The following is a 57671-nucleotide window of genomic DNA, read 5'->3' as shown; positions in this document are numbered from 1 at the left end:
ACCGGTCAGCGTCGCCGGGCTGGTCACCGGCCGGCAACGGCCGGGCACTGCCAGTGGCGTGACCTTCGTCACCCTCGAAGACGAATTCGGCAACATCAACGTCATCGTCTGGCGCGATCTGGCTGATCGGCAGCGAAAGGTTTTGGTCGGCTCGCAGTTGCTCAAGGTCGATGGCCGCTGGGAAAAGGAAGGCGAGGTGCGACACCTGATTGCCGGACGCTTGAGCGACCTGAGTCCTTTGCTGGATGGCATCAGCGTGCGCAGCCGCGATTTCCGCTGATTCTCAGTCATGCACAACCCCACTGATCACACTGATCGTTCCCACGCTGCGCGTGGGAATGCAGCCATGGACGCTCCGCGTCCCAGCTGTGACGCAGAGCGTCACGGGAGGCACTCCCACGCAGAGCATGGGAACGATCGCGTCAGCCAATGCATTGACGCCAATAAAAATTAAATACTGTTATCAGTGATGGCACTTTGGCATAATGCCGGCCGCCGACGTCCCGCACGTCGATTATCGATTTGATTCCCCCTCGCTTTTTCGCCGCTGCAACCCGCAGCGGTTGGCTATGGCCGTGCCGGGATAAACCGTTTTTTCAGAAGGAATGCACAGTGAGAATGATCTCTCGGATGTTGGTGTCGGCGGCAGCGATTGCCCTTTTGGGCAGCATGGCCGGTTGCGCCACGGAAAGCTCGCGCGCCTTGCCGGTCGCAAAAGTCGAAAGCGCCAGCGTGGCGTATGCCGGTGTTCGTGTGCCCATGGCAGTCGGCAAGTTCGACAACCGTTCGAGCTACATGCGCGGGATTTTCTCCGACGGCGTCGATCGCCTCGGCGGTCAGGCCAAGACCATCCTGATCACTCACTTGCAGCAAACCAACCGCTTCAGCGTGCTGGACCGCGACAACATGGGCGAGATCCAGCAGGAAGCCGCGATCAAGGGCCAGTCCCAGCGCCTCAAGGGTGCTGACTTTGTGGTCACCGGTGATGTCACCGAGTTCGGCCGCAAAGAAACCGGCGACCACCAGCTGTTCGGCATTCTCGGCCGCGCCAAGACCCAGGTGGCCTACGCCAAGGTCAACCTGAACATCGTCAACATCAGCACCTCCGAAGTGGTTTATTCGACCCAGGGCGCTGGCGAGTACGCCTTGTCCAACCGTGAAGTCATCGGCTTCGGCGGCACGGCTGCCTACGATTCGACCCTCAACGGCAAAGTGCTCGACCTGGCCATGCGCGAGGCGATCAATCGCCTGGTGGACGGGATGAACGCCGGGGCATGGAAACCGGGTAACTGATCAAGGTTGATGACAAGGAGCGGTAAAAGCATGTTCAAGACATATGTGTCGTGGGCGCTGATGGCGTCGACATTGCTGGTCAGCGGCCTGTTGGGCGGTTGCGCCGGCCCGAAAACCCTTTACCAGTGGGAAAGCTACCAGCCGGAAGTCTACGAGTACTTCAAGGGTGAAGAACCCAAGGAAGCTCAGGCCGAAGCGCTGGAACGCGACCTGCAGAAGATCAAGTCCACCGGCAAGACGCCGCCGCCTGGCTATCACGCTCACCTGGGTCTGTTGTACCTGAGCATGGGCAAGGACGATCAGATGGTGCAGCAGTTCAGGACCGAGAAAACCCTGTTTCCCGAGTCGACGCCGTACATGGATTTTCTGCTTAAAAACGCCAAGACCGGAGACACCCAATGATCGCGCATTCATTGAAACTGATGGCCGGGCTGCTGGCGCTGGCTGTGCTCGGTGGCTGTGTCAGCCCCAAGACCGTGGACTATTCGGCTTACAAGCAAGCTCGTCCGAAAACCATTCTGGTGCTGCCGCCGCTGAACAACTCGCCGGACGTCAAGGCGTCCTACAGCATGTTGTCGCAGGTCACGTACCCGTTGGCAGAAGCCGGTTACTACGTGCTGCCGATCACCCTGGTCGATGAGACATTCCGCCAGAATGGCCTGACCACACCGGCGGACATTCACCAGGCACCGGCCAACAAGCTGCAGGAAATCTTCGGTGCCGATGCGGGGTTGTACATCACCGTGACGGACTACGGCACGCGCTACATGATCATCAGCAGCGAAACCGTGGTGACCGCCACCGCGAAACTGGTAGACCTCAAGAGCGGCACCACCCTGTGGACCGGCTCGGCCCGGGCATCGAGCGAAGAGGGCGGCAACAACGGTGGCGGTGGTTTGGTTGGCATGCTGATTACGGCAGCGGTCAAGCAAGTGATCAATAGCTCCACCGACGCCGGTCACCCGATTGCCGGTGTGGCCAGTACACGGCTGCTGTCGGCAGGGCAACCGGCGGGGTTGCTGTACGGACCGCGTTCGCCGAAATACGGTACTGATTGAACCCGGTCTGTTTGAGATCGTTCCCACGCTCCGCGTGGGAATGCATCCCCGGACGCTCCGCGTCCGCTTTTGGGACGCAGAGCGGCCCTTGCTGCATTCCCACGCAGAGCGTAGGAACGATCAGCGATCGAACTGACCTGCATGCATTTGAATGGCATCGAGAAGGCGATCCTCGACGTCGCCGCCACACTCAAAACCGGCTACCACCCGCTCAAGCATCTGATCGAGGTTTAATGATGCCTCGCTGATTTCTGTAGCAGCTGCCTCGCGCTGCTCGGCAGCTGCTACAGGGTTCTTTGTCTGGCCACCCCAACAAATCCGCAGATCTAGAATCGGCTAACCTCATATGAAACCATTGGCGTCGGCGATGCTCGAAACAAACGGGCACGCGTCGTCCTCGCGCAGCGATCCCGCATGTCAGCCACTCACAGAGACAAAGAGCCAGTCGATGCAGTTTCTATCTGATAGCCACGGGTGTGCCGGCTGGAACGGTGAAATGGCCGGGCGCATCCGCGCGTTCGACTGGAGCCAGACTGAGCTTGGAGGCATCGACACCTGGCCCGCCAGTCTGTGCAGCACGGTTCGGCTGATGCTCGCGTCGCCATTGCCGATGGTGATGCTCTGGGGGCGCGAGGGCTACATGATCTATAACGATGCGTACTCGACGTTTGCCGGTGGCCGCCATCCTTACCTGCTGGGGGTTCCGGTGGAGCTGGGCTGGCCGGAAGTGGCCGAGTTCAATCGACATGTGGTGGATACCTGCCTGGCGGGCGGCACTTTGTCCTATCGCAATAAAGAGCTGGAATTGCTGCGCGACGGGGTCCCCGAGGACGTCTGGCTGGACCTCTATTACAGCCCGGTCGCCGATGATGAAGGGCGCCCCGGCGGGGTCATGGCGATGGTCGTTGAAACCACTGAATATGTAATCTCCGAACGCCGGCGCCAGGAAGCCGAAGACGCGTATCGCGCCGACAACGAGCGCGTGCGCCTGGCGCTCAATGCCGGGGCGTTGCTTGGCTCGTTCGTCTGGGACATCAAGGGCAACGTGCTGTCCGGTGACGAGCGCTTCGCCCGGACGTTCTCCTACCCGACCGGGCAGAACCTGGCCGACCTGCCCACTGACATCGCAGAAGCGCGGATTCATCCCGACGACCGCAGCTGGGTCCAGGAACGGGTCAGTCAGTCAGTGGCATCCGGCGAGCCCTTCAACGCCGAGTACCGGGTCTTGCGCCCCGACGGCAGCTATCTGTGGGTGCAGGCCAGTGGGTGCTGCGAGTTCAACGAGCAGGGCGAACCCTTCCGCTTCCCCGGCGTGTTGATCGATATTCACGAACGCAAGATCGCCGAAGAATCTTTGCTCAAATTCACCCGCAACCTGGAGCAGCGCGTAGCCGACGAAGTCGATGCGCGGCTGGCGGCTGAAGAGCAACTGCGCCAGTCGCAGAAGCTCGAAGCCATCGGCGGCCTCACCGGCGGCGTAGCCCACGACTTCAATAACCTGCTGCAGGTGATCGCCGGCAACCTGCACTTGCTGGCGCGGCATGAACCGGACAACGCCAACGTGCAGCGCCGGGTCAGTGCATCGATTGCGGCCGTCGAGCGCGGCGCCAAACTGTCTTCGCAATTGCTCGCGTTTGCCCGCCGCCAACCGTTGTCGCCAGCGGTATGCGACCCACAACTGATATTCGAAGGGCTGGGTGAGCTGTTGCAACGGGCGCTGGGGGAAACCATCCAGATCGATGTGCAGGTGCCGCAAGAACCTTGGTACATCAACGTCGATCGCAACCAGTTGGAAAACGCCATTCTCAACCTGGCGATCAATGCCCGTGACGCCATGCAGGGCGAAGGGACCATTGAGCTGAGTGCCGGGAATGTAGCGCTCGATCGTAAATTCTGTGCCGGCAAGGGCATCGCGGCGGGCGATTATGTGCGTGTCGCGGTGGCCGACACCGGCGCCGGTATGTCGCCCGAAGTGCTCGGGCAGGCGTTCGAGCCGTTTTTCACCACCAAGGCCGACGGTCAGGGCACGGGGTTGGGACTGAGCATGGTGTTCGGTTTCGTCAAACAGAGCGGCGGGCACGTCGAGATCTCCAGCGTCGTCGGGCAGGGCACTCGGGTGCAGCTTTACTTCCCGCGCAGCTTGCGTGCGTTGCCCATTGAAACAACATTACGTGATTCACCCCGACAGGGCGGGCACGAAACCATTCTGGTGGTCGAGGACAACGAAGCGGTGCGCAGCTCGGCGGTGGAGTTGCTGAGCGAGGATGGCTATCAGGTCATGACCGCGGCCAACGGTGACCAGGCGATGCAGATGTTGCTGGATGGCGTAGCGGTGAACCTGATTTTCACCGATGTGGTCATGCCCGGCCTGATCAAAAGCTCGGACCTGGCAGCTTGGGCCAAGGTACAAAATCCCCCGGTGGCGGTGCTGTTTACCTCCGGCCACACCCGGGACATTATTTCGCGCAATCACCAGCTCAGCCCTGATACCCATCTGCTGAGCAAACCTTATGGGCCCGAAGCCCTGACACACATGATCCGCACCGTCCTCAGCGGCTGACCACATCCATTGTGGGACTATCCCCTGTGAGCGAGCCCGTAGCGAGGGGATTTATCCCCGTTGGGTCGCGAAGCGGCCCCTGAAAATGGGACTGCTGCGCAGTCCAACGGGGATAAATCCCCGCTCCACAGTGCCTGCTCCCACAGGGGAGTTGTTTTTTTTCAGTTATTTATTCAAGGGCTCCCGATGACTTCAACGCGTACCTCCAATCCTCCTTCCGGCATGGTCAGGGTACGCGGTGCCCGGGAACACAATCTCAAGAACATTGACGTCGACATTCCACGGGATGCCCTGGTGGTGTTCACCGGCGTCTCGGGGTCGGGCAAGTCGTCGCTGGCGTTTTCCACGCTGTACGCCGAAGCGCAGCGCCGCTATTTCGAATCCGTGGCGCCCTACGCGCGGCGGCTGATCGATCAGGTCGGTGTGCCGGACGTGGATTCCATCGAAGGCCTGCCACCGGCCGTGGCCCTGCAACAACAGCGCGGCACGGCGAGTACGCGGTCTTCGGTGGGCAGCGTGACGACGCTGTCGAGCCTGATCCGCATGCTGTACTCCCGGGCCGGCAGTTATCCGCCGGGGCAGCCGATGCTGTACGCCGAGGACTTCTCGCCCAACACGCCTCAGGGCGCCTGCCCCGAATGCCATGGCCTGGGCCGGGTGTATGAAGTCACCGAAGCCTTGATGGTCCCGGACCCGAGCCTGACCATCCGCCAGCGCGCAGTGGCTTCCTGGCCCACGGCGTGGCAGGGGCAGAACCTGCGCGACATCCTGGTGACGATGGGCTACGACGTCGATAAACCCTGGCGCGATCTGCCGAAAAAACAGCGTGAATGGATCCTCTTCACCGAGGAAACACCGACCGTCCCGGTCTATGCCGGGCTCACCCCGGAAGAAACCAGAGTTGCGCTCAAACGCAAAATGGAGCCCAGCTACCAGGGCACCTTCACCGGTGCCCGGCGCTACATCTTGCACACGTTCAGCCACTCGCAAAGTGCGCTGATGAAGAAGCGCGTCGCCCAATTCATGCTCGGCAGCCCTTGCCCGTTGTGCGACGGCAAACGGCTCAAACGCGAGGCGTTGTCGGTGACCTTCGCCGGCTACGACATCGGCGAGCTGTCGCAGATGCCGTTGCTGCAAGTGGCCGAGGTGCTCAGGCCGGTGGCGGCCCACAGTTACCTGGAACAGGCCGATGAAGCGGGCGAGGTGTTGACTCACCGCCAGACCCGCGAGGCCCGTGAACAGCGCGTGGCCCACGGCGCCAGCGGCCATGCCAACGCGCCGGATGTGCGGCATACGCCTAACCTGTCAGTGGAGAAACGCCTGGCCGCGCAACGGATCGCCCAGGATTTACTGGAACGGGTCAGCACTTTGACCGACCTGGGTCTTGGTTATCTGGCCCTGGAGCGCAGCACGCCGACGCTGTCGTCCGGCGAGTTGCAGCGGCTGCGCCTGGCCACTCAATTGGGTTCGCAGTTGTTCGGCGTGATCTACGTGCTGGATGAGCCGTCGGCCGGTCTGCACCCGGCCGATGGGGAAGCGCTGTTCGAAGCGCTGCAACGCTTGAAGGCTGCCGGCAACACCCTGTTTGTGGTTGAGCACGATCTGGAAACCATGCGCCGTGCCGACTGGCTGATCGATGTCGGCCCGGCGGCGGGTGAGCATGGCGGTCGGATCCTCTACAGCGGTCCGCCCAAGGGACTGGAGGACATCAAGGACTCCCAGACCCGCGCCTACCTGTTCGCCGAGCAGATCACTGAAACCAGGACCGGCCGCAAACCGACCGATTGGCTTCGCCTGGAAGGCATTACGCGCAATAACCTGAACGACCTCAGCGTCGAGTTTCCCTTGGGCTGTTTTACCTCGGTGACCGGGGTTTCCGGTTCCGGCAAATCAAGCCTGGTCAGTCAGGCCTTGCTGGAATTGGTCGGTGCCCATCTTGGGCGCGGAACCAGTGCCAGCGAGCCCGAAGAGTTGAGCCTTGAGGACGATGCGCCGCAAGTCAGCGGCGGCCAGGTCACGGCCGGTCTGGAATCGATCAAGCGCCTGGTGCAGGTCGATCAGAAACCCATCGGCCGCACGCCGCGCTCGAACCTGGCGACCTACACCGGGCTGTTCGACAACGTGCGCAAATTGTACGCCGCCACCCCACAGGCGCAGGCCGAGGGCTACGATGCCGGGCAGTTTTCTTTCAACGTCGCCAAGGGCCGTTGCCCGACGTGCGAAGGCGAGGGGTTTGTCAGCGTTGAGTTGCTGTTCATGCCCAGCGTCTATGCACCGTGTCCGACGTGTCACGGCGCCCGCTACAACCCCGAGACGCTGGCGATCATCTGGCAAGGTCTGAACATTGCGCAGGTCTTGCAGTTGACGGTGGACCAAGCGGTCGAGGTGTTCGCCGAGCAACCGGGCATTCGCCGTTCGCTGGAAGTGCTGCGCGACATCGGCCTGGGCTATCTGCGCCTCGGTCAGCCGGCCACGGAGCTCTCGGGTGGCGAAGCCCAGCGCATCAAACTGGCGACCGAACTACAACGTAACCAGCGCGGGGCGACCTTGTATGTGCTCGATGAACCGACCACCGGTTTGCATCCGCGGGACGTTGACCGGCTGCTCGAACAGCTGAATACGCTGGTCGCGGCGGGGCACACGGTGATTGTGGTGGAGCATGAAATGCGCGTGGTCGCGCAGAGTGACTGGGTGATTGATATCGGGCCGGGGGCGGGGGATCAGGGCGGCAAGATTGTCGTTGCCGGCACGCCGCAGAAAGTCGCCAGGAGCAAGAAAAGCCGGACGGCGCCGTTCCTGGCCCGGACCCTTAACTAGTAGGAGCGAGGCTTGCCCGCGAATTGGGCGCTGCGGTCAGTCAGACAAAACCGGTTATCGTTCTTCGCGGGCAAGCCTCGCTCCTATAGATTCGGTGTCAGGCGCAGTCGATCGTGCGCCTGACCTTGTCCAGCAGCTCATTGATCTGAAACGGCTTGATCAGCATTTCCATGCCATCACCGAGGAACACCTGGCGGTTGATTGCGTTCTCCGCGTAGCCAGACATGAACAGGATCGGCAAACCTTCACGCCATCCCGGCACTGCCGTCGACGGCGATAGGCCACCCATTGGATTGAACCCCTGTCCAGGGATGGCTTCGAACCTTCAAGGCCCCGGCTGTTTGAATCGCGGGCTGGCCGTCATGAGCGAGGTGCGTATGAAAGACGAATCGACACAACGACAGGATCAATCGGGGGCGCCGATGGACCGCAATGACCCGGCGATTGACCCGCAGACGCCAGGCGAGGGCGCGCCAGAGGGGCAGCGTCAGAGCCAAACCACCGGCTCGCAAAGCGCCGATGCGGCGGTGGATCAGAAGAATCACCACACCGACAATGACAATGAGTTCAGCCCCGGTTTCAAGCCGAATCCGGACCGGCCCAAACCCGGCGATGACACGGATGCCGACATCGATACCGATGGCGGCTAGTTCAGCCAGCATGCAAAAAGGCCGCATCAATCGATGCGGCCTTCTTTTTTGCGCGTTATTTACTGGGGTGGGCCGCCTGGAGCTTTTTCGCCATCTCCAGGTGTTTTTCCAGCGCCGGCAGCATTTTTTGTGCGAAGCCTTTCAGCTCGGTGGCGCCTTTGACCTTGTCGTCCGTCACCGTGTTGGCCTGTTTTTCGAACAGCTTGATCGTGTCTTCGTGGGCCTTCACCTGATTATCGGCGTAGGCCGCGTCGAAGGACTCGTCCCGCATGTCGAGGATTTTTTCCTTGGCCTGTTTGACCAGCGTCGTCTCGTCCGGCACCTCGATGTCATTCTTTTTCGCCAGGGCCGCCAGTTCATCGTTGGCCTTGGAATGATCGGTGATCATCATGTTGGCGAATGCCTTGATGTCGGCCGATGAGCTTTTTTCCAGCGCCAGACGGCTGGTCTCGATTTCCGCAATGCCACCGGCGGCTGCGTTGTCGACAAAGTCATTGGAAGTGGCGGCAAAAGCTGTGCCCATGCTGGTGCTCAAGGCGACAGCCAGGGCGAGATGGCGCAGGGTGAATCCGTCCATTGGTCATTCTCCACACAGGGTTCAGGTTAGCGATCGAGGTGATCGTTATGCAATGGAGGCAGGCGCTCGGGCAAAGGTTTTATCGGGTTTGCGCCAGGACGACGAACGGGCACCGCTGGTCTGATAGGCGGTCGACAGAACCGGCCAACCGAGGCCATTCTGATAGTTGGTGAACGCAATTGATCGCGTTTGCTATCGATCAACAAACGGAGGTGTTCCATGCCGGTGCCACACGATATTTGTCAGGACCTGAAACTTTCAAAGGAAGATATCCAGCAAAAACGCTCCAAGGATTCTCGACTGGACTCATTACTTAATCAGTATTCGCAAGCGGACGCCGAGGTCGTAAAGGCTGAAACCGCACAATCGGATGCGCCCAGTGATGACGCACTGAAGAAGCTCAAGGAGAAGCGTGTGCTGGTCAAGAATCAGATCGTTGAACGGCTCCAGACGCCATCCTGATGCGCCTTGCCCACCCACCGACAACCGGTGAGTGAAAAATTGGAACGGTGATTAAAACCGGCACCTCGAAAGATCAGAGTCCGACCTTTTCGACTCCTTGCGAGGTGCCTTATGAATGAGCCCAAATTTCCAAGTGAAGAGCAGGGCGGGTACGACCCCATCCCGACCCATCCTGAACCGCTAAGCCCCGGCCGCACGACGGTCAACCCCGAAGACGAGCCGGGCATCGACGAATTGCCAGACAACGAAGGTGTGCGCCCGCTGGATGAGGACGACACCACCGCGATGGACCCTGAGCGGGTGCTTGAAGAGACGGACAACGCCGTGCGCGATAGCGAGACGGATCCCCGCTGATCACACAAAAAACCGTGGGAGCGGGCTTGCCCGCGATGGCGGATTACCTGACACGGCAATGTTGACAGTGTCGCAGCCATCGCGGGCAAGCCCGCTCCCACAGGGTTTGTGCTTTATTTCTGGAGGGCGGTGTTTAGGGGTAGGCGCGCCATGTTTTTTGCCTTCAGCGATCCCAGGTACAACCAGTCCCCATATTCGCGCACTGTCGTGATCGGCGAGTAATTACCTGTGCTCGCATCTTGCAGGTTGGCAATCACCTTGCCGTCCAAGTCCAGACCCAGTGCAAAGGCACGCTTTTCCATGGGTTTGGGCAGTACCGTCAATGCCCGAACAATCATTTTGCGCACGAACGGGTGCTGTGCCGTGGCGTCGAGCAATGCATTGCGCGGTGCGTAGAGCGCCACCCAGAAGCGGTCGCGGCCATTGAACGCGAGGTTGTCCGGCAGACCCGGCAGATTGTCGATAAACACATCGTGGGTTCCGGCGTTCGGCCCGCTCAACCAGAAGCGGGTGATACGGTAAGCGCCGGTTTCGTTGACCAGCACAAAGCTGTCGTCAGGCCCCAGCGTCACGCCGTTGGCAAACTCCAGCGTGTCCAGCAACACCGTTGTCTTGCCGGTCTGGAAGTCATAGCGCAACAAACGGCCGTCACCACCGTGCTCGATGATCGCCTCGCCATCCTTGCCGTAGCCCCAGCGGCTGGACGCGTCGCTGAAATAGGCGTAGTGCCCGGATTTGTCGATGGCGACGTCATCGGTAAACCCGAAGGGCACGCCGCTGGCCGCGGTCGTCAGCGGGATCAACCGGCCCTGGGCATCCAGGGACAGCAAACCCTTGACGCCGTCAGCGATCACCAACAACCCGTTCGGGTGCCGTGCCAGGCCCAGAGGCCGGCCGCCGGTATCGGCCAGCACTTTGGTGTCCTTGCCGTCGAGGCTGGTGCGGATCAGGCGGCCGTCGTGCAGCCCGGTGATGAGCACGTTATCTTCCAGCAGCAGCGCCTCGGGCCCTTCGATGTCCGCCGGGCCGACACGCTCCACCCCTTTGAGCCGCTGATTGTCGGCATACACCCCGCTGGTCAGGGAAGGCGCCGGCGGCGGCGTCCAGGCCACCGGCCGAACCTTGGTCGGAAACAACAACAGAAAAGCCCCCAGGACAATGATCAGCAGCCACAACAGATGGCGAAACCTTAAGGTGCTTCTCACACGCTGACTCCTGCCGGATTCAGGTTTTTCTGCGCCATGTCGCGCAACGCCAGCATCGATGCCGCGGACTCACGCTCGATACGTCGCTTGAGCAGCAATCGATTGGTGACGCGCATCGCCAGGCCCGAAAACTGATACTCCAGCGTCCGCACAAAGCGCGTGCCTTCGCCCTGCACCTCGCATTCGTAGGTCACGACCAGCGACAACCCGTGATCACCCCGCGCCCAGGCACTCCAGCGGCGCCCTGGCAGGTATTCGTTGACCTCCCAGCTCAAGTGCCCCGTGCGGCCACCGGCAAGGATGTCCTCCTCGAACCGCAGGCCGGCATGCAGCGGCCCACTTTGCCCCTGGACCTTCAGAGACGACGGATGCCACTCCGGCCAACGGGTGACGGTGCTGGCATAGGCGAGCACGTCAATCGGAGTTCCAGCGATAGCGATCTGGTGCTGCATGCGGGTCATGGTCGTTCTCGTCAGGGGCAGGGGGGCAGGCTCCGGCTCCCAGTACAGGGTGCCGAACAGGTAGTCCATCAGCGGAAACACGATATTGAAATTGCGTTCCTGCATCAGCTCGCGGCGGTGATGCAGTTCATGCAGGCGGCGCATCTGGCGGATCCACGGCAGACGCGTGACCGGGTTGTCCGGCGGCAAATGCTCGCAGGCATGAAACACCTCGTACATCAGGTACCCAAGGACCAAACAGCCGCCAAACAACCCGGCGACGTTGGCATCGACCTGCTTGAGCAGCCACCAGACGGGCAGGGTGAAGACGACGGTGTGGACCACGATCAGCCAGGCAGGAAACAGAATCACCCGCCAGTCTCGAGCGCTGTCATAGGTCATGTGGCCGGGGGCGAAAAAGCTGTGATGGTCGCCGGCATGGCGGGCGTAGAACATCCGCGCGAAGCTCTTTTTGTGATGCCCCAGGTGCCGATGCACCAGGTACACGCCGAAGTTGAAGAATAACAGCGTCAACGGCACCGTCAGCCATTGCAGCGGCCGGACCTGATGCACGGTGCTCCAGAACCCACCGATGGCCAGCACGCCGAACAGCAGCACAAAGGCCCCATGAAGCCATGGGTTGTAGCGCGGATGGATGTCAGCGCGATAGCGGTCGCGAAATGCCTGGGTGGTCTGCCTCACTGCGTTCACCTCTGCTTATTGTTATCACCAGCAGATTAGCTGATCTGCCCGCGCAAGCTTGAGCAAAGCTGGATGACACAAGCGCCATGATCCGGTGTATTCAGGTCAGCGGGTTCCAGCGTTGGGACCAGTCGTCGTCGGTCTTGATCACTTCACGCAATAAATCGAAGGCCCGTTGCAGAGTCGCCGAGTCGCGATCGCGCGAGTAAACCAGGTAGGTCGGGTAACTGAATTCCGGGGCTTTGGGCACGGGCTCCAGTACGCCGCTTTCGAGGTAGCTTTGCACCACGCGTGTACGGAAGTAGCCGCTGCCGCCGTTTTCCAGAATGTATTGCAGGGCCAGCGGCCCGAGGTTGAAGCTCAGGGCGGCCTTGGCTTTTTCCGGCAGGGCGGCATCGTGCTGACGGCGGAAATCCGGGCCCCAGTCGATGTACACGTAAGGATCGGGCCGCCCGGCGAGGCGTACCAGAATGAGTTTTTCTTCGAGGATCTGTTCGACTTGCAGGCGCGGCCAGTATTCGGGCTGATAGACCAGCGCCGCGTCCAGCACCCCCAGTTCCAGTTGGCGCAGCAGGTTCTCGCCGTCGCGGATTTCCATGCGCAAGGCGTGGCTGGGAATCTTCTCGCGCAGTTCACCGGCCCAACTGAGCATCAGCGGATTGCACAGACTGACCTCGCCGCCAATGTGCAGCACATCGCGGTAACCGTCGGGCAACGGCAAGTCCCGGCGCGCGGCTTCCCAGGTCTCGACCAGTTGATTGGCGTACACCACAAAGGCCTCGCCATTGGGCGTCAGCCGCGCACCGGCACGGTTGCGCACAAACAACGTGCTGCCCAGCTGGCTCTCGAGTTTTTGCACACGCGCCGTGATTGCGGTCTGGGTGACGTGGAGTTTTTCAGCGGCGGCGGCAAGACTGCCGTGGCGGACAATTTCCAGAAAGGTGCGAGCGAGATCGATGTCCATGGGGCGGCCGGTGCGGGAGGTGTGGGCATTGTAAACGGATCCTGCCAGTCCGGTTCATGTAGCAACTGCCGAGGTCCCTGTGGGAGCGAGCTTGCTCGCGATGAGGGCATCACATTCAAAATCGATGTTGAATGTAAGTCCGCCATCGCGAGCAAGCTCGCTCCCACAGGGGACTTGGTTGCTGCGACAGCGTGTGTTCAGTTATGCGGCGTGTGAAGGCACTACACTGCAACCGTCTCTGGCCCAACGGCGCCCCCCATGACGGCAAAGCACGCAGCAAACATCCTCGATACGGTTGAAGGCAAACGCCTGGCCGGCCGCGACGCCGAGGCCTGGCGCGCGTGGGGGCCGTACTTGAGCGAACGCCAATGGGGCACGGTGCGTGAGGACTACAGCGCCGATGGCGATGCGTGGCGCTATTTTCCCCATGATCATGCCCGCAGCCGAGCCTATCGATGGGGCGAGGATGGGCTTGCCGGGTTTTGCGACAAGGCTCAGCACTGGTGCCTGGGGCTGGGCCTGTGGAACGAGCGCGACCCGATTCTCAAAGAGCGCCTGTTTGGCTTGAACAATGCCGAGGGCAATCACGGCGAGGACGTCAAAGAGCTGTATTTCTACGTCGATGGCGTGCCAAGCCATGCCTACATGCGCATGCTCTACAAATACCCGCAGGCCGAATTTCCCTATGCCGACCTCGTGGCCGAAAACGCCCGCCGTGGACTGGCGGACGCCGAGTACGAAATCCTCGACACCGGCGTGTTCGAGGACAACCGCTATTTCGACGTGACGGTTGAGTACGCCAAACACGCGGCCGATGACCTCTTCATGCGCGTCACCGTGCATAACCGGTCCGATCAGCCGGCACGGCTCCACGTGTTGCCGCAGCTCTGGGCGCGCAACACCTGGAGCTGGACGGCGGACGGGCAGCGCCCGAGCCTCATGCTGAACGGCGATGAGGTCCTGGCCCGACATCCACAACTCCCCGACCGGCAGGTCAGCGCCTGGGGCGAAGAAGACTGCCAATGGCTGTTCTGCAACAACGAGAGCAACTTCCCCAAACTCGATGGCGTGGCGGCGAAGGGGCCATTCAAGGACGGCATCAATGATTTTCTGGTCGCAGGCGACAGCGATGCGATCCGCCATGATGCTGGAACCCGGGTGGCGGCGCACTTCACCCTGAATTTTGAAGCCGGCCAAAGCCGATGCGTCTACGTGCGTTTTGCGCCGACCGGCGCGGTTCGGGTCAACGCCAAAGCCCTGTTCGAACGGCGTCGCAGCGAAGCCGATGATTTTTACGCGGCCCTGCAATCCGGCATCGGAGATGCGGATGCGCGCAACGTTCAGCGTCAAGCGCTGGCCGGATTGCTCTGGTCGAAACAGCTGTATTACTTCGACGTCAATCAGTGGCTCGACGGCGATCCGGCTCAACCTTCACCGCCATCCGGGCGTGCGCATATTCGCAACACGCATTGGCGCCACCTGTCGAATTTCGACATCGTTTCCATGCCTGACACCTGGGATTATCCGTGGTACGCCTCGTGGGACCTGGGTTTTCAGGCAGTGGCTTTCGCGCTGATTGACCCCGGGTTTGCCAAGCATCAATTGTTGCTGCTGGTCAAAGACCGCTTCATGCACCCCAACGGCCAGTTGCCGGCCTACGAGTGGCGTTTCGACGACGCCAACCCTCCGGTGCACGCCTGGGCCTGTTGGCGTGTGTATCAGCAGGACAAGGCGCTGAACGGAACCGGGGACATGGATTTCCTCGAGCGGATCTTCCACAAACTGCTGCTGAATTTTTCCTGGTGGGTCAATCGCAAGGACGCCGAAGGCCGCAACCTGTTCCAGGGCGGTTTTCTGGGGCTGGACAACATTGCGCTGTTCGACCGCTCGGCGCTGTTGCCGCCCGGCTATCAGCTCGACCAGGCCGACGGCACGGCGTGGGTCGCCGCCTATGCGCTGGACCTGATGCGCATCGCTTTGGAACTGGCCAAGCGTAATGCGGTGTACGTCGATATTGCGGTGAAGTTCTTTGAGCACTTCCTCTATATCGCCGGGGCCATCAACCGGGTCGACTCCGATGCCGAAGGCTTGTGGGACGAACAGGATCAGTTCTTCTACGACGTCCTGCATCGCCCCGAGGGTGTGAATGAACCGCTGCGCTTGCGCTCGATCGTTGGCCTGATGCCGCTGTTCGCCGTGCAGGTGTTGGAGCAGCACGAGCATGAAGGGTTACCCGGCCTGCGTGAGCGACTGCTCGGTTTCATGCGGCACCGCCCGGACCTCGCCAGCCTGGTGTCACGCTGGACTGAACCTGGGGAAGGCAACCGGATGCTGCTGGCGCTGTTGCGTGGCGAACGGACCAAGAACCTGCTCAAACGCATGCTCGATGAAAACGAGTTCCTCTCCGGGTTCGGCATTCGTTCACTGTCCAAAGCCTTCGCCGAACAGCCATTCGGGCTGCAAATCAATGGCGAGCGACTCTGTGCCCATTACGAACCGGCAGAATCGGAATCGTGCCTGTACGGCGGCAACTCCAATTGGCGTGGGCCGGTGTGGATGCCGATCAACTACATGCTGATCGAATCCCTGCGCGAGTTTCATCGCTATTACGATCAGAACTTTTCGGTGGAATACCCGACGGGGTCAGGGTTTCTGGCTTCCCTGGAAGAGGTGGCCGACAGTCTGAGTCAACGACTGACCCGGCTTGTGCTTCGCGATGAAGAGGGCAATCGGCCGTCAATGGCGGCGTATCCGCATTTGCAGGCGGACCCGGCGAGCCGCGATCTGGTGCTGTTTCATGAGTATTTTCATGGGGAAACCGGACGCGGATTGGGGGCCAGCCATCAGACGGGATGGAGCGCGCTGATTGCATTGTTGTTGCAGCCTTGATTCCCCACCCGACGCAGCCCCCCTGTGGGAGTGCGCCTGCTCGCGATGGCGTAATTTCAGGCGACATCGATGTTGAATGACACACCGTCATCGCGAGCAGGCTCACTCCCACAGGGAGATGGTCGGTGTTGGCGAGGTCTTTGTTCAAAACGCGAAACAGGAACAGCCAAACGCACCCCAAAATCCCTGAAAGTCACTGACCGGCGCTGACGACAATCGCGCCCGCTCATGGCTGTGCGCATGCACCGCACACGCGCCGACGCATTGATGCACCTGCGCCGTCAGTGGTGCCACAGGCTTCCAGTGGCCCGGCACCTTGGCGACGGGCGACCACTCGGGGACCACAGGAATCGGTGGCGGCCCGAGTTTTTCGAACTCGACGCTGCCGTAGACGATCTTGCCGTCGACAATGGTCAGCACCGACTCGATCCATTTGATCGCTTCATCGTCGATGTGGAAGTAGTCTGCCGACAGCGCAATCAGATCCGCCAGTTGCCCGACCTTGATCTGGCCTTTTTTGCCTTGCTCGGAAGAAAACCAGGCGCTGCCGTGGGTGAACAGTTCCAGCGCCGTATCGCGGCTCAAACCTTGCGGGTACAGCTCCAGTCCGCCAACGGTGCGGCCGCTGACCAGCCAATACATCGACGTCCAGGGGTTGTAGCTGGACACCCGTGTGGCATCGGTGCCGGCACCCACCGGAATGCCTTCGGCGAGCATGCGCGCGATCGGCGGCGTGTGTTCAGCGGCTTTGGCGCCATAGCGGTCGACGAAGTATTCGCCCTGGAAGGCCATGCGATCCTGAATGGCGATGCCGCCGCCCAAGGCTTTGACCCGCTCGATGTTCTGCGGGGTGATGGTTTCCGCATGATCGAAAAACCACGGCAAACCGTCGAACGGAATATCGCGATTGACCTTCTCGAACACGTCGAGCATGCGGCTGATGGATTCGTTGTAAGTGGCATGCAGGCGGAATGGCCAGCGCTGCTCGACGAGGTGGCGCACCACCGGTTCCAGCTCCTGCTCCATGGTTTGCGGCAAGTCCGGGCGTGGTTCGAGGAAGTCTTCGAAGTCTGCCGCCGAAAACACCAGCATTTCCCCGGCACCGTTGTGCCGCAGGAAATCGTCGCCCTGGCCGTAATGGGAGGTGCTGGTCCAGTTTTTGAAGTCGCTCAGCTCTTCCTTGGGTTTCTGCGTGAACAGGTTGTAGGCGATGCGCACGGTGAGCTGTTGGTCTTTGGCCAGTTGCTGGATGACTTGATAGTCGTCCGGGTAATTCTGATAACCGCCGCCGGCATCGATGGCGCTGGTCACGCCGAGGCGATTGAGTTCGCGCATGAACTGGCGGGTCGAGTTGACCTGATATTCAAGCGGCAACTTCGGTCCCTTGGCCAGGGTCGAGTAGAGAATCATGGCGTTCGGGCGGGCGATCAGCATGCCGGTGGGATCACCGTTGGCGTCCCGCTGGATTTCTCCGCCCGGCGGGTTCGGCGTGTCGCGGGTATAACCGACCACTTTCAACGCCGCACGGTTGAGCAGGGCGCGGTCGTAGAGGTGCAGCACGAACACCGGGGTGTCGGGTGCGGCCTTGTTCAGTTCATCAATCGTCGGCAAGCGTTTCTCGGCGAACTGGAATTCATTCCAGCCACCGACCACCCGCACCCATTGCGGCGTGGGCGTGCGGTCAGCCTGGTCCTTGAGCATGCGCAATGCATCGACCAGCGACGGTACACCTTCCCAGCGCAGTTCGAGGTTGTAATTCAAGCCACCGCGGATCAGGTGCAGGTGCGAGTCGTTGAGGCCGGGAATTACCGTGCGCCCGTGCAAGTCGACGATCTTTGTGCCGGGGCCTTGCAGGGCCATGGCCTGGGCGTCGCTGCCGACCACCACGAAGCGTCCGTCCTTGATCGCGACGGCACTGGCCTGGGGTTTCTTGCGATCGACGGTGTGCAGGCGTCCGTTGTACAGAATGAGGTCGGCCGGGGTGTCGGGCATGGTTTTACTCCCTGCGATGAGCGGGCTGATCCAGGCACCGACGGCGCCTGCCGAAAGACCTTGCAGTACACGTCGGCGGTTGAAACCTTCGTGCTCGTCAGGTGGGCTCATGGCAGTGCTCCGCGCAATTTGTCTGGGGGGCAAACAGCCGATGTCTGACGCATGCGGCCAGAAGGAATATAGACCGCAAATCCACAGGTAGCCGATTTCCGGGGGCGGAAAACGACGAATCCCGCCACAAGGGGCGGGATTCGTTTGCAACCAGGGAGGTTCCCGAAGCGGGGAACCACCGTCTTAGCTTGGGAACAGCTCGGACAGTTTCATGGCCAGCATCATGTCGCCTTCAGCGCGCAGTTTGCCGCCCATGAACGCTTGCATGCCGTCGGTCGAACCGTCGACGATGCCTTGCAGGGTTTCGCCGTCCATCACCAGAGTGACCTGGGCGTCTGGGTTTTCGCCTTCTTGCAGCTCACAGGTGCTGTCTTTGACGACCAGCGAGAAGTTCTTGGTGTCGTCGATGCGGAAACCGAATACCAGGTCCAGACCGGCAGCGGCGGCTGGGTTGAACTTGGCTTTCATTGCTTGTACGGCATCAGCTACGGAGGTCATGGTTCGATCCTTTCTTGGGTAATTAGAGCTGGGTGATTACAGCCAGGGTCACAATAGTCCGGACTCAGCGAAACGTGATGAGTTCCGGTGCCTTCAACAGCTGCAAGTGCGCATGACTGTTGAAAGAAGACAGTGCCACCTCGCGACCGCGAAACTTCAGCAGGTTGAGCGAGGTGTTGACGATTTGCCAGTTCAGTTCAAATGCCTGCCTTGCCGGCATCTGAGTAATGAGGTGGAGCAGGGCAGTGATGGTGCCGCCGGAGGTGAACACGGCGATTTTCTGGGTGTTGTCGGCGCTTTCGAGAATGCGGTGAAGACCGGCCTGCACGCGTTCGACAAACCCAAGCCAGCTTTCCAGGCCCGGCGTGTCATAGGTGCCGGCGAGCCAGCGCTCGATGATCAGGGCGAAGATGCGCTGGAACTCAGCACGGTTTTGCGCGGCATTGCGCAGGATGTCCAGGGCTTCGGGTTCATCCTCCAGCATGGCCGGCAGCAGCGCGCGGATCACCGCGTCGGCGTCGAATTCGTTGAAGGCGGAATCGATTTCCAGGGTCGGCACTGGCAGGCCCACGGCAGCGAACTGTTCCAGCGCGCTGGTGGCCGTATGCTGCTGGCGGCGCAGGTCGCCCGACAGGCAGCGGTCGAAGCTGACACCCAGCTCGGCGAGGTGCTGGCCGAGGATTTCTGCCTGGCGAACACCGGTCGGCGACAGGACGTCATAGTCGTCTGCACCAAAGGAGGCCTGGCCATGTCGAATCAGATAGATGCTGCCCACGTCCGCGTCATCCCGGTACGTTGAAGGTTTGGCGAGGTTATGAGGATGACAGTGAGCTGTCAATGAAAAAACATACGCTTGTTTGAAATGCCCGTTACAGGCCTGTTGCCAGAGGTTTCACGGCTGGCCGCCGAGGCGGACCATGGGTATGCTGGCGTTGTCCCGCGCGTGTTTTAAGCCGCGCATCGTTTTGAAGGAGTCACTGTGGAGTTTTTGTCCGAGTACGCCAGTTTCCTGGCCAAGACCGTGACACTGGTGATCGCCATTCTGGTGGTCCTGGCCAGTTTCGCGGCGCTGCGCAGCAAAGGTCGGCGCAAATCGGCCGGCCAGTTGCAGGTCAGCAAGCTGAATGATTTCTACAAAGGGCTGCGCGAACGCCTGGAGCAAACCTTGCTCGACAAGGACCAGCTCAAGGCCTTGCGCAAGTCCCAGGCTAAAACCGATAAAAAGCAAAAGAAGAAACCCGAAGCCAAGCCGCGGGTGTTCGTGCTGGATTTCGACGGCGACATCAAGGCATCGGCCACTGAAAGCCTGCGCCACGAGATCACTGCGCTGTTGACGTTGGCGACGCCCAAAGACGAAGTGGTGCTGCGTCTGGAAAGCGGCGGCGGCATGGTTCACAGCTACGGCCTGGCGTCCTCGCAACTGGCGCGCATCCGCGACGCGGGCGTGCCGTTGACCATCTGCATCGACAAGGTCGCGGCCAGCGGTGGCTACATGATGGCGTGCATCGGCGAGAAGATTATCAGCGCCCCGTTCGCAATTCTGGGCTCGATCGGCGTCGTGGCGCAGTTGCCTAACGTCAATCGCTTGCTGAAAAAGCACGACATCGACTTCGAAGTCCTGACCGCTGGCGAATACAAGCGCACCTTGACCGTGTTTGGCGAAAACACCGAGAAAGGCCGCGAGAAGTTTCAGGAAGACCTGGACATCACGCATCAGCTGTTCAAGAACTTCGTCTCGCGTTATCGCCCGCAACTGGCCATCGACGAGGTCGCGACCGGTGAAATCTGGCTCGGCATCGCCGCGCTGGACAAGCAACTGGTGGACGAACTCAAGACCAGTGACGAATACCTCGCTGAACGGGCGAAGAAGTCCGAGCTGTACCACCTGCATTACGCCGAACGCAAAAGCCTGCAAGAGCGCATCGGCATGGCGGCCAGCGGGTCGGTCGATCGCGTCCTGTTGAGCTGGTGGAGCCGGTTGACTCAGCAACGCTTCTGGTAACACTTTAAATTAACGGTCGCTTTCATTGTCTTGCAGTGAAAGCGACCGTTTTTTTATGGCGGTATATATGTAGCACTTTTAGAAAAATTGGCTCGATAGGCTAGCGGTCCTAGTCAGTTTCGAGTGTTCACAATGTCTTCTCCGCCCACAAACTCAAACACGCCTGTGTTGACGCCAGATCAACAGGGTGTTTTTTTTGATCTGATTAAAAGTAATGCCCCCGTCTGGTTGTTGACCGCCTCAAGTCAACTGCGACGTGAACTTTATGAAAGTCTGAGCGCCAGCCATGGTTCAAGAGGCGAACTCGCCGACCTCCTGAAGGGTTTCAAATCGCCTGAAAGCTTCTGCACGCCGTTGCTGGCCCAAGCCATGTCGGACAAGCTGGGCGCACCGCTTGATACGGTTGGCGTGATCTTCCAGCATGTGCGGTCAACTTCCAGCTTGCTGGGGCTTCGCAAGAAACTGGTCCTGCCGATTGACCGGGATTTGCTCTCGGCGGCCTGTGAGAATTTTGAACTCAGCGAAACAGTGGCCGGAAACTATAGCGATACATCGTTAATTTATATCCCCGAAATCATCACCGGTACGGTCAATAAAGTCTTATCGATAGAACCGCATGAGTTTGCCGCGTTGTGCCGAAAACTCGATCTTGGAAAGCAATACCAGGCGCATGTTAAATCGTTGTTTCAATCAGTCTCCGGAATTAACGAGTTGCGCAACAAGTATATTGCACACGCAAAGAACAGCTTTGAAGCGCAGCGGCATATAGCGCTGATGAAGAAGACGGTCAGTGCAGAAATGCACCAGGCATTGAAGTCGGTCAAGGAACAGCAGCCGGTCAAACTGGGCAACAACACACTGGGTTACCAGGCGTTGGAAATGTTTGATGTCACGATCAATGGCGCGATGTTTATCGGGCCGGTCGAAGAGCATGACGATGACGATTACCGCTGCGTGGTTTACCTGCCGGATGACCCGCTGCACCCGTTGAAGGAATATGCGTCCTTCAAGGATTTCGAGATGGAATTGAGTGGGCGGTTGAGAGCCTCCGCCTTCCGACAATTCTTCATGCGCTACATCAAGCTGGCTGATCGGCCGGCGTTTCTGCCAGCCCTTGAAAAAGGGTTGTTCGCACCGGCTTCCTCACCACTACCCGCGAACAGTGTCTATGTGTCGCTGTCGGGTGTAGATATACAAGACGACATGTTCCAGGAGATCTTTCGCCAGTATGCGAACCAGGTCATCGGCGATGCCCGGCTTCTGGTGGTGCCCACGGACGATGAGGACGAAAAATCCCGGCTGGGCAGGCTGGAGACCTACAAGGCCATAAGCCTTAATGTTCTGCTGTTCGGTGCATCGTTTGTGCCGTTTGTTGGCCACATCCTGCTGGCAGTGACGGTCATGCAACTACTGTCGGAGGTGTATGAAGGCGTGGCCAGTTGGTCCAGAGGCGAGCAGGAGCAGGCCACGGATTATCTGTTCGATACCATCGAAAACCTGATCCTGATGGCCGCGTTTGCCGCCGGTTCGGCGACTGTTGGCACGGCGTATAAAACCATCAGGACTTCCGTCTTCATCGAGCGCCTGAGGAAGGTCCCGGGCGTGGGCGCTCGGGGCCGTTTGTGGAATCCCGATCTGACGGCCTATCAACAGAACCGGCGGTTACCCCGTGCACTTGCACCGGATCCTAAAGGGCTGCACTGGATGGGCGGCCAAGCGTACCTTCCAATTGATACCAGTCTTTATGCCGTGCGTCCAAAAACGGCGACGGAGCTGTGGGAAGTGATCCCCCCAGTCGGAAGCGACAGCACCTATTCACCCGAGCTCGAAACCAACGATGTTGGGGCGTGGCGCCATGACTCGGAGCTGCCGCAAGAATGGGATCGGCTGAAATTGTTTCGCCGTTTCGGTTACACCCGCGACAAGGTGCCAGATACTGCGGCGACGCAAATCCTTGCCGTCTGCGGGATCGATGACACTGTCTTGCGCCAGGCTCACGTTGACCGCAGCAGGCCGCCGGCATTGCTGGTCGATACGGTGCAACGTTTCCGGGCAGATGCTGCGGTCACGGACTTTATCGAGCAGTTGAAAACCCCGTCCTCCGCGGCATTGGCAGACCCGGATCTGCAATTGCATCTGCTGACGGCGTCCAGTCAATGGCCAGACAACTCCGCCATCAAAGTCGTCAATACTGCAGGTCGGCAAGTGGGTTTCTATGGCGCGGCCACGGCGCTATCGGGAAAAACCGTCAACCTTAATCAGGACACTTTGCATAAAGGGCAATTACACACCTCGTTGCTGACCGCCATGGACAGCGCCCAACGCCAAAGCCTTCTGGGCGCCAATACCCCGGACGCGACCGCACGGGCAACGGCCCTGACAAAGGTTGTTGCCGATCAAGCCGAAATCAGCAAACCCGCTCTGTTCGAACGGATTTACAAACGCACCGAAGTGCCAAGTGATGCCCGGGTAACGGTGTTGATGAACAAGATTGCCCATTTACCTTCGGCGATTGCCGAAGAATTGGTGCGGCATGCCGAAGCCGGAGAGTTGAGCAGCCTGGAGGCGGGCAACGTACCGTTGCGGCTGGCGGAGGAAGCTCGTCGTTACTTGCAACGGGTGCAGGTCAGTCGGGCTTACGAAGGGTTGTACCTGAACGCTGTGGGTGGACTTTCCACAGACCGTCTGGTGCTCGACACCCTTGAGCAACTGCCCGGGTGGACCGCTAATGCCAGGGTTCAGATACAGGCTTCGTCAGGCGTCCAAAGCGAGTCGACCAGTATTGGAGTGGCGGACGCGGCGGAGAAGGTGCAAGTCGACGTCCATCCCGATCGATACAGCGTGTCGGTCGGCGACATCACTCCCGCGACCCCGTTCGTGAAACGCACACGCGAACAGTATTTCAAGGCTCTCTGGCACGGACTTTCGGCGCAGCGCAAAACAGCACTGGGCGTGAACCTGGACGACGGCGGGGTGGCGTTGCGACAGAAGATAACGCAGCTCGCCCTGACGCGGCGCACAGCCATTGCGCAACTGATCGATGCACGGCCCCCGCGAGCGGGCTACACCTCCCCGATGGGATTGGCTGACAGGCACGTCGCGTCGCCTTCTTTCCCTGTGCCGGGGCCTGTGCTCATCAAAACCACCCACGACGTACTGGTCCGCAGGGCGTTGGAACTGTATCCGATGCATTCACCTGTAAAAATTCACGCCTTGGTGAATGCGCTAGGGCAAAACTTGATCGAAGTCCTGAAGAAGCTGGAAGCGCTGAGGCTGCAATTTCAGACCATCAGGCAGGTATTGAGCCACTGGGTCAGTCGGCAAACCTGGCATCTGCAGTCCGATGGCTCAAGGCTGGAAGTCAGTCGTCTCAGCAAATATCGCACTGCTCAGGCGATCATTCGCTGTTGGCGCAACGAGCCCGAGTTGACTGAATCGGGCGATAGCCTTCACTCCACGCTCAGGTTTGACACTCAGCCCCTTGGCGAATTGCCGGTCATCGTCGGGGACTTCAGCCATGTAGAGAGGCTGGTGCTGGACGGCGTGGGGGCCAGCGCCGGACTGAACGCGTTCCTGCAAAATTTCGGCAACCTTCGAAGCCTGTCATTGAGAGGCAATCACCTGACGAGGTTACCGCTGGCGTTGAGCTCAATGTCCAGGCTGGTCAATCTGGACCTGGGCGATAACCTGATTCAACTGACCGCCGAATCGGTGACTCAATTGGCCGGTATGACCAGCCTGCAATCGGTAAACCTGGCGTTCAATCCAACCCTTGCGAGGGTTCCCGATATCAGCAGGCTGCAGCACCTGGAATACCTGAACCTGCAAGGAACCGGGATAAAAACCTGGCCTTCGGGCGCCTCCAGTTTGCCCAAGCTGCGTGAGCTCGACTTGCGTGACAACCAGATAGAAACCTTGCCGGAGGATGTCTTCAAAGGGCATGCGGTCCCGAACAAGGGCACCAACCTTCATGGCAACCCGTTGTCAGCCGACACGTTGAAAAAAATCGTTATGCATCAGCAAAAGACCGGCGTGAGCCTGGGGATTATTGCCTCTGAGTATCGTCGGTCAGGCGCATACTCGCCGACCGAGGCTCAAAGTTCCGCATGGCTTGCAGGGCGCGGCTCGACTGAAACCCAGTACAAGCGTGGGTTGTGGGATTCATTACGAGCCTATCCAGAATCCAGGGGCTTTTTCAATGTGCTGGCGCGGCTGTCCGAGACCGCCGATTACAAACGACTTTTCAGTCACTTCAGCCAGCGGGTGTGGAACGTTCTGGAGGCCGCGACTGAAGATGATCGCTTGCGTCGCAGGCTGTTTCGTCTGGCTCAGGTCGGAAGGTTCAGCGCTGATGGCTACTCTGCACTCTTCAGTGAGATGGAAGTCCAGGTGTTGTTCTATCGGGCCATGGCCGCGGCCCTCACCGGGCCTGCTTCGGTGGAGCAGCAACTGGTTACGCTGCTCAGGGGGCTGTTCAGGCTGTATGAGGTCGAGGGGTTCGCGCTGGCGGATATCAATGCGCGGACCGGTTCACAGTCTGGAAGCTACGAGTACGCCTTGGAAATCAGTCTGGCGTATCGCGTAGGGCTGGCCGAACGCCTGGACTTGCCGGCTCAACCAAGAGCGGTGACCTCGGCGTTGAATGTCGAGGTGGCTCCGGCGGCGCTGGAGCGAGCTTTTCAGAAGGTCCTGACCACCGAACGCACCAGCGCGTTACTGGAATGGATGATCACCCAAAGGTTTTGGGTGGAGTATCTGGAGGCAACACATTCGGACCATTTCCTGACGATCGCCGACCGCTCAGCACGAGATTTTGCACGGGTGGAGGGGCAGGCTGAACTCTCCCGCACAGTGGCCACCGAACGCCAGAATGCCATTTTCGACAACTACAAAAATGAACGTCGGGCATTGGTCAGGCAGCTCACTGGCGCGGCATTGATGCGCCATCCTGCACCGCCAGTCCCGGGTCCCAGCAGCGGTTCGGGGGCAGCCCAATGAACGACCCCGCTCACGATCCTGCTGACGACCTTACGCCGTCGGCAATACCGAAGTGGCGTGACGAATTGAACGCTGTCATCGATCTCGCCTTGCCACAAACCCCTGGCCAGCTTGGCGAACGCTTGATCATGGAAAAGTGGGGCGCGGACATCGACCCGCAGACAGCCCTGCTGGTCACGCTCAATTACCACTACAAGGGCCATCCTGCCGAGAACGGTATCGAGCAGGGGCGAGTAGCGAGTTCCCGGTCGTTGCTGCAAGCGCTGTTGTCCAACTATCAGACCGTGGGTGACGGGCGTTTTGCCGAGACGGCGTTCGGCTTGTACACGCCGCCGGACGTCGGGCCGACGGTGCGGATCGTCGAGCACGTCGATGAATTCGCCGATCACGGCAGCGGCAATCACCGGACCTATGAAGGCATCTACCGTCAAACCACCCCGCAAGCGTATGGGCCGCTGACGCAGATCAATCTCCGGCCCGCCGACTTCAAGAAGTGGGTCTGGGAGCTGGAATTGAAGGACCTGTATCAAGCGTCTCTCGATCAGGCATGGCCAGCCGACGCTGTGCTGGTGGCCGCCAGGCCTTACGCATTGAGAACGTCGGTCAAAGCGGCGTTCGTTATGGCGGCCTGGTTGCAGCGACATGAACAACGCCTGACGCAAAAAGGTCTGGCACTTGCGATGCGGGCGGCAGGTCTGCCCACCGATCAGTCGTGGGAAACGCTGACCCTTGAGCAACTGCAAGCACCAACTCGCGTGCCTTCAACCGTCAAGTTCGGCCTTCTGAAACTCTACCGCTACACCGCGACCGATATCTGGGCCTTTCGTGACACCGCCAGTGCCCGCCTGCTGGTGTACATCCCCGACAATTCTGCCCCGCTGCATGAATTCGCCGATACCGCGCAACTGCACCAATGGATTGTCACGCAGGGCAGGTCCAGCGAGGCACGGCAGGCGCTGGCCCGTCACTTTGCCGAAGACGATCGCGAGGATGGAACGTTTCACGCCGGTGTCCTGACGGCGCTGGATGGCATGGCGCTTTATCCGGCAAAACACTGGCTGACCAACAACGCCGGCTTCTTCAACAACGACGGCTACTGGGACCCGAACGAGTACATCGGCTACGACGAACCGGCTGTTGCGACCGATCCATTTGCCCGTTTGGTGCTGACGATGAAGCGGGCCGCACGCTTAGAAATCCTAGCCATCCGTGACGATGCGCAGGTCAATCGGGATCAGTTGAGCGCTGTCGTCGAGCCCGTTGTGGAATGGGTCAACCGTTTTGGCCCGCTCGCTTTGTTTGTCCCCGGCAGCGAGGGGGTGCTGGCATTGGCCGGGCTCATTGACGCCGGGTATGGCCTGAATCAGGCGGTCAACGGAAAAACGCCGGGCCAACGCTCGGAGGGCCGGACCCGCACGGTGTTTGGCTTGCTTAATGCGTTACCGATGCTGGGTGCCGAGTCGGCGCTGAAGGGGGACGCTGCCGAGGCCGATAGCATGGTGGAGCGCGTCCGCGAGCCCGACGTTGAACCGGGAGAGCCGGGCGCCCTTCCTGCGGCGGAACCGGCCGTGGCGCCGACGCCCTTGAGCCACCGCATCGAGCTGATCCGCGGAATCGGCCCCTCGGTGGCCTCCTTCAGCGATGAGGTCCTGGCGCAGATCGCCAAGGTCAGCGCGGTCGACGACGACATGCTGCGGTTGATGCAGGCGGGCCGTCCACCGACCCCTTTACTGGCAGACACGATCAGCCGTTTCAAGATCGACCGGGATCTCGGTCCGGCCGCCGCCCCCGTGCTTTTCAACCAGCGTTACCTCGCGCTGCAAAAGTCGGAGCATGAGTGGGTCCGGCTGTTTCAACGCGAGTACCCGGGCCTGCCGACGAGCGCCATCGAGCAAATGCTCGACCGCTATGGCATCGACATCCAGGCATTGCCCGATGCAGCCGAGGCCAGGCAAGTGCTCGCCCGACTGGACGGCAAGTCACGGCAATACCAGCAGCATGTACGGCTCGATCGAGCCTATGAAGGCTTCTATCTGCACTCGGTCGCGAACGCCGAGACGGACACCCTGGCATTGCACTCCCTGAAAAATCTGCCTGGCTGGCCAAAAGACCTGCGAATCGAAGTCCTCGACGGTTCGTCCACTGGCCGGATTCTTGACCGTTGCGGCCCCCTTGATACTCCTCATTACCGAAAGGTCATCAAGGTCGGAAACCGTTACCTGCGCCAAGGCCGGCAAACCGATTTCTACGACGCGCTACTTGGCCTGCTGATGGACGAGGAACGCTCGGCGTTGCACCTCTCGTCAGCAGATCCGGCCAGCGCGTTGCGGCTCAAACTGCGCGATCGGGCATTGCCCCGTGCTGAAACCGTGCTCGGCCTGCAAAGGCTGGACACAGGAATGACCTTCGAGCCACAGGGGCTGCGCGGCGGTGGTTACCCGACGACCCCTCAGGGAGACGCCCTGAAAGTTCAAGCGATCAAGTTGCAGATCAAGGACATTTATCCAGATATCAACGACGCGGGCATTGATCAGGTGTTGCTGCTCGCGGAGGGCAGGGTGCAGGCGTATATCGACCTGCTGAATCTGCAACTGCAACAGCTCAACGTCGACTTGACCCACTGGGTCGATCAAGCGGCGCAAGACATTGCTGACATGGACATCCCCTTTGTGGCCTTGGGGGATGAAGAGGCGGAGGGGATGAACCCTGCGCAAATCGCCGTGCACAATGCCCACCTGGTGCACGCCGCCCTGCAACAGGAGAGAGGTGTCAGGACAGAGCTCGCCGAGGAGCTTGTCGCCCTTTGGCAAAAACGCGGGCCGCTGCAGGATCGTGTCTATGTCGATGGGCAACTGCGCGGTGTCCGGCTGGATCTGGCCTTCGAGGACTTTCACCGATTACCCACGCTGAATGCCAGGTTCAACGATGTCATCGAGTTGTCGATGCAAGGTTTTCACATGACCGAGCACGACAGTTTGAACGGGTTCCTGGAGAGCTTTCCAAACCTTGAAGTGTTGAATCTGGAAGGTGTCGACTTGCGTCCTTTCTTCGTGGGGGGCGACGCAGGGCGCGCCTTGCCACCTATCATCGGCCAATTGCCTCAACTGCTCTCACTCAATCTGCGAGCCACACGGCTGGTATTCACTGAACGCGCCGCTTCACAGTTGAGTGATCTGACCCACCTGCAAACGCTCGACCTGAGCGACAACCCGTTGGGCGTACCGCCGGTGGTGCTGGGCATGAACAACTTGCGCCAGCTCAACCTGAGGAATACAGGGATTAGTCGTTGCCCGGTCGGGATCAAGGATGAGCCTTATCTGACAGTGCTGGATTTGCGCGACAACCGTATTACCCGGGTTCCGCCCGCAATCATCAATCAGGCGGTGGCGGACGACCGCGTGCTGCTATGGGGCAATCCGTTGACGGACGAGGACACTTTGCGCCGGTTGATCAATCATCGTGAACAGACGGGCGTCAATCTGTGGCTGAGCGCTCCGGGTGCAGATTATGGTTCGCCGTCGGTGTGGTTGCGCGACTGCGACGAAGCGTTGCAAAAATCCCGGCAAGCCCTTTGGCAGCGATTGGCAGGTAAACCCTCCGGCATGCGGTTCCTGGCCGTCATAGACCGGCTGAGCCTGACAGCCGACTTTCGGGTCAGCTACCTGTCACTTCAGGCCCGGGTCTGGCGATTGATGCAAGAGGCCGATGCAACGGACGAAATATGGGGGCGAATGAGTGGCGGCAGCGGGCGGTTTGATCACCCATTGGCGGCATTCCGGGCGCTGGAGGCGCGTGCGGGTTTCTAAGCGAAGGAGGGGGCCTTGAACCCCGGGCGGGGTTCAAGGTGTGCCGGTATCAGCGGCGACGGAACAGCGGCAGCGGTTCGTCGGTGGCGGCCTGATAGGTCACCGAGAAGTCCTTGAGACCTTCAAGGGCTTCATGGGGGTCTTTATCGGCTCGAATGGCAAAGGCGTCGAACCCGCAGCGATGCATGTAGAAGAGCTGGTCGCGCAGCACATCGCCGATCGCCCGCAGTTCGCCTTTGAAGCCATAGCGGTCACGCAGCAGACGCGCATTGGAGTAGTTGCGGCCATCGGTGAAGGCCGGGAAATTCAGGGCGATTACCTTGAACTGATCGACGTCTTCACCGATTTCCTCGGCTTCTTCATCGGCATCCAGCCATACGCCCAGACCGCCATCGCGGGCCTTGAGCATGCGGCTGTGTTCACGCCACAGCGTCAGCGGGACGATCAGGTCGTCGCAGTTGCTGATCTCGTCGATGTTGAAATCCTTGGGCAGCAAGTGCCAGGTTTCGTCGACGACCTCGTTGTTCTTAATGATTCGCTGCATAGACGCGTTCCTTGAAGAGGTCGATGCCAATACGCTGATAGGTGTCGATGAAGCGCTCGTCTTCGGTACGTTGTTCGATGTACACGTCGATCAGCTTCTCGATCACGTCAGGCATGGCTTCCTGGGCGAAGGACGGGCCGAGGATCTTGCCCAGGCTGGCGTCGCGGCTGGCGCTGCCACCGAGGGACACCTGGTAGAACTCTTCGCCTTTCTTGTCCACCCCGAGAATGCCGATGTGGCCGACGTGGTGGTGACCACAAGCGTTCATGCAGCCGGAGATGTTCAGGTCCAGCTCGCCGATGTCGAACAGGTAGTCCAGGTCTTCGAAACGACGCTGGATCGACTCGGCGATCGGGATCGACTTGGCGTTGGCCAGCGAGCAGAAATCACCGCCAGGGCAGCAGATGATGTCGGTCAGCAAGCCGATGTTCGGCGTGGCGAAACCTTGCTCGCGCAATTCGCCCCACATCGCGAACAGTTGGGACTGTTCAACGTCGGCCAGAATGATGTTCTGCTCGTGGGAGGTGCGCAGTTGACCGAAGCTGTAACGATCGGCCAGGTCGGCCACGGCGTCGAGCTGCTTGTCGGTGATGTCGCCCGGTGCAACACCGGTCGGCTTCAGGGACAGGGTCACCGCCACATAGCCAGGCTTTTTGTGGGCCAGGGTATTGCGGGTGCGCCAGCGGGCAAAGCCCGGGTGCTGCTTGTCGAGCTCGGCCAGTTCAGCCGCCTGGTTGTCCAGGGCCTTGTAGTCCGGGTCGACGAAGTGTTTGGCGACACGGTGCACTTCAGCCTCGGTCAGCGTGGTCTGGCCACCGCGCAGGTGTTCCATTTCCGCGTCGACTTTCTGCGCGAAGACTTCAGGCGTCAGGGCCTTGACCAGAATCTTGATCCGCGCCTTGTACTTGTTGTCGCGACGGCCATAGCGGTTGTAGACCCGCAGGATGGCGTCGAGGTAGCTCAACAGGTCTTGCCACGGCAGGAATTCATTGATGAACGCGCCCACCACCGGTGTACGGCCGAGACCACCGCCCACGAGTACGCGGAAGCCGAGTTCGCCGGCCGCGTTGTGCACCGGCTCAAGGCCGATGTCATGGACTTCGATGGCCGCACGGTCAGAGGTCGAACCGTTGATGGCGATCTTGAATTTGCGCGGCAGGTAGGCGAATTCAGGGTGGAACGTGGTCCACTGGCGCACGATCTCGCACCATGGGCGCGGGTCGATCAGCTCATCGGCAGCGACACCGGCGAACTGGTCGGTGGTGACGTTGCGCAGGCAGTTGCCGCTGGTCTGGATCGCGTGCATCTGCACGGTCGCCAGTTCTTCCAGGATGTCCGGGATGTCTTCCAGCGCCGGCCAGTTGAACTGCACGTTCTGCCGGGTACTGATGTGGGCATAGCCCTTGTCATAGTCGCGGGCAATCTTGGCCATCATCCGCGTCTGGCGCGAAGTGAGCTGGCCATAAGGCACCGCCACCCGCAACATCGGCGCGAAGCGTTGGATATAGAGCCCGTTTTGCAGGCGCAGGGGGCGGAATTCTTCTTCGCTCAGCTCGCCTGCCAGATAGCGTCGGGTCTGATCACGGAACTGCTTGACGCGGTCCTCGATGATCCGCTGATCGTACTCGTCGTATACGTACATATAAGTCCTGTTCTCAGGCTTGGGCCGGTCGGTTCCAGTTGCGTTTTTCGCTTGCTGAAGTCTCCGATACTGCCTCGGCAATTCTGCGCGCACGGCCGCGCACTCCCTACGGAGCCGGGGCAAGATACCAGTTTGCAGTTATGCGCAAAAGTGATGTTTGAGTATATGTAAAGAACCAAAACGACTAACGAGATCCGTTATAGATAGACCCGTATTTGTCGTGAGGGCAATCGTCGTCTTTACTGTGGTCGAGTCTTTATGCAATCACCGATAAAACCGACAAGAGGCGATGCAATGAGCAACCCTACCAAAGCGACAAAACCTGATAGCACGGTCGATGCTTGGGCGATTCTGTTCCTGATCATCCTGGTCGTGGGCACTGCGGTATTTTGGGTCAGCCATCAATAACCGACCCCGTCCGGGCCCGGTTCCGACGATTGTCGGACCAAAACCGGAATAAACGCCGTTTACCGGAACTTCGCTGGCTATAATGCGCGGCGAAAATTTCCGGGGGCTCGGGCGTTAATGTTGAAGTTTGTCTACACCTTCCTGCTGATGCTTGGCGCGGCTTATGGCCCTGTCGCGCATGCAGAGTCGGTGTTGTTCCTCAATCCGGGGAAGACGGATGAGGCCTTCTGGATCAGCTATTCGCAATTCATGCAGGCGGCCGCCAAGGATCTGCGCATTGATCTGCGCATTCTTTATTCCCAACGCATGCCCGAACTCACCGTGGCACAAGCTCGCCTGGCCCTGCAAGGTCCCGATCGTCCGGACTATCTGGTGTTCGTCAACGAACAGTATGTCGCTCCGCAGATTCTGCGCCTGGCTCAAGGCAGCGGGGTGAAGCTGTTTACGGTCAACGCTTCGCTGACAGCCAATCAGCTGAGCCTGCTGGGCGAGCGTTCCGATCGATTGGGCAGCCTGGTGCCGAACGATGAGGAGGGCGGCTACCTGATGCTCAAGGAGCTGATTCGCCAGCATCCACCGGTGGCGCCCGGTCAGGTCATCGAGTTACTGGCGTTTTCCGGCCTGAAGATCACGCCGTCGGCCCAACTGCGCGAGCAAGGCATGATGCGCGCCTTGGCCGAGCACCCGGAAGTACGCTTGCGCCAACTCGTTTACGGCGGCTGGAACCGGGACCGGGCCTATGAACAGGCCAAATTGCTGTTCCGGCGTTACCCGAAGGCCTCGTTGGTGTGGTCTGCCAATGACGAAATGGCGTTTGGCGCCATGCAGGCATTTTCGGAGGCGGGTGGCGTGCCCGGCAAAGATGCCTTGTTCAGCGGGGTGAACACGTCGCCCGCTGCTCTGCAGGCGATGGTTGACGGTCGCATGAGCGTGTTGTTGGGCGGGCATTTCACGTTGGGCGGTTGGGCGCTGGTGGAGTTGCATGACTTTGAAATGGGCGTGGATCTGGACCAGTACGGCGGGCGCGACCAGCTGATTCCGTTACTGCACCTGATCAACAAGGCCCAGGCCAAACGATTGCTGGCCATGGGCGTGACACCGGATTACGGGGTGAATTTCCGTCGTCTGTCGGCCAAGGGGCGGCCGGCGTCCTATCGCTATCCGTTCAGCCTGCAAACCCTGATGCGCTAACGCCCGGCCAGATGCACCACCAGCTGCACGATGCCGAACAGCGTCAATGCAAACACCGCCGTAAACAGAATCCCCAGAATCACGAAATGACTCGGCTTGCCGTGGGTGAAGTCCCGCGCCCGGTTCTTCCCGCTCTGCACCCCGAACGCCGCCGCCATGACACTTTGCAGCATCTGCCAGAACGTCGGTGGCTTGTTGTCGACTGGATCGTCCATAAATCCCTCGTCACGTATGTGTGAGTCGTAAGCATAGACAATGCACACGAATCCTGTGGGAGTGAGCCTGCTCGCGAAGGGGTCATAACAGTCAACTTCTTCGTTGACTGTTATGACCCCTTCGCGAGCAGGCTCACTCCCACAGGGGGATCTTCTTTGGCCAAGGTGGTGTGGCCAGGAGTCTGGGTTAGTTGTCGTACCCAAGGTTAGGGGCCAGCCACCGTTCGGTCACGCTCAGTTCCTGCCCTGTACGCGATGTGTAGCTCTGCACCTGGTCCTTGTCGATCTTGCCCACCGCAAAGTATTGCGCCTGCGGGTGAGCGAAGTACCAGCCGCTGACCGCTGCCGCCGGGAACATGGCGTAGTGTTCGGTGAGGAATACGCCGCTGCGGCCGGCCTGCATTTCGCTGGCTTCAGGGTCGAGCAAGGCGAACAGGGTGCTTTTCTCGGTGTGATCCGGGCAGGCCGGGTAGCCCGGGGCAGGGCGGATGCCGGTGTATTGCTCTTTGATCAGTGCCTCGTTGTCGAGGGTCTCATCCTTGGCATAACCCCAGTAGTCTTTACGCACTTGCTGGTGCAACCATTCGGCACACGCCTCGGCCAGTCGGTCGGCCAGGGCCTTGACCATGATCGAGTTGTAATCATCGCCCGCGTCTTGATAAGCCTTGGCCACTTCTTCAGCGCCGATCCCGGCCGTGGTGATGAAACCACCCACGTAATCGGTGATTTCGCTGTCCTTCGGCGCGACGAAGTCGGCGAGGGAGAAGTTCGGCTTGCCGTCGGTCTTGATGATCTGCTGGCGCAAGTGATGCAGCTTGGCAATCGGCTTGCCGTCATCGCCGTAGACTTCGATGTCATCCTCACGCACCTGGTTGGCCGGCCAGAAGCCGAACACCGCACGGGCGCTGATGAGTTTCTCGTCGATCAGCTTGGCGAGCATTTCCTGGGCATCGGCGTACAACGAGGTCGCGGCTTCACCGACCACTTCATCCGTGAGGATGCGCGGGAACTTGCCGGCCAGGTCCCAGGAGATAAAGAACGGCGTCCAGTCGATGTATTCGGCAAGTACCTTCAGATCAATGTTGTCCAGCACACGCGATCCGGTGAAGGTCGGTTTGACCGGCTCGTAGGTGCTCCAGTCGAACTGCGGCTTCTTGGCGATGGCCGCCGGGTAGCTCAGGCGTTCAGTGCGGGCGCTGCGATTGGCCGTGCGCTCGCGAACGTCGATGTATTCCAGGCGAGTTTTCTCGACGAACGCCGGTTTCAATTCCTTGGACAGCAGCTGCGTCGCCACACCCACGGCGCGGGAGGCGTCGGTGACGTAAATCACCGCATCGTTGCTGTACTTCGGCTCAATCTTCACCGCCGTGTGCGCCTTGGAGGTGGTCGCGCCACCGATCATCAGCGGCAGATGGAAATCCTGACGCTGCATCTCGCGGGCCACGTGGACCATTTCATCCAGCGAAGGCGTGATCAGACCGGACAGGCCGATGATGTCGCACTTCTGCTCCTTGGCCACTTGCAGGATTTTCTCCGCCGGGACCATCACGCCGAGGTCGACGATGTCGTAGCCGTTACAACCGAGCACCACGCCGACGATGTTCTTGCCGATGTCGTGCACGTCGCCTTTCACCGTGGCCATCAGGATCTTGCCCTTGGCTTCCGGCTTGTCGCCTTTTTCCAGCTCGATGAAGGGGATCAAGTGGGCCACGGCCTGTTTCATCACACGGGCGGATTTCACCACCTGCGGCAGGAACATTTTGCCGGCGCCGAACAGGTCGCCCACGATGTTCATACCGGACATCAGCGGGCCTTCGATCACTTCTATCGGACGCGTGAACGACTGGCGCGATTCTTCGGTGTCTTCCACGATGTGCGTGGTGATGCCCTTGACCAGCGCATGCTCCAGACGCTTGTTGACGTCCCAGTTGCGCCACTCTTCGGTCTCGGCTTCCTTGACGCTGCCATCGCCCTTGTACTTGTCGGCGATGGCGAGAAGGGCGTCAGTGCCGTTCGGCGTGCGGTTGAGCACAACGTCTTCGACTGCGTCGCGCAGCTCGGCCGGGATCTGGTCGTAGATCTCCAGTTGCCCGGCGTTGACGATACCCATGGTCAGACCGTTGCGGATCGCATACAGCAGGAACACCGAGTGGATCGCCTCACGCACCGGGTTGTTGCCGCGGAACGAGAACGACACGTTGGACACGCCACCCGAGGTCAGGGCAAAGGGCAGTTCGTCGCGGATGTAGGCACAGGCGTTGATAAAGTCCACAGCGTAGTTGTTGTGTTCTTCGATGCCGGTGGCCACGGCGAAGATGTTCGGGTCGAAAATGATGTCTTCCGGCGGGAAGCCGACTTCGTTGACCAGAATGTCGTAGGAGCGTTTGCAAATCTCTTTCTTGCGCGCTTCGGTGTCGGCCTGGCCGGCTTCGTCGAACGCCATCACGACCACGGCAGCGCCATAGCGCTTGCACAGTTTGGCGTGGTGAATGAACTGCTCTACGCCTTCTTTCATGCTGATCGAGTTGACGATGCCCTTGCCCTGGATGCACTTGAGGCCGGCTTCGATCACTTCCCATTTCGAGGAGTCGATCATGATCGGCACACGGGAGATGTCCGGTTCACCGGCAATCAGATTGAGGAAGGTCACCATGGCCTTCTTCGAATCGAGCATCCCTTCGTCCATGTTGATGTCGATGATCTGGGCACCCGCTTCAACCTGTTGCAGGGCCACTTCCAGCGCTTCGGTGTAGTTGTCTTCACGGATCAGGCGGGCGAATTTCGCCGAGCCGGTGATGTTGGTGCGCTCTCCGACGTTGACGAACAGCGAACTGCGGTCGATGGTGAACGGCTCCAGGCCCGAGAGGCGACAAGCCTTGGGGATTTCCGGGATAACACGTGGCGCATAACCGGCCACGGCTTTGGCGATGGCTTCGATGTGGCCCGGCGTGGTGCCGCAGCAACCGCCGACGATGTTGAGGAAACCGCTCTGGGCGAATTCTTCGATGACCTTGGCGGTTTCCGAGGGCAGTTCATCGTACTCGCCGAATTCGTTCGGCAGGCCGGCGTTCGGATGCGCCGAAACGTGGGTGCCGGCCTTGTTCGACAGTTCTTCCAGGTACGGGCGCAATTCGCTGGCACCGAGGGCACAGTTCAGCCCGACCGAGATCGGCTTGGCGTGGGCGACCGAGTTCCAGAACGCTTCGGTGGTCTGGCCGGACAGGGTTCGGCCGGAGGCGTCAGTGATGGTGCCGGAAATCATGATCGGCAGTTCGATACCCAACTCTTCAAACACACCTTGCACGGCGAAGATCGCGGCTTTGGCGTTCAGGGTGTCGAAAATGGTTTCGATCAGGATCAGGTCAGCGCCGCCTTCGATCAGGCCTTTGGTGGCCTCGGTGTAGTTTTCCACCAATTCATCGAAGGTCACGTTGCGGTAGCCGGGGTTGTTCACGTCCGGCGACAGCGAGCAGGTGCGGCTGGTCGGCCCGATCACGCCAGCGACGAAGCGCGGCTTGTCCGGCGTTTCCAGGGTCTTGGCGTCGGCCACCTTGCGTGCCAGGCGCGCGCCTTCTACGTTTAATTCGTATGCCAGGCCTTGCATGCCGTAATCGGCCAGGGAAACCTGGGTGGCGTTGAAGGTGTTGGTTTCCAGAATATCGGCGCCGGCATCCAGGTAGGCTTTCTCGATGGAGCCGATCACGTCCGGGCGCGTCAACACCAAGAGGTCGTTGTTACCTTTGACGTCGCTTGGCCAGTCAGCAAAGCGTTTGCCGCGATAATCCTGCTCTTCGAGCTTGTAGCTCTGGATCATCGTGCCCATGCCGCCATCGAGAATCAGAATGCGCTCTTTGAGGGCGTGCTTGAGAGCTTGAAGGCGAACACTGCGATCGGACATTGGGACTACTCGGAAAGACCATGACGAAGGGCCGGGATGATAGCAAACCTGTGCGCTTTTAGAGCATGTCCCGGATTTGCATGAATATCGCTCATGTTGGTGCGAGGGCCGGAACGGTAGAATCGCGGCGATTTTTCAGGAACGGGACCTGGGACATGTCGTATCGCGTCATCACCAGCATTTTGATGCTGCTTATAAGCTGGGATGCCGTGGCGCAGGGTCCGGCCATTTCCTACACGCGTGACATTCAACCGATCTTTACCGAAAAGTGCGTGGCCTGCCATGCCTGCTACGACTCCGCCTGTCAGCTCAATCTGGGCAGCGGCGAAGGGGTGGTGCGTGGCGCGACCAAAACCCCGGTCTACGATGGTGAACGCAGCCAGGCGGCGCCACCGACCCGGTTGTTTTATGACGCTTTCGGCAAGCGTGCCTGGCAACAGAAGGGCTTCTATTCGGTACTCGACGCCCAAGGCAGTCAGGCGGCGTTGATGGCGCGAATGCTGGAACTGGGCCACAAAACCCCGCTGCAACCCAACGCCAAGCTGCCTGAAGACATCGTCCTGGGCCTGAACCGGGAAAACATGTGCGCCATGCCGACGGAGTTCGACGTCTACGCCAGTACCCACCCGAAAGAAGGCATGCCGCTGGCGGTCACCGGCCTGACCGACCAGCAATACCAGACGCTCCAGCGCTGGCTGGCCTCCGGGACGCCTATCGATGAGCAAGGCCTGGTCCCTAGCGCAAAAGAAGCCTTGCAGGTGGTGCAGTGGGAAAACCTGCTCAACGCTCCGGGCGCCCGGCAAAGTCTGGTCGGCCGCTGGTTGTTCGAGCATTGGTTTATCGCCCACCTTTACTTCAAGGACGGTGAGCCTGGGCATTTTTTCCAATGGGTGCGTTCGCGCACCCCGACGGGACAGCCAATCGACCTCATCGATACTCGACGCGCGAATGACGATCCGGGCACGCAGGTTTATTACCGTTTGTGGCCGGTGCAAGGCGTGATCGTGCACAAAACCCACATTACCTATCCGCTGAGCGCAGCGAAGATGGCGCGGATCAAAAGCCTTTTCTATAGCGGCAACTGGCAGGTCGATGCCTTGCCGGGATACGGGCCGGAGCGCCGGGCCAACCCGTTCAGCACGTTTGAAGCGATCCCGGCTCAAGCGCGTTATCAGTTCATGCTCGATAACGCCGAATACTTCGTCCGCACCTTCATTCGCGGCCCGGTCTGCCGTGGCCAGATCGCCACGGATGTGATCCGTGACAACTTCTGGGCGCTGTTCCAGGCGCCGGAGCACGACCTCTACATCACCGACCCGAACTACCGCGGCCAGGCCACGCCGTTGTTGGCGATGCCGGGACAAAACGACGATGTCGGCAGCGTCCTGGGCCTGTGGCATGACTACCGCGACAAGCGCAACGAGTACGAAGCGCTACGCCGGGACAATTACGCCGATCTGCCGGCGCCGAGTTGGTCGACCCTGTGGGCGGGCAACGACAACGCGCTGCTGAGCATCTTTCGGCATTTCGACAGCGCGTCGGTGAACAAGGGCCTGATCGGCGAAGTGCCGCAAACCATCTGGCTGTTTGACTATCCGCTGCTGGAGCGCACGTATTATCAGTTGGTGGTCAACTTCGACGTGTTCGGCAACGTGTCTCACCAGGCCCAGACACGTCTGTACTTCGACCTGATCCGCAACGGCGCGGAGCAGAATTTCCTGCGCCTGATGCCGGCCGATTCGCGGGATGACTACCTCAATGATTGGTACCAGAGCGGCGGCCAGTTCAAGATGTGGCTGGATTACGAAGCCATCGACAATGACAAGCCGACGGCACTGAAACTGGATGAGAAGGACCCCAAGCGCGACTTCGCGATGCAACTGCTGGCCCGTTACGGCGAGCTCGATGCCAGGCCCGATCCAATCAACCGTTGCGACGGCGCGTACTGCTCGCGACCGAACATCGACCCGGCGTTGCAGAGTGCCGAGCAGGCGCTGAGTCGCCTGACTTCGCGCCCGGCGGCCGGTTTGAGGGTCATCGATCAGTTGCCGGAAGCGACCATGCTGCGCATCGAGACGGCGAGCGGCAAGCGCGAGGTCTACAGCCTGCTGCGCAACCGGGCCCACAGCAATGTGGCCTTCCTGCTCGGTGAATCGCTGCGCTATCAGCCGGGGCTCGACACCTTGACGATTTTTCCGGGTGTGCTCAGCAGCTACCCGAACTTCATGTTCAACATTCCTGCCGACCAGGTGCCGGCGTTCGTCGATGCGATGGAAAACGCCAAGGACGCGCACCGCTTCGAGAAAATTGTCGAGCGCTGGGGCATTCGCCGCAGCCATCCGCAGTTCTGGTTTTACTTCCATGACCTGAGTCGCTACGTCCAAGAAACCGAGCCGGTGGAAGAGGGCGTGCTGGACATGAACCGGTACGAGAATCTTTGATCGACCTTTAAGCGTGGGCAGGTGTCGGATTTCATAGGCACCGCCAAACCCCTGTGGGAGCGGGCTTGCTCGCGAAAGCGGTGTATCAGCAACACTGATGGCGACTGACACACCGCTTTCGCGAGCAAGCCCGCTCCCACAGGGGATGTGTGGTGGTTTTGGGATTGCGATCGGAGGAGCGCCGATGTTGATTTCAGTACAGGCACTGCGCGCCGTCGCGGCCTGGACCGTGGTCTGCCACCACTTCATGCAGATTTTCTTCGACTTCAAGGCCCGTGGCCCCGTGGGGCAGATGTTCATCGACAAGGGCGCGGTGGGCGTTGATATTTTCTTCGTCATCAGTGGCCTGGTGATCTTCCTGTCCACCGAAGGTAAATCGCTGCCGCCCGCACGGTTTCTCTTGTATCGACTGTTTCGCATCGTGCCGGCGTACTGGCTGTACACGGTGCTGATGGCGTTGGTGGTCGTGTTCGCACAGCCTGTGTTGCCGGACCAGACGGTCGACTGGTCACATTTCCTGCTGTCGTTGTTATTCATTCCCACGGAAAACCCCGGTGGCTACGGGATCTATCCGACCCTCAATGTCGGCTGGACGCTGAACTACGAAATGCTGTTCTACGTGCTGTTTGCCTGGGCATTGCTGTTCCGCTTGCAGGTTCGGCTGCTGATCGTCGCGGCGTTGCTGTTTGCGGTGTGCCAGGCGTGGACCGGTTATGGCTGGATCAGCGAGTTCTACCGCTCGGACATTGTTTATGAGTTTTTGCTGGGGATCGCCATCGGCATGATCTATCGGCGCGGCTGGATCAAACCCGGTTTCTGGCTGCCCTTGTTGGGGATTGGCGGCGCGTTGCTGGCGATTTATAACCTGGCGCCGCAGCCACGCTTCCTGGCCTGGGGCGTCCCCGGTGCGGTGTTGGTGATGGCGTGTATGGCGCTGGAGCGCTATGTCGAGAACTCCCGGCTGTTCAGGGTGCTTGGCGATTGTTCCTACTCGGTTTACCTGATGCACGTGTTGGTGCTGTCGGTTGGCGGGTTTGTCGCACAGCGTTATGGGCTAAATCCTTACCTGATGTTCGCCGTTTGTGTGGTGGCCATCGGCGTGGCGTCCTGGGCAAGTTACGAATATGTAGAAAAACGCAGCTATCGGTGGCTTAAAGAGTGGATCGACGGCGAATCAGCGAATAACGCGGCTCTGGCTCTTTCCCGACAAAAATACTAGGACTTTGTACGGCGCGATGATTGGCGTAAACTGCGCCCAAGCCTGCGAGGAGTTTCCATGACCGCTATTACCATCACCGACGCCGCCCACGATTATCTGGCTGATCTGCTCTCCAAGCAGAACACCCCGGGTATTGGCATCCGCGTCTTTATCACCCAGCCTGGCACCCAGTACGCCGAAACCTGCATTGCGTACTGCAAGCCGGGCGAAGAAAAACCTGAAGACACCGCGTTGGGGCTCAAAAGCTTCACCGCCTACATCGATTCGTTCAGCGAAGCTTTCCTGGATGACGCGGTCGTCGACTATGCCACGGACCGCATGGGCGGCCAGCTGACGATCAAGGCGCCCAACGCCAAAGTCCCGATGGTCAATGCTGACAGCCCGGTCAATGAGCGTATCAACTACTACCTGCAAACCGAGATCAATCCTGGGCTGGCCAGCCACGGCGGTCAGGTCAGCCTGATCGATGTGGTCGAAGACGGCATCGCCGTGCTGAAGTTCGGCGGCGGTTGCCAGGGCTGCGGCCAGGCAGACGTCACCCTTCGCGAAGGCATCGAGCGCACCTTGCTTGAGCGCATTCCCGAGCTCAAGGGTGTACGCGATGTGACGGACCATACGCAGAAAGAAAACGCCTACTACTAAGGTGTTCGCTGCGAAATGAAAAAACGGCACCCGTGAGTGCCGTTTTTTTATGGGTGAAATTCACTGGCCCCATCGCGAACAGGCTCGCGTTGGGGTCCTATGGCCTGTAGAGATGCGCATGCCCCGCGCGATACAGCGACGACTCGCTGAACTGATCGCTACCCAACACCCGACCCACCAGAATCAACGCCGTGCGCCGAAAACCTTTCGCTTCAACCTTCGCGGCAATGTCCGCAATCGTCCCCACCACCCAATCCTGATCCGGCCAGGTCGCCCGGTGAATCACCGCAATCGGGCAGTCGGCGCCGTAATGCGGCAGCAATTCCGCCAGAATCCTCTCCAGATGATTAACCCCCAAATGAATCGCCATGGTCGCCCCGTGCTGGGCCAGGCTCCCCAGTTCTTCACCGGCCGGCATCACGGTTTTGTCGGCGTAGCGGGTCAGAATCACACTCTGTGAAACGTCGGGTAGCGTCAGTTCAGCCCCCAACAGCGCCGCACAAGCCGCCGTCGCCGTAACCCCAGGAACGATTTCAAACGCAATCCCCAGTTCACGCAAATAGCGAATCTGCTCACCAATCGCCCCGTAAAGACTCGGATCACCCGAATGCACCCGCGCCACGTCCTGACCGTTGGCATGGGCGGTCTTGATCAGTTCGATGATCTGCTCCAGGTGCAGTTCGGCGCTGTTGACCACCTGTTCGGCACAATGGCCTTCGAGCACGGCGGCGGGCACTAAAGAGCCGGCGTAAATGATCACCGGACAACTGCGAATCAGCCGTTGGCCTTTGACGGTGATCAGTTCCGGGTCGCCGGGACCTGCGCCAATGAAGTAGACGGTCATCGTCCGTTCCTTTGAATAAAGAGTCTGTCAGAAAAGGGGCTTGGGCAAGGCTTCAGATGAAGATTGCTCATGATCGAAGGTGGGGATTATCGGGGATCTTACGCAACGCAGGCCAATGCCAGGGTGGCCTGTGCATATTTTTGTCGCGAAATCAGCAGTTTCGCCGGTGCCTGGGCCAGGTGTTCGACCAGGGCCAGGGCGGCACTTTCCGCCACGCCGTAGCAGCCAGTGCGTTCGAACGCGATGTCCGAATGATGGCTGAGTTGCGGTTTATAACCTTCCAATTGCTCACGGCTGAAATACATCAGCGGCAACGCGAGTTGTTCGGCGAGTTCGATCAGGCCAGGCTCATTACGCTTCAAGTCGATGCTGGCCAGGGCCTTGATCTGGTGAAGTCCGATTTGATGAGCCTGCAATGCCTGAACGATCAACGCCCGCAGCGTGCTGGCGGGGCAGCCGCGCTGGCAGCCCAGGCCGACCACTAAAGTCGGCGCTGCGCGGGTATCAATCATGCGTGGTATTGGCCATCGCTTTTGCGGCGGAACAACCAGGCGCTGATCAGGCCCAAAGCCAGCCAGAACGCGACGTTGGTCAGCTGCGACGCGATTTTGAACTGCGCTTCCAGCGCTTCCGGCGCGAGCATCGAGTGCACTTCCGGTTGCGGCGCGCCGATCACGTGCGGAACGGCGAGAATCGCCACGCCGAGGATCTTCATCAGCCAGTGACGGCTGAACACAATCAAGGCGATGCCGACAGCGGTGGAGGCGGCCGTGCCAATCCACCAGAGTTGCCGTTGGGCCAGATCCGCTGCGGCAGTGCCCGGCAGTTCAGGCGGCAGGCCGAGGGTCGGCGCCAGCACGAACGTCGCGTAACCGGCCAGGCCCCAAAGCAAGCCCTGGGAGGTTTTGGTCGGTGCACGCAAGGTGTAGAGACCGGCGAGCATCAAGGCAAAGCCGACGGCGACCACCAGGTTACCGCCCGTGGTCGACAGCACGCGCTGCCAGCCGTCTTCCGGTTCCCAGGCTTCAGCGTCGTGACTGTGAGCGGCAACACCGGCGGCGTGTTCGTGAACTTCAACAGCGGCCGGCTCGGATTTTTCGTAGGTTTCGGCCTGCAGAATCAGCGGCGAGACCCAGAAACTTTGCAGCAGGGTCAGCAGCAGGGCGGCCAGCAGTCCGGTGAAACCTGCGGTTTGCGCTATACGCTTGATCATGTCGGCAGGTCTCAATGGCACGGGAAGGCGGAGCTGTGACGGGTATCGTGCGCGGCATTGTGCACCGCTTCGATGTGCGAGAAACCGGCGAAATACACGAGGCACGCGCCAAGGATCGACGCGCACATGGCGGCGATCAGACGTTGGCTCAGGGTTGTGGTGGTGCTGGCGGAGCTATGGTCGGTACTGCTGATGATCGACATGGCGCATCCCTCTGGTCTGTCAGCGGGTGAATAGAGCGCATGGAAGACCCCTGCGAGTCGGGCGCGCAGAGGTTCAAACAGCGCCCGCCCACCGCGGGTTTGTTATTCAGTGACGTAAGGGTCACTTTGTGTTGCGGGCCGGTCTCCGGGCTCACGAGGGGCCAAGGCTTGCGCCTGAACCTGCAAGCATCACCTTCCCATGCCGAACTGCTGGCACAGTGGATCTGACGCTTCGCTCGCTTACCGTTGCGGGGGCAGCACCGGACTGACATGGCTTTGAGTAAAGCACATGATTCACCGGTTTCCCGTTTCACCCTGTGAAGGGCACCCGTAACAAGGCGTGTAGGAGAGCATGGGCGGGGGTTTGGCGTCAATTGGCATGGGTTCTCATTTCGATGCCGAGGTGAATTCTTCGCGGGCAAGCCTCGCTGCTACAAAAGCACTGCCGTCCTGTAGGAGCGAGGCTTGCCCGCGAAGGGGCCGGTGAGGGCGCCACAAGACATTGACCCGCCCCCACACCATGCGTAGCCTTGCGCTTTCGAGGTTCTTCGGCATTTGCCGAAGCTAAGAAGGGAACGCGGTCGATGCCGCGGCTGCCCCCGCAACTGTGAACGGTGATGTTCGCTGCCACGCCACTGCAAACCCTGTTCAGCGGGTTCGCGGGAAGGCGCAGCGAATGCCAGGCCCACAAGCCCGGCACACCGTCAGCCAGGAGACCTGCCTCGACACAGATTCTCACTACAACCGGGCGGGGTGATCCGGTGGCGAACTCTTCCGCGCGCGCCCGTCGCTGCGATTGTCGTCCCGTATGCCCGCCACCTTGCCAAAGGGCATCCGATGAAAACACTGGCCAAACTCCCCGTCACCATCGTTACCGGCTTCCTCGGCTCGGGCAAAACCACCTTGCTGCGGCACATGCTCGACAACGCCCAGGGTCGCCGCATCGCGGTGATCGTCAATGAGTTCGGCGAGCTGGGCATCGACGGCGAAATCCTCAAGCAGTGCTCCATCGGCTGCACCGAAGAAGAAGCCAACGGCCGCGTCTACGAACTGGCCAACGGCTGCCTGTGCTGCACCGTCCAGGAAGAATTCTTCCCGGTGATGCGCGAACTCGTCGCCCGTCGCGGCGACCTCGACCACATCCTCATCGAAACCTCGGGCCTGGCCCTGCCTAAACCGCTGGTGCAAGCCTTCCAGTGGCCCGAAATTCGCAGCGCCTGCACCGTTGACGCGGTCATCACCGTGGTCGACAGCCCGGCCGTCGCCGCTGGCACTTTCGCCGCGTTCCCGGATCAGGTCGATGCCCAGCGCAAACTCGACCCGAACCTGGACCACGAATCGCCGTTGCACGAGCTGTTCGCCGACCAACTGGCCAGCGCCGACCTGGTGATCCTCAACAAGGCCGACCTAATCAGCCCGGAAGACCTGGCTCGCGTGCGCCTGGAAGTCGCCGAAGAGCTGCCGCCAGCGGTCAAAGTCATCGAAGCCAGCAGAGGCCGCGTGCCACTGGACGTGCTGATCGGCCTCGGCGCCGGTTCCGAAGAACACATCGACAGCCGTCACAGCCATCACGATCACCACCATGAAGGTGAAGACGATCATGACCATGACGCCTTCGATTCGATCTCCATTGAGCTGCCGCAAGCCGACGAAAGCCTGCTGCTGGACGCGCTGACCCAACTGGTGGTCCAGCACGGCATCCTGCGGGTCAAAGGGTTCGCGGCGATTCCGAACAAACCGATGCGCCTGCTGATACAGGGCGTGGGCACGCGTTTCGACAAGCATTTCGACCGTCAGTGGGGCGCCGATGAAGCGCGCACCACGCGCCTGGTGCTGATCGGCCAAGAACTGGACGCCACGCTGCTTGAAGCGCAACTGCGCGCCGCGCTCAGCGTTTAAGCCATGCACCTGCTCAGGACCCAGCCCGGCGGTTTCGTGTCGGATGACAACATTGCCGACCTTGGACAAACCCCCGCCGAGCTGGTGATCCTGTGCAGCGGCGACTCCAGCCTGGCGCTGCTCGCCGAAGCGGCGCAGCAACTGCCTGACGATTACCCGAGCGTGCGCCTGGCCAACCCGATGCAGGTGCAGAATCACGCGTCGGTCGACCTGTATGTCGACGAAGTGCTGCGTCATGCCAAGGTGATCCTGATCTCGCTGCACGGCGGCATCGCCTATTGGCGTTACGGGGTCGAGCGTCTGGTGGAGCTGTCCCAGCGCGGTGTTCAGCTGATTCTGGTGCCCGGCGATGATCGCCCGGACCCGGAACTCAGCGTCCTGAGTACCGTGGCCGCCGACGACCGCGACCGGCTCTGGCAGTTTTTGCGTCAGGGCGGTATGGCCAATGGCCTGGATTTTTTCCGCTGCCTGGCCAATCGCTGGCTGGATCGCGATTACGCCTGGGCCGAGCCGCAAACCCTGCCGCGCACAGCGATTTACCACCCGCAAAAGAGCCCCGCTGACCTTCACGATTGGCAAGCCGACTGGCAGGCCGGTCAACCGGTGGCGGCGGTGCTGTTCTATCGCTCGCATTTGCAGGCGGCGAACACCGCGTTCATCGATGTTTTCTGCCAGCGTTTGCAGGCGGCGGGTTTGAACCCGTTGCCGATTGCTGTGGCCAGTCTGAAAGAACCCGGCTGCCTGTCGGTGGTCGAGGACCTGCTGGACGAAGTCGAGGCGGGGGTGATCCTCAACACCACCGGTTTCGCTCAATCCAGCCCCGAAGCGCCGCATCTGCGGCCGTTTCGACGCAACATTCCGGTGATCCAGGCGATCTGCGCCCAGGACAACGAGCCGGGTTGGCTCGCCAGTGAACAGGGCCTCGGCCCGCGTGATCTGGCGATGCACATCGCGTTGCCGGAACTGGACGGGCGGATCATCAGCCGGCCGATCAGCTTCAAGGACTTGGCGTGGCGCAGCGAGCGCAGTCAGTCGGACGTGGTGTGCTATCGGGCGCAACCGGAGCGCATGGATTTCGTCGCCGAACTGGCGCGGCGCTGGATCGATCTGGCCCGGGTACCGAACAGCGAAAAACGCATCGCGCTGATCCTCGCCAACTACCCGACCCGCGATGGGCGCATCGGCAACGGCGTGGGCCTCGATACCCCGGCCGCCGCGCTGAACATCCTGCGGGCGCTGTACACAGAAGGTTATCCGTTGCCCGCCGAGTTGCCGGACAGCGGCACTGCGTTGATTCAACAATTGCTCGGGGGCGTCAGCAACGACCTCGACACCCTTGATCAGCGTCCCTGCGCGCAAAGTTTGGCGATGGACGACTATCGGCTGATGTTCAACCGATTGCCCGAAGCCAATCAGCAAGCGGTGCTGGAGCGTTGGGGCACGCCCGAAAGCGATCCGATGTGCCGTGACGGACGCATGATGATCGCCGGGTTGCGCTTTGGCCTGACCTTCGTCGGCATTCAACCGGCGCGGGGTTATCAGGTTGATCCGAGTGCGGTGTATCACGACCCGGACCTGGTGCCGCCTCACGGCTACCTGGCGTTCTACTTCTGGCTGCGCAACACCTATGGCGCCCACGGCGTGATTCACGTCGGCAAGCATGGCAACCTCGAATGGCTGCCGGGCAAAGGTGTCGGGCTGTCGGAAAACTGCTGGCCGGACGCGTTGCTCGGGCCGCTGCCGAACATCTATCCGTTTATCGTCAACGACCCGGGCGAGGGCGCCCAGGCCAAGCGTCGCACCCAAGCGGTGATCATCGACCACCTGATGCCGCCGCTGACCCGCGCCGAAACCTACGGTCCGCTGCGCAACCTCGAGTTGTTGGCCGACGAGTATTACGAAGCGCAATTGCTCGATCCGCGCCGCGCCCGAGAGTTGCAGCGCGACATCCTGCAACTGGTGCGCGACACGCACATCGACCGTGAACTGCAACTGGACGAAAAACTCAACAGCGACGCTGATGCGGCGATCTGGTTGCCGCGGCTGGACACGTACCTGTGCGACTTGAAAGAGTCGCAGATACGCGATGGCCTGCACATCTTTGGCGAGTCGCCGACCGGGCGCTTGCGCATTGATACATTGTTGGCGCTGTTGCGCATTCCCCGTGGCGATGGACGTGGGGCGCAATCCAGTTTATTGCGGGCGTTGTCCAAGGCGTTTGAACTGGGGTTTGATCCGCTGGATTGTGCGTTGGCCGAGCCATGGACCGGGCCGCGGCCCGTAGAGCTGCTGAGCGTTACTGATCAAGTGTGGCGCACGGCTGGCGATACCCGCGAACGGCTGGAGCTTTTCGCCGCCCAGTTGATCTCGCTGACACTGACCCCATCTCAAGCCAGCCAAAACCCCTGTGGGAGCGGGTTTGCCCGCGAAGGCGGTGTATCTGACAACTCATTGTCGCCTGACACTGCGCTTTCGCGGGCAAGCCAGCTCCCACAGGGTTCTATGTGGACTGACGTTAGCGCCATCCTTGAGAGTCTGCGCGAAGTGGTCGCACCACGCCTGGACGCCTGCGGCCCGGCAGAAATGCGCGGCCTGCTCGACGCCTTGAGCGGCCGCTTTGTCCCGGCCGGCCCCAGCGGCGCACCGAGTCGCGGTCGACTGGACGTGCTGCCGACCGGGCGCAATTTCTACTCGGTGGACGTGCGCAATCTGCCAACCACCACCGCGTGGCGCATCGGTTTCCAGTCGGCCAACCTGATTCTCGAACGGCATCTGCAAGACCACGGCGATCACCTGCGTCAGCTCGGCCTGTCCGTCTGGGGTACCGCGACCATGCGCACCGGCGGCGACGACATCGCCCAGGCCATGGCGCTGATGGGCGTGCGCCCGGTCTGGGCCACCGGCAGTCAGCGGGTCGACGACTTTGAAATTCTGCCACTGAGCTTGCTCGACCGTCCGCGGGTGGATGTGACGTTGCGCGTGTCCGGATTCTTTCGCGATGCCTTCGCCAACCTGATCCGCCTGTTCGACGCCGCCGTGCAAGCGGTCGCCGCGCTGGACGAACCGGACGACCTCAACCCGCTGGCCGCCAAAGTGCGCGCCGAACGTGAAGCGCTGATGCAATCGGGCCTTGATGAAGAAGCGGCCAAGCGTCAGGCCGGTTGGCGCATCTTCGGGGCCAAACCCGGTGCTTATGGCGCAGGCGTGCAGGGCGCTATCGACGGCCGTCTGTGGCAAAGCCGCGAAGACCTGGCCGAGGTTTACCTGAACTGGGGCGGCTACGCTTACGGCGGGTCCGATGAAGGCACCGCCGCCCGCGAACAATTCGCCCAGCGTCTGAGCCAGGTGCAGGCGGTGCTGCAAAACCAGGACAATCGCGAGCATGATCTGCTCGATTCCAATGACTATTACCAATTCCAGGGCGGCATGCTCGCCGCCGTGGAAAGCCTCAGCGGCGAAGCGGCGGCCAGTTACCATGGCGATCACAGTCAGCCGGATTTGCCGAAGATCCGCACCTTGAAGGAAGAGCTGAACCGGGTGATCCGCTCCCGGGCGGCGAATCCGAAGTGGATCGACGGCGTGAAGCGTCACGGCTATAAAGGCGCATTCGAATTGGCCGCGACGGTGGATAATCTGTTCGCCTTCGACGCCACGACCCAGCTGATCGGCGATCATCAATACGCATTGCTGGCGGATGCGTATTTGCTCGATCCGGCGACCCGGGATTTTGTGCGTGAGCATAATCCGCATGCGTTGCGCGACATGACCGAGCGCATGCTCGAAGCGCAGCAGCGGGGGATGTGGCAGGAACCGGGCGCGTATCGCGAGGCCCTGGAAAACCTGTTGCTGGATATAGAAGAAGACAGCTGAAATGGACCTGTGGCGAGGGAGCAAGCTCCCGCTCGGCTGCGCAGCAGCCCAAAACCTGAAGGCACATTTTGTCAGGCATACCTTAGTGTCAGTATCTACGGCTGCTTCGAAGCCGAACGCGAGCAAGCTCCCTCGCCACAGGTTTTGAGTGTGTTCTTGAGATCGCTGTTACCGACCATGACCGAGTATTGAAGATGACCGACACCCCACATTTCCCCCTCTCCGCCGTGGTCGGCGCCGACGATCTGAAGCTCGCGCTCTACTTGACCGCCATCGATCCCAAGATCGGCGGCGTGCTGATCGAAGGCCCACGCGGCATGGCCAAGTCAACCCTCGCCCGAGGCCTCGCGGACTTGCTGGCCAGCGGTCAATTCGTCACCTTGCCCCTGGGCGCCACCGAAGAACGGCTGGTCGGCACCCTCGATCTCGACGCCGCCCTGAGCGAAGGCCGCGCGCAATTTTCCCCCGGCGTACTGGCCAAGGCCGACGGCGGTGTACTGTACGTCGATGAGGTGAATCTGCTGCCCGATCACCTCGTTGACCTGTTGCTCGACGTGGCCGCCAGCGGCACCAATCTGATCGAGCGCGACGGCATTTCCCATCGGCATTCGGCGAAGTTTGTATTGATCGGCACCATGAACCCGGAAGAGGGCGAGCTGCGTCCGCAACTGCTCGACCGTTTTGGCCTGAACGTCGCCCTCAGTGGTCACACTGCACCGGCCGAACGTGGCCAGATCATCCGTCGGCGTCTGGATTTCGACAGCGATCCGCAGGGTTTCTGCGTCGAGTGGGAAAGCCAGCAGCAGTCCCTGCGTGAACGCTGCCAGAAGGCGCGCGGCGCATTGGCGAACATCCCGCTGGATGATGCCGCACTGGCGCAGATTACCGAGCGCTGTTTTGCCGCTGGGGTCGATGGCCTGCGCGCCGATCTGGTCTGGTTGCGCGCGGCCCGTGCCCACGCCGCATGGCGAGGGGCGAGCGCCATCGGTGAGGAAGACATCGACGCCGTCGCCGAGTTTGCCCTGCGTCATCGTCGCCGCGAGCAATCGCCCCCAGCGCCGCAACACAATCAGTCGCCCTCGGCGCAATCTTCCAGCCCGAGCGAAGGCCAGGGCCAATGGGGCGAAATGCCCGCTCAGGCGCTGCCGGTCGGCGCCCGACGTGAAGTGCCGAGCTGGCCAAAAAAGCCCTAGGCATTCGCCCTCGATCTGACGCGGGGGCGAATGCCAGACCCCGCGCAGGACGGCTGGACAACGGAAAGCAGGGCAAGCGTCACGCTGCGCGCAGCGGCTCGATCAACTGGCCCGGCACTTTGCTCAATGGTCGGCCGCGTCAGCGCAAAGATGTGCTGTTCCACCTGCGCACGCGTTCCTCCCATGAGCTGTGGCTGGTGATCGTCGACGCATCGGCCTCGACACGCCGTCATCAGGCTCTAAGCGATGCCAAGGGATTACTTGCTCAGTTGTTCGACGACGCGTACCGCCAACGCGCGCGCCTGGCCTTGTTGACCGCCAGCGGTCAGGCGCCGAAGTGGCAGGTAGAAGGCTTGAAAGCGTCAGCGGGGTTGCGTGCCTGGCTCGATGGTCTGGGTGCGGGCGGCGGGACGCCGTTGTTGGCGGCGCTGGGCGAAGCGGGGCGTTGGCTGGCGATACGGCAAAAACGCTTTCCGGCGGAACAACAAAGGCTGCTGCTGGTGACCGATGGGCGATTGAAGGACTGGCCAGGGTTACCGGTGCTGGATTGCCCGGGGTTATTGATTGATATCGAGCGCGGGCCGATTCGGCTAGGTCGGGCCAGACAGATGGCTGCAGCGCTGCAAGCGGATTATCGGCACATTGATGAGCTGATCTCCGGCTGAAAATTGTGTTATTTGCAATGGCCCCATCGCGGTCCCGGAGAATCATGGCGAATCCGCATCGCTCCCCTATGCTCTGAGTGCATTCGATCACAGGAGTGAATCATGCGCGCACTTGCCGTTAATCATCAGAACGATTTCCGCGTCAAAGCTTATGCCGGCACCAATGGCGTGCTGTTGGCCATGGATGTGGCCGAACCCCGTCGCAAAGGCCTGCTGGGTTTCGCCATCGAAAAGCAGCAGGGCGACAAACCTTGGCAGTTTCTATTCAACAGCCTGACGTTCCCGGGCAAGCCCCATACCTTCCCTCAATACCACGCCACCCCCAGCAATATCGCGCCGTTGCAGAAATTTCGCTGGGCCGATTACGCGGTCAATCCGGGGCTGACGATCCAATACCGGGTCTATCTGGCCTACGGCAGCGCCAATGCGCCGCAACTGGGCGAATCCCTGGAGGTGACGGTCACTTCCGACGACGGCCATCCCGGCAACCAGAGTGTCAATTTCAACCGCGCCGTGGCCGCCAGTCAGGCGTTCCAGCGCAAGTTTCCCGAGCTCGACGCGCTCCTCAGCGGCAAAGAAAAGCCGTCTATCGAAGACTGGCCCGATGCCCCGCGCCAATGGCTGGAAAACGGTTTACTCGGGCGCATGCTCGGGTTTATCGCGCGGGCCATCGACAGCCAGTGGGCTCTGGATATCGCCATCTACGAGTACCAGTTACCGGTGATTGTCGATGCGGTGAACGCGGCGCACGAACGCGGCGTGAACGTGCGCGTCCTTTATCACGCGCAACTGGGTGAAGACACCACCGCCATGAACGAAGCGAGCCTGGAAAAGCTTCCGGCGGCGAACAAGCGCGGCCGGGTCACTCACAGCATTTTCCACAACAAATTCATGGTCCTGAGTCGTCTCGATGCAACGGGGCTGCGCCAGCCTGAAGCCGTGCTTTGCGGCAGTACCAACTTCACCCCCAACGGCATCTACCGTCAGGCCAATGTGGTGCATGTGCTGGACGATCCTCGGGTCGGCGCCAGCTACCTGGAAACCTTCAAACAGGTCTGGAACACACCGGCGGATGTCGGCACCACGCGGCAATGGATCACCCAACACAACCCGATGGACCCGAGCCAACCATTGTTCGCCGGATTCTCACCGCGCTCGGGCAAGGGCGACTTGCATGAGTTCGTCGACATCATCACCGAGGCAAAAAAAGACGTGCTGTTCGTTACCGCGTTCACCTTGCCCGACGCTATCCTCAACGCGTTGCTCGGTAAGCCCCACGACGACATCCTGCGCTATGGCCTGCAAAATTCCGCGAGCAAAATCACCGGGTTTCATGCCGACCGCAGCGCTGAATTCACCACGGTTGCGCTGCTCAACACCGGGCTGGAAGGCTGGCTCATGGAAAACAAGAAAGGCCAGAAGGGCAACCTGCTGGTGCACACCAAAGCCATCGTCACGGACTTCACCAGCGACTCACCGACGATCATCAGTGGCAGCCATAACCTCAGTGCGGCGGCCAGTAACAGCAATGACGAGAACTACCTGATCATTCGCGGCGATACCGATCTGGCCGATCGTTATGGTCTGGAATTGCTGCGGTTTTATGAGCATTACCGGTTTCGGTATTTTGCGAAAAAACTGGCGCTCAAGGAGGTGCATCCGTTGGTGGCGGATGACAGTTGGACTGATGATTATTATGTCGAGGGGGATTTGCGTCAGTTGTCCCGACTGCGTTTTTCCGGGCAGTAATCGTTGGTCTCATGGGCCCCATCGCGAGCAGGCTCGCTCCCACACTGGATCTCGGGCGTTTACAAATCCTGTGGGCGCGAGCCTGCTCGCGATGGGGCGACGCGGTTCGGGCGCGTCAGCGGAACAGATTCGTTCGCGACAACTCGATCACTTCATCCCCACGCCCGCTCATCACCGCTTTGAGCATGTACAAACTGAACCCTTTTGCCTGTTCCAGCTTGATCGTCGGTGGCATCGCCAATTCCTGAGTCGCGGTCACCACGTCCACCAGCACGGGCCCGTCATGCGCCAGCGCGCGGCGCAAGGCCGGTTCCAGCGCCTCGGATTCCTCGACACGAATCCCCAGGATCCCCATGGCATTGGCCATCGCCGCGAAGTCCGGATTGTGCAGGTCCGTGCCGGTGTCCAGCAGCCCGCTGGATTTCATTTCCATGGCCACGAATCCGAGCGAGGCATTGTCGTAGACGATGATTTTCACCGGCAGTTTCAGTTGCGCCAGCGAAATGAAGTCCCCCATCAACATGCTGAAGCCGCCATCGCCGGACAGCGAAATCACCTGCCGCCCAGGAAACGCCGCTTGCGCGCCAATGGCGTGGGGCATCGCGTTCGCCATGGAGCCGTGATTGAACGAACCAAGCAATCGGCGCTGGCCGTTCATTTTCAGATAACGCGCGGCCCAGACTGTCGGCGTGCCCACGTCGGCGGTGAAGATCGCATCGTCATCGGCCAGTTCACTGAGCAGGCGAGTGAGGTATTGCGGATGAATAGGCCGGCCCGGCGCCGACGGTTGAGCCAGGTCATCCAGACCCTGTCGGGCCTTTTGGTAGTGTGTGAGGGATGACTCGAGAAAGCTTCGATCACCACGATAAGGCAGGCGCGGCAGCAACGCGGCGAGGGTTTCGCCAACATCGGCGGCGATGCCCAGATCCAGCGTGGTGCGCCGTCCGAGGGCTTGCGGGTCGTGGTCGATCTGAATGATGGTGGCGTCGGTTGGGTAGAACTGCCGATAGGGAAAGTCAGTCCCGAGCATCACCAGCGTGTCGCAGTTGAGCATCGCATGATAACCGGAGCTGAAGCCGATCAGCCCGGTCATGCCGACGTCGAACGGATTGTCCCACTCCACATGCTCCTTGCCGCGCAATGCATGCACCACCGGCGCGCCGAGGGCGTCGGCCAATGCCACCACCTGATCGTGGGCACCCGCGCAGCCAGCACCGCACATCAACGTCACGGCTTTGCTTTGGCTCAGCAATTCGACCAGACGATCCAGGTCCTGAGGCGCGGGCAGGGTGCGGGGTTTCGACAGCGCAGGCCAGGGTTTGAGGTTGTCTTCGACTTCCTGCAGCGCCACATCGCCGGGAATCACCACCACCGCCACGCCGCGATTCAGAATGGCACTGCGCATCGCCCGATGCAGCACCTGGGGCATCTGCGCCGGGTTGCTCACCAGTTCCACAAAGTGGCTGCATTCCTTGAACAGTTCCTGCGGGTGGGTTTCCTGAAAGTAATTCAGGCCGACTTCCGAGGACGGAATCTGTGCGGCGATGGCCAACACCGGCACATGGTTTTTATGGCAATCGAAGAGCCCGTTGATCAAGTGCAGATTGCCCGGCCCACAGCTGCCAGCGCACACCGCCAGTTCGCCGGTGACCGCCGCTTCGGCACCGGCGGCGAACGCTGCAACTTCCTCGTGACGCACGTGCATCCACTCGATGCTGTCCATGGTCCGCAGGGCTTCGGTCAGGCCGTTCAGGCTGTCGCCCGTCAGGCCCCAGATGCGTTTGACGCCGGCCTGTTCAAGGGTGGTTGCCAGTTGCCGGGCAAGGGTGATTTTCGCCATGGGATGCTCCAGTGATCAATGAATTGTCCTCGGGGGTTAAAAGAGGACAACACTGTGGCAACCATGACTCACCCGGATGTGTGATTACTTGCCCATCGCCTGTCGGTACTGGCGCGTGCGCCGGGCGATGTACAGCTGATCGAGAATCAACGCCCATAGCGCCGAAACCTGTGGCCGGGTCTTGCGCCCACGGCTCAGGCGATGCAGCTGGAATTTCACCACGGCCATGCTCGCCAGGGCCGCCAGCGGTTTGCGTTTCCAGCGGATCGGCGGCAATTGCGGGTGGCTGTTCTGGCCTTCGCGCCAGCGTTTGACCAGTTGCGGTTCGATGGCCAGTGCCGTGCCGATACCGGCCATGGCGATGCCGCTGTCGAGCACCTGTTCGACGATGGCCAGGCGTCGGATCCCGCCCGTCACCATCACCGGCATGCTCGCAACGCTGGCCAGTTCGCCGGCCATTTCCAGAAAGTACGCCTCCCGGGCCAGGGTCCGGCCGTCGCGGGCTTCGCCTTGCATGGCCGGCGCTTCGTAGCTGCCACCAGAGAGTTCCAGCAAATCCAGTGGCTGGTCGTTGAGCCACTGGATCACTTGGCGGGCGTCGTCGGCGTCGAAACCGCCGCGCTGGAAGTCTGCGGAATTCAGTTTTACCGCGACACAAAACTGTGGCGACACGGCTTGGCGAACGGCGCTGACCACGTCCAGCAAAAGACGGGCGCGATTCTCCAGCGAACCTCCCCAACGGTCCGTGCGACGGTTGGTCAAGGGCGAGAGAAACTGGCTGAGCAGGTAGCCGTGCGCCGCATGAATCTGCACCCCCGTGAAACCGGCTTTTTCCGCCAGGGCCGCACTGGTGGCGAAGCGCTGGATGACCTCGGCGATATCGCTTTCCGACATCGGCTTGGGTTCGGCAAACATTTTGGAGAACGAACCCAGATCCAGCGCCACGGCCGACGGTGCCCAGGCTTGCTGGCCGAGGTTGGCCATGGTCTGGCGGCCGGGATGATTGAGTTGCACCCAGAAATGCGCGCCACCGGAGCGGCCGATGGTAGCCCACTGACGGAACTGCTCAAGATGCCGTTCGTCTTCCAGCACGACACCTGCGGGGCCGGTCATGGCGCGGCGATCGATCATCACGTTGCCGGTCAGCAGCAGACCCGCTTCGCCCTCGGCCCAGGCCTGATACAGCTGAAACAACGCGCTGGACGGCGCCTGGCCGGTATCCGCAAGGTTCTCTTCCATCGCGGCTTTGGCGATGCGATTGCCGAGGGTCTGGCCGTTGGGCAAATTCAGCGTTTGAAAGGGCGACATGCTTGACTCCTCATCAGTGATGAGTAGAGGCTAAGCTTAAAGTTAACTTTAATGTCAAGCAGGCAAATGAGGCCGAGATGAAGATTGGTGAATTGGCGCAATTAAGCGGGTTGAACGCGTCGCGCATTCGGTTTTATGAGGCACAAGGCCTGATCCAGCAAGTGGAACGCCTGGCCAACGGCTATCGACGTTACCCGCCACAAGTCCTGCAAACCCTGAAGATCATCCAGTGCGCGCAGCAGGCCGGGTTCAGCCTCGAAGAGCTGAAGTTATTGTTGCCGGACACGGTGACAGGCGAGTTCAAGCACGCTGAACTGGTGGCAAGCCTGGGGCGCAAAGTCGAACAGATCGAAGCGATGCAACTGCACCTGGCGCAGAGCAAGGCGCAGTTGCTGGGGTTGATCGAGAACATCCAGGCGCGGCCCGAAGGAATGGCCTGCGGTGAGAATGCCGAGCGGGTGCTGGCGTCGATCAAGCATTAGTTCTGACCGAGGCAGTTTTCGCCAAAGGCCTGGTAGCGCAGGACATGGGTGGTGCCCGCGGTATCAATGTAGGTCATCTCCCGCGGCAGGGGGCCGCAACCATCGTCGCGGGTCATGTTGAGCACTTTGGCGATATGGAGCGGCGTCGAATACTTGTAGTCCTCGACTTTCGGCGTGCTGGAATTGTCGACGGAAGCGGCCGCTGCAATACCGCTCAGACTGATAAGAAACAGGGCGGACAGAATGCGTTTCATGATGGGGCTCTCGTAGTGGCTACTGAACGATTTCAGTGGCAGTACGACGAGCCCCGTTGGGGTTTATTCCAGGCTCAGGGAAAAACTTTTCGGCGCCGGGATTGGATTGCGCATCAGCGTGCCGACCACCAGCGCCCCCAGTAAGGCCAGCAACCCGGCGACCAGAAGCAGCAGACTGAAGCCGCCGACGAAGGCCTGACGCGCCAGTGGCTCGACCAACGCACGCGCGGTTTCCGGCAGCAGATTCATCGCCGCCGTCATGTCACCGGCGACCACCCGTGAGGCAATGCCCTGGGTCTGGCTAAGCCATTGCGTGCCTTGAGTCGACAGGCTGGTGCGTAACAGCAATTCGGTGTGGCTGGACAGCAACGCACCGAAGACACCGATGGCCAGCACGATCGCGCTGAAACGCATGGTGGTGCTCATGCCCGAGGCCATGCCGGTGCGCTCGCGGGGAACGCAGGCCATGATGTTTTTTTGCGTGTCGCCATTGAGCAGGCCGGCACCGGCGCCCGTCACGGCAATGGCCAGTGCGAAGGGCAGGTAGCCGCCGCTGCTGACCGCCCAGGCGCT

General features: G+C 60.6%; 42 protein-coding genes, 2 pseudogenes and 2 riboswitches (1 of these 46 cut by a window edge). Of the genes and pseudogenes, 24 read left to right on the top strand and 20 right to left on the bottom strand.

Annotated features, from left to right (window positions below):
• The 7 genes and pseudogenes from K0F88_RS26925 to K0F88_RS26895 form a co-directional block, all read left to right on the top strand.
• A protein-coding gene (locus K0F88_RS26925; RefSeq protein WP_257605357.1) for an error-prone DNA polymerase crosses the window boundary here: on the top strand, nt 1–280 show its end. Its footprint begins 2798 nt before the window's first position; 280 of the gene's 3078 nt are visible here — the last part of the coding sequence; its start codon lies off the left edge, out of view; its stop codon occupies nt 278–280.
• A 338-nt stretch (nt 281–618) separates the two neighbouring features.
• Entirely contained in the window at nt 619–1293 is a 675-nt protein-coding gene (locus tag K0F88_RS26920) for a CsgG/HfaB family protein (RefSeq protein WP_162179691.1), read from the top strand.
• A gap of 60 nt (nt 1294–1353) precedes the next feature.
• Nucleotides 1354–1695: a DUF4810 domain-containing protein gene (locus tag K0F88_RS26915; RefSeq protein WP_257605360.1), complete on the top strand. Its 342-nt coding sequence runs from the start codon at nt 1354–1356 to the stop codon at nt 1693–1695.
• Nucleotides 1692–2351 (top strand): DUF799 domain-containing protein, encoded by a 660-nt coding sequence (locus K0F88_RS26910; protein WP_219097244.1) that lies wholly within the window; start codon nt 1692–1694, stop codon nt 2349–2351. The genes K0F88_RS26915 and K0F88_RS26910 overlap by 4 nt, the downstream gene beginning before the upstream one ends.
• Nucleotides 2352–2465: 114 nt before the next feature.
• Nucleotides 2466–2585 (top strand): annotated as a pseudogene (locus K0F88_RS26905) (GntR family transcriptional regulator); the annotation flags it as partial.
• Nucleotides 2586–2799: 214 nt separating this feature from the next.
• On the top strand, nt 2800–4911 hold the full coding sequence (locus K0F88_RS26900; RefSeq protein WP_219097243.1) for a PAS domain-containing sensor histidine kinase: 2112 nt from the start codon (nt 2800–2802) through the stop codon (nt 4909–4911).
• A 186-nt stretch (nt 4912–5097) separates the two neighbouring features.
• Nucleotides 5098–7728 (top strand): excinuclease ABC subunit UvrA, encoded by a 2631-nt coding sequence (locus K0F88_RS26895; RefSeq protein WP_219097242.1) that lies wholly within the window; start codon nt 5098–5100, stop codon nt 7726–7728.
• Nucleotides 7729–7825: 97 nt separating this feature from the next.
• On the opposite strand, the gene K0F88_RS26890 is transcribed toward K0F88_RS26895, so the two are convergent.
• Nucleotides 7826–8017, bottom strand: a complete 192-nt coding sequence (locus K0F88_RS26890) for a hypothetical protein (RefSeq protein WP_219097281.1) — start codon at nt 8015–8017, stop codon at nt 7826–7828.
• Between the two features lie 88 nt (nt 8018–8105).
• Here K0F88_RS26890 and K0F88_RS26885 point away from each other — a divergent pair, with 88 nt between their 5' ends.
• Complete coding sequence (locus tag K0F88_RS26885; RefSeq protein ID WP_219097277.1) at nt 8106–8378, top strand: hypothetical protein; 273 nt, start codon at nt 8106–8108, stop codon at nt 8376–8378.
• 55 nt (nt 8379–8433) lie between these two features.
• On the opposite strand, the gene K0F88_RS26880 is transcribed toward K0F88_RS26885, so the two are convergent.
• On the bottom strand, nt 8434–8955 hold the full coding sequence (locus K0F88_RS26880; RefSeq protein ID WP_219097241.1) for a DUF4142 domain-containing protein: 522 nt from the start codon (nt 8953–8955) through the stop codon (nt 8434–8436).
• A gap of 219 nt (nt 8956–9174) precedes the next feature.
• Here K0F88_RS26880 and K0F88_RS26875 point away from each other — a divergent pair, with 219 nt between their 5' ends.
• Both K0F88_RS26875 and K0F88_RS26870 read left to right on the top strand, forming a co-directional pair.
• Nucleotides 9175–9417 (top strand): hypothetical protein, encoded by a 243-nt coding sequence (locus tag K0F88_RS26875; protein ID WP_219097240.1) that lies wholly within the window; start codon nt 9175–9177, stop codon nt 9415–9417.
• A 111-nt stretch (nt 9418–9528) separates the two neighbouring features.
• On the top strand, nt 9529–9771 hold the full coding sequence (locus tag K0F88_RS26870; RefSeq protein WP_219097239.1) for a hypothetical protein: 243 nt from the start codon (nt 9529–9531) through the stop codon (nt 9769–9771).
• 113 nt (nt 9772–9884) lie between these two features.
• On the opposite strand, the gene K0F88_RS26865 is transcribed toward K0F88_RS26870, so the two are convergent.
• The 3 genes from K0F88_RS26865 to K0F88_RS26855 all read right to left on the bottom strand — a co-directional run bounded on the left by K0F88_RS26865 (nt 9885) and on the right by K0F88_RS26855 (nt 13082).
• Entirely contained in the window at nt 9885–10976 is a 1092-nt protein-coding gene (locus K0F88_RS26865; protein WP_219097238.1) for an SMP-30/gluconolactonase/LRE family protein, read from the bottom strand.
• The gene (locus tag K0F88_RS26860) at nt 10973–12118 is read right to left on the bottom strand and encodes an SRPBCC family protein (protein ID WP_219097237.1); all 1146 of its coding nucleotides are present in this window, start codon (nt 12116–12118) and stop codon (nt 10973–10975) included. Before K0F88_RS26860 ends, K0F88_RS26865 begins: the two co-directional genes overlap by 4 nt.
• 100 nt (nt 12119–12218) lie before the next feature.
• Nucleotides 12219–13082 (bottom strand): LysR family transcriptional regulator, encoded by an 864-nt coding sequence (locus tag K0F88_RS26855; RefSeq protein WP_219097236.1) that lies wholly within the window; start codon nt 13080–13082, stop codon nt 12219–12221.
• A gap of 258 nt (nt 13083–13340) precedes the next feature.
• Between K0F88_RS26855 and K0F88_RS26850 the strand changes: the two genes are divergently transcribed.
• On the top strand, nt 13341–15971 hold the full coding sequence (locus K0F88_RS26850) for a glucosidase (RefSeq protein ID WP_219097235.1): 2631 nt from the start codon (nt 13341–13343) through the stop codon (nt 15969–15971).
• A 144-nt stretch (nt 15972–16115) separates the two neighbouring features.
• On the opposite strand, the gene K0F88_RS26845 is transcribed toward K0F88_RS26850, so the two are convergent.
• The 3 genes from K0F88_RS26845 to K0F88_RS26835 form a co-directional block, all read right to left on the bottom strand.
• Entirely contained in the window at nt 16116–17963 is a 1848-nt protein-coding gene (locus tag K0F88_RS26845; RefSeq protein ID WP_219097276.1) for an amidohydrolase, read from the bottom strand.
• Between the two features lie 294 nt (nt 17964–18257).
• A complete protein-coding gene (locus tag K0F88_RS26840) occupies nt 18258–18572 on the bottom strand; it encodes an SCP2 sterol-binding domain-containing protein (RefSeq protein ID WP_046062064.1) in 315 nt (104 codons plus the stop codon).
• 64 nt (nt 18573–18636) lie between these two features.
• Complete coding sequence (locus K0F88_RS26835; RefSeq protein ID WP_219097234.1) at nt 18637–19347, bottom strand: histidine phosphatase family protein; 711 nt, start codon at nt 19345–19347, stop codon at nt 18637–18639.
• 204 nt (nt 19348–19551) lie between these two features.
• Between K0F88_RS26835 and sohB the strand changes: the two genes are divergently transcribed.
• From sohB to K0F88_RS26820, 3 genes are all read left to right on the top strand, one after another.
• Nucleotides 19552–20574, top strand: coding sequence for a protease SohB (gene sohB / locus K0F88_RS26830; RefSeq protein WP_219097233.1), 1023 nt, complete (start codon nt 19552–19554; stop codon nt 20572–20574).
• A gap of 132 nt (nt 20575–20706) precedes the next feature.
• Nucleotides 20707–25572: an NEL-type E3 ubiquitin ligase domain-containing protein gene (locus K0F88_RS26825; protein ID WP_219097232.1), complete on the top strand. Its 4866-nt coding sequence runs from the start codon at nt 20707–20709 to the stop codon at nt 25570–25572.
• Nucleotides 25569–29378, top strand: a complete 3810-nt coding sequence (locus K0F88_RS26820) for a dermonecrotic toxin domain-containing protein (protein WP_219097231.1) — start codon at nt 25569–25571, stop codon at nt 29376–29378. The genes K0F88_RS26825 and K0F88_RS26820 overlap by 4 nt, the downstream gene beginning before the upstream one ends.
• Nucleotides 29379–29427: 49 nt before the next feature.
• On the opposite strand, the gene K0F88_RS26815 is transcribed toward K0F88_RS26820, so the two are convergent.
• Nucleotides 29428–29922, bottom strand: coding sequence for a DUF934 domain-containing protein (locus K0F88_RS26815; RefSeq protein ID WP_219097230.1), 495 nt, complete (start codon nt 29920–29922; stop codon nt 29428–29430).
• Nucleotides 29906–31564, bottom strand: coding sequence for a nitrite/sulfite reductase (locus tag K0F88_RS26810; RefSeq protein ID WP_219097229.1), 1659 nt, complete (start codon nt 31562–31564; stop codon nt 29906–29908). Before K0F88_RS26810 ends, K0F88_RS26815 begins: the two co-directional genes overlap by 17 nt.
• 525 nt (nt 31565–32089) lie before the next feature.
• Between K0F88_RS26810 and K0F88_RS26805 the strand changes: the two genes are divergently transcribed.
• The gene (locus K0F88_RS26805) at nt 32090–33163 is read left to right on the top strand and encodes an ABC transporter substrate-binding protein (RefSeq protein ID WP_219097228.1); all 1074 of its coding nucleotides are present in this window, start codon (nt 32090–32092) and stop codon (nt 33161–33163) included.
• On the opposite strand, the gene K0F88_RS26800 is transcribed toward K0F88_RS26805, so the two are convergent.
• Both K0F88_RS26800 and metH read right to left on the bottom strand, forming a co-directional pair.
• On the bottom strand, nt 33160–33378 hold the full coding sequence (locus K0F88_RS26800) for a DUF2970 domain-containing protein (RefSeq protein ID WP_010460924.1): 219 nt from the start codon (nt 33376–33378) through the stop codon (nt 33160–33162). The two genes, K0F88_RS26805 and K0F88_RS26800, sit on opposite strands and share 4 nt — an antisense overlap.
• 187 nt (nt 33379–33565) lie before the next feature.
• Nucleotides 33566–37276 (bottom strand): methionine synthase, encoded by a 3711-nt coding sequence (gene metH, locus K0F88_RS26795; protein ID WP_219097227.1) that lies wholly within the window; start codon nt 37274–37276, stop codon nt 33566–33568.
• Between the two features lie 155 nt (nt 37277–37431).
• On the opposite strand from metH, the gene K0F88_RS26790 reads away from it, so the two are divergent.
• The 3 genes from K0F88_RS26790 to nfuA all read left to right on the top strand — a co-directional run bounded on the left by K0F88_RS26790 (nt 37432) and on the right by nfuA (nt 41578).
• Entirely contained in the window at nt 37432–39717 is a 2286-nt protein-coding gene (locus K0F88_RS26790; RefSeq protein WP_219097226.1) for a fatty acid cis/trans isomerase, read from the top strand.
• A gap of 184 nt (nt 39718–39901) precedes the next feature.
• Complete coding sequence (locus tag K0F88_RS26785; protein ID WP_219097225.1) at nt 39902–40936, top strand: acyltransferase; 1035 nt, start codon at nt 39902–39904, stop codon at nt 40934–40936.
• A 57-nt stretch (nt 40937–40993) separates the two neighbouring features.
• Nucleotides 40994–41578, top strand: a complete 585-nt coding sequence (nfuA, locus tag K0F88_RS26780) for a Fe-S biogenesis protein NfuA (protein ID WP_007898222.1) — start codon at nt 40994–40996, stop codon at nt 41576–41578.
• Between the two features lie 97 nt (nt 41579–41675).
• On the opposite strand, the gene cobM is transcribed toward nfuA, so the two are convergent.
• The 4 genes from cobM to K0F88_RS26760 form a co-directional block, all read right to left on the bottom strand.
• The gene (gene cobM / locus K0F88_RS26775) at nt 41676–42422 is read right to left on the bottom strand and encodes a precorrin-4 C(11)-methyltransferase (RefSeq protein WP_219097224.1); all 747 of its coding nucleotides are present in this window, start codon (nt 42420–42422) and stop codon (nt 41676–41678) included.
• A 98-nt stretch (nt 42423–42520) separates the two neighbouring features.
• Complete coding sequence (locus K0F88_RS26770; RefSeq protein ID WP_219097223.1) at nt 42521–42934, bottom strand: cobalamin biosynthesis protein; 414 nt, start codon at nt 42932–42934, stop codon at nt 42521–42523.
• Nucleotides 42931–43635 carry a CbtA family protein gene (locus tag K0F88_RS26765; protein ID WP_219097222.1) on the bottom strand — a complete coding sequence of 235 codons (705 nt, stop codon included), beginning with the start codon at nt 43633–43635 and terminating at the stop codon, nt 42931–42933. The genes K0F88_RS26770 and K0F88_RS26765 overlap by 4 nt, the downstream gene beginning before the upstream one ends.
• A gap of 11 nt (nt 43636–43646) precedes the next feature.
• Nucleotides 43647–43838 (bottom strand): CbtB-domain containing protein, encoded by a 192-nt coding sequence (locus tag K0F88_RS26760; RefSeq protein ID WP_219097221.1) that lies wholly within the window; start codon nt 43836–43838, stop codon nt 43647–43649.
• 118 nt (nt 43839–43956) lie between these two features.
• A riboswitch (cobalamin riboswitch) is annotated at nt 43957–44185 on the bottom strand.
• A 177-nt stretch (nt 44186–44362) separates the two neighbouring features.
• A riboswitch (cobalamin riboswitch) is annotated at nt 44363–44578 on the top strand.
• A gap of 97 nt (nt 44579–44675) precedes the next feature.
• Between K0F88_RS26760 and cobW the strand changes: the two genes are divergently transcribed.
• From cobW to K0F88_RS26735, 5 genes are all read left to right on the top strand, one after another.
• Entirely contained in the window at nt 44676–45737 is a 1062-nt protein-coding gene (cobW, locus tag K0F88_RS26755) for a cobalamin biosynthesis protein CobW (protein WP_219097220.1), read from the top strand.
• 3 nt (nt 45738–45740) lie between these two features.
• Nucleotides 45741–49607 carry a cobaltochelatase subunit CobN gene (cobN, locus tag K0F88_RS26750; RefSeq protein ID WP_219097219.1) on the top strand — a complete coding sequence of 1289 codons (3867 nt, stop codon included), beginning with the start codon at nt 45741–45743 and terminating at the stop codon, nt 49605–49607.
• Nucleotides 49608–49801: 194 nt separating this feature from the next.
• Nucleotides 49802–50800, top strand: a complete 999-nt coding sequence (locus K0F88_RS26745; protein ID WP_219097218.1) for an ATP-binding protein — start codon at nt 49802–49804, stop codon at nt 50798–50800.
• Between the two features lie 53 nt (nt 50801–50853).
• Complete coding sequence (locus tag K0F88_RS26740) at nt 50854–51465, top strand: VWA domain-containing protein (protein ID WP_094467251.1); 612 nt, start codon at nt 50854–50856, stop codon at nt 51463–51465.
• Between the two features lie 102 nt (nt 51466–51567).
• On the top strand, nt 51568–53214 hold the full coding sequence (locus tag K0F88_RS26735) for a phospholipase D-like domain-containing protein (RefSeq protein WP_094467239.1): 1647 nt from the start codon (nt 51568–51570) through the stop codon (nt 53212–53214).
• Nucleotides 53215–53329: 115 nt separating this feature from the next.
• Here the strand turns inward: K0F88_RS26735 and poxB are convergent, their stop codons facing one another.
• A complete protein-coding gene (gene poxB / locus K0F88_RS26730; protein ID WP_219097217.1) occupies nt 53330–55054 on the bottom strand; it encodes a ubiquinone-dependent pyruvate dehydrogenase in 1725 nt (574 codons plus the stop codon).
• Nucleotides 55055–55138: 84 nt separating this feature from the next.
• Nucleotides 55139–56362: an NADH:flavin oxidoreductase/NADH oxidase family protein gene (locus K0F88_RS26725; protein ID WP_094467241.1), complete on the bottom strand. Its 1224-nt coding sequence runs from the start codon at nt 56360–56362 to the stop codon at nt 55139–55141.
• Nucleotides 56363–56439: 77 nt separating this feature from the next.
• Between K0F88_RS26725 and K0F88_RS26720 the strand changes: the two genes are divergently transcribed.
• A complete protein-coding gene (locus K0F88_RS26720) occupies nt 56440–56844 on the top strand; it encodes a MerR family transcriptional regulator (protein WP_094467242.1) in 405 nt (134 codons plus the stop codon).
• On the opposite strand, the gene K0F88_RS26715 is transcribed toward K0F88_RS26720, so the two are convergent.
• A complete protein-coding gene (locus tag K0F88_RS26715) occupies nt 56841–57098 on the bottom strand; it encodes a DUF2790 domain-containing protein (protein ID WP_094467243.1) in 258 nt (85 codons plus the stop codon). The two genes, K0F88_RS26720 and K0F88_RS26715, sit on opposite strands and share 4 nt — an antisense overlap.
• Nucleotides 57099–57161: 63 nt before the next feature.
• Nucleotides 57162–57671, bottom strand: a pseudogene (locus tag K0F88_RS32610) (MFS transporter); the annotation flags it as partial.

Source organism: Pseudomonas sp. UMAB-40 (assembly GCF_900095275.1).
GTDB lineage: Bacteria > Pseudomonadota > Gammaproteobacteria > Pseudomonadales > Pseudomonadaceae > Aquipseudomonas > Aquipseudomonas mandelii_B.
The sequence above is the reverse complement of the archived record's forward strand: the minus strand, read 5'-3'. Positions and strand labels throughout refer to the sequence as shown.

What these genes read in the sequence shown, in the direction of transcription:
- K0F88_RS26920 (WP_162179691.1), top strand. Translation starts at nt 619, where the DNA reads ATGATCTCTCGGATGTTGGTGTCGGCGGCAGCGATTGCCCTTTTGGGC.
- K0F88_RS26915 (WP_257605360.1), top strand. Translation starts at nt 1,354, where the DNA reads ATGGCGTCGACATTGCTGGTCAGCGGCCTGTTGGGCGGTTGCGCCGGC.
- K0F88_RS26910 (WP_219097244.1), top strand. Translation starts at nt 1,692, where the DNA reads ATGATCGCGCATTCATTGAAACTGATGGCCGGGCTGCTGGCGCTGGCT.
- K0F88_RS26900 (WP_219097243.1), top strand. Translation starts at nt 2,800, where the DNA reads ATGCAGTTTCTATCTGATAGCCACGGGTGTGCCGGCTGGAACGGTGAA.
- K0F88_RS26895 (WP_219097242.1), top strand. Translation starts at nt 5,098, where the DNA reads ATGACTTCAACGCGTACCTCCAATCCTCCTTCCGGCATGGTCAGGGTA.
- K0F88_RS26890 (WP_219097281.1), bottom strand. Translation starts at nt 8,017, where the DNA reads ATGGGTGGCCTATCGCCGTCGACGGCAGTGCCGGGATGGCGTGAAGGT.
- K0F88_RS26885 (WP_219097277.1), top strand. Translation starts at nt 8,106, where the DNA reads ATGAAAGACGAATCGACACAACGACAGGATCAATCGGGGGCGCCGATG.
- K0F88_RS26880 (WP_219097241.1), bottom strand. Translation starts at nt 8,955, where the DNA reads ATGGACGGATTCACCCTGCGCCATCTCGCCCTGGCTGTCGCCTTGAGC.
- K0F88_RS26875 (WP_219097240.1), top strand. Translation starts at nt 9,175, where the DNA reads ATGCCGGTGCCACACGATATTTGTCAGGACCTGAAACTTTCAAAGGAA.
- K0F88_RS26870 (WP_219097239.1), top strand. Translation starts at nt 9,529, where the DNA reads ATGAATGAGCCCAAATTTCCAAGTGAAGAGCAGGGCGGGTACGACCCC.
- K0F88_RS26855 (WP_219097236.1), bottom strand. Translation starts at nt 13,082, where the DNA reads ATGGACATCGATCTCGCTCGCACCTTTCTGGAAATTGTCCGCCACGGC.
- K0F88_RS26850 (WP_219097235.1), top strand. Translation starts at nt 13,341, where the DNA reads ATGACGGCAAAGCACGCAGCAAACATCCTCGATACGGTTGAAGGCAAA.
- K0F88_RS26845 (WP_219097276.1), bottom strand. Translation starts at nt 17,963, where the DNA reads ATGCCCGACACCCCGGCCGACCTCATTCTGTACAACGGACGCCTGCAC.
- K0F88_RS26840 (WP_046062064.1), bottom strand. Translation starts at nt 18,572, where the DNA reads ATGACCTCCGTAGCTGATGCCGTACAAGCAATGAAAGCCAAGTTCAAC.
- K0F88_RS26825 (WP_219097232.1), top strand. Translation starts at nt 20,707, where the DNA reads ATGTCTTCTCCGCCCACAAACTCAAACACGCCTGTGTTGACGCCAGAT.
- K0F88_RS26820 (WP_219097231.1), top strand. Translation starts at nt 25,569, where the DNA reads ATGAACGACCCCGCTCACGATCCTGCTGACGACCTTACGCCGTCGGCA.
- K0F88_RS26815 (WP_219097230.1), bottom strand. Translation starts at nt 29,922, where the DNA reads ATGCAGCGAATCATTAAGAACAACGAGGTCGTCGACGAAACCTGGCAC.
- K0F88_RS26810 (WP_219097229.1), bottom strand. Translation starts at nt 31,564, where the DNA reads ATGTACGTATACGACGAGTACGATCAGCGGATCATCGAGGACCGCGTC.
- K0F88_RS26805 (WP_219097228.1), top strand. Translation starts at nt 32,090, where the DNA reads ATGTTGAAGTTTGTCTACACCTTCCTGCTGATGCTTGGCGCGGCTTAT.
- K0F88_RS26800 (WP_010460924.1), bottom strand. Translation starts at nt 33,378, where the DNA reads ATGGACGATCCAGTCGACAACAAGCCACCGACGTTCTGGCAGATGCTG.
- metH (WP_219097227.1), bottom strand. Translation starts at nt 37,276, where the DNA reads ATGTCCGATCGCAGTGTTCGCCTTCAAGCTCTCAAGCACGCCCTCAAA.
- K0F88_RS26790 (WP_219097226.1), top strand. Translation starts at nt 37,432, where the DNA reads ATGTCGTATCGCGTCATCACCAGCATTTTGATGCTGCTTATAAGCTGG.
- K0F88_RS26785 (WP_219097225.1), top strand. Translation starts at nt 39,902, where the DNA reads ATGTTGATTTCAGTACAGGCACTGCGCGCCGTCGCGGCCTGGACCGTG.
- nfuA (WP_007898222.1), top strand. Translation starts at nt 40,994, where the DNA reads ATGACCGCTATTACCATCACCGACGCCGCCCACGATTATCTGGCTGAT.
- cobM (WP_219097224.1), bottom strand. Translation starts at nt 42,422, where the DNA reads ATGACCGTCTACTTCATTGGCGCAGGTCCCGGCGACCCGGAACTGATC.
- K0F88_RS26770 (WP_219097223.1), bottom strand. Translation starts at nt 42,934, where the DNA reads ATGATTGATACCCGCGCAGCGCCGACTTTAGTGGTCGGCCTGGGCTGC.
- K0F88_RS26765 (WP_219097222.1), bottom strand. Translation starts at nt 43,635, where the DNA reads ATGATCAAGCGTATAGCGCAAACCGCAGGTTTCACCGGACTGCTGGCC.
- K0F88_RS26760 (WP_219097221.1), bottom strand. Translation starts at nt 43,838, where the DNA reads ATGTCGATCATCAGCAGTACCGACCATAGCTCCGCCAGCACCACCACA.
- cobW (WP_219097220.1), top strand. Translation starts at nt 44,676, where the DNA reads ATGAAAACACTGGCCAAACTCCCCGTCACCATCGTTACCGGCTTCCTC.
- cobN (WP_219097219.1), top strand. Translation starts at nt 45,741, where the DNA reads ATGCACCTGCTCAGGACCCAGCCCGGCGGTTTCGTGTCGGATGACAAC.
- K0F88_RS26745 (WP_219097218.1), top strand. Translation starts at nt 49,802, where the DNA reads ATGACCGACACCCCACATTTCCCCCTCTCCGCCGTGGTCGGCGCCGAC.
- K0F88_RS26735 (WP_094467239.1), top strand. Translation starts at nt 51,568, where the DNA reads ATGCGCGCACTTGCCGTTAATCATCAGAACGATTTCCGCGTCAAAGCT.
- poxB (WP_219097217.1), bottom strand. Translation starts at nt 55,054, where the DNA reads ATGGCGAAAATCACCCTTGCCCGGCAACTGGCAACCACCCTTGAACAG.
- K0F88_RS26725 (WP_094467241.1), bottom strand. Translation starts at nt 56,362, where the DNA reads ATGTCGCCCTTTCAAACGCTGAATTTGCCCAACGGCCAGACCCTCGGC.
- K0F88_RS26720 (WP_094467242.1), top strand. Translation starts at nt 56,440, where the DNA reads ATGAAGATTGGTGAATTGGCGCAATTAAGCGGGTTGAACGCGTCGCGC.
- K0F88_RS26715 (WP_094467243.1), bottom strand. Translation starts at nt 57,098, where the DNA reads ATGAAACGCATTCTGTCCGCCCTGTTTCTTATCAGTCTGAGCGGTATT.